This window comes from Pseudomonas sp. Y5-11 (assembly GCF_022368695.1).
Classification (GTDB): domain Bacteria; phylum Pseudomonadota; class Gammaproteobacteria; order Pseudomonadales; family Pseudomonadaceae; genus Aquipseudomonas; species Aquipseudomonas parakoreensis.
Window position 1 is genome coordinate 5,742,883 of record NZ_CP058974.1, and the last position, 57,671, is coordinate 5,800,553.

Consider the following 57,671-nt stretch of genomic DNA (forward strand, 5'->3'; position numbering starts at 1 on the left):
CCTTCCGGGTCAGTGGGGGTCGTACTCAGCACACCCTGCTCTTCTGTGGCCCAGGTCACCGTGCGTCCAGCCAGAAACTGACCGGTGTACCAGGACGCTACGCGCACCCCCAGACGCACTGATTGCCCCAACTCCAGCACCGGGAAATACGCAGCCTCCAACACCTCATCGAACATCAGCCGGTGATGCCCCAGCGAGACCTGCATCGAGTAAGGCTCGGCGGTGAACTGGTTCACTAGTTGCAGCGTGAACAAGTAAGGTTCCTGATCACCGATCAATGGACATTGAAGGAGCCACGGTGAATCCAGTGGTTGATCCACGCCCCAGGCAGGGGTCGCAATAATGGCGCCTTGTGGATTGTCATCGCTCACCAACGCAGCGCTGGTGTGCAACCAGGGACTGTCGGGGGCGAGTATGAACTCAAGCCGGTGCTGCAAGTCCCCCATCGCGCCCAGACCCAAGTGAACCGGCTCGTCAGGTAACAAATGCTCTGCGTCTACCTTCACCGTGCGCACCTGCGGCAGCGCCAGGTGCAATTCCAGGCGAATGCGGGTGATCAAAACCCGCAGGTGATAGTCCTCGGGATCAGCATTTTCCGGAGCGACGATTGTGAGGCGAATCTTGTCCTCGCGCTGCCCCGGAAATTCCAGCGAAGTGCTGCAGAACGTCGGTTTGAAATCCAGCGGCTGCCCATTGGCAATCCGGACCTGCTCCTCTGCAGCGTCGCGAGCGCTGCCCGGCGGCAACGGTATTTCTCTCAACGGGGTGCCATCTTCAGCCGTGATGAGTATGTTTCCCGGTTCGGTGTGCCGCGTTTCATACATGAAACTCAGCACATACCGGGCACTGTCACTTGGTTGCAAAGGTAAAGTGAACGTTTGATGGACAGAGGCAAGGTTTCCCGCAGCAAGCACTTTAATCTGCACATCTTCATACACTTCGCCTATGACTGAGATCTCACGTCCATTGTTGCCCTTGTTCCAGAACTCCAGACCCTCACGGAAATCCCCATTGAGCACCAGACTGTCATTGGCCTGAATCACGGGTTCAAACATGTTGGTCTGCTCCTTGGTTATTACGTGAGCGGGACGTCAGCGCCCGGGTGACCAGGTCTTTGACGGCGAGGGTAAACGTCGGCTCACCGGCCTTGGCCGTGTACCGCACGCGCACAATGATGTCGGTAAGCGAGTTGAGCATCGACGCCTGCCGCTCGCATGTGGGCCAGGGAAAGTGCAACTGCCAGCGCGAAACCGCGCCGGTGTTCTCGAACGGGTTGAGCAAGCCCTCATCCGGTTTAGAGGCGTTCATGCCTGTGTCGGCGATCCCTGCCGATAAACCGATCTGCTGACCACTGCGCAGATTGAACAGCACCTCGTCCGGCGCCACCTTGCCCGCGGGACGATGCAGGTACTCGACGGACTGCGCCGTAGCCTGGGTAGCGATCATGCTGCCGATCTGCAGCAGCGTCGCCTGTAGGTCCTGATAAGAGCCGAGCAGTCCGGGCGTATGGACCTCGACCAGGTTGATCAGCCGGCAATACTCGCCGGGGTGATCGCGATCGAATGACAGCTGCGTCAGCTGAAATTCCAGCGTGCCCTTGTCGGTCAGCTCTTTCAGTGCCTGGGTCCAGTCGGAGAATCCCGGCTGCGGATCTTTCCGGTCATCGAACAAGCGTCGCAACGAAACGGTCTTGACCCGCTCCAGACGGCGTTCATGGCTTTGCAGGTACAGGCGGTCCATGCGCAGCAGGTATTCGCGCAAGTGCTCACCGGCGGTCAATCCGTGACGATTGTCCAGCCAGACCTGTGGTAACGCCTCAACGGTGTCGTAATTGCCGGTTTCAGCACTCAACGACGCACGGGCACTCAGGCACAGACTGACCACCGCATCGTAAGCCTGATAGTGCAAGGCCTTGAGCTGGCCCAGGAGCCAACCGAACAATTCGGCGTTGGTCGCACGTTTTTTCAGGTAGTTGTAGAGCGTCAGCGCCTGACCGTTGGCCCGCAGGGTTTGCTCCAGACTCTTCCTGGCCGCTTCCACGGCGAATGTTTGCGCGGTGATCTGCCCGGCCAGCGCCGCGACTTCGGCCAATGCCTGATCGCGTTGCAATTCCCACTCCCTGCGGCGCAGGCGGTAGCTTTCGGTGAGGGCTTGTTTATCTGCGTCGACCTGCACAATCATCGCGCCGAGCTCCAGACCATAGACCACGGCATCGGCGATTTTTTCTGGACGATGACCACCGTTGGCCACGCCGAAAATATTCGGCAGGGCCCCCACGACTGCGCCTCCGGTCTTGATCGCGTGCGTCCCTGCATTCATCCATTTGACGGCCTGCAGCTTTTCCATGACCTGGTATTCGGCATCGCTGATGTGTTCGTCGTACCAGGCGTCGTATCGTTCGGCCCGCTGCCTGGCCATGGTCTGACTCTGGCTCAGGGCCGTGAGCCCCGCTTCAAGCTGGGCAATGGATTGTTCTTGAACCGCACGGGCGTAATCGCCCAGTTCCTTGAGATGCTCTTGCTGCAGTTCTTCCTGCTCGGCCCGATCGCGCTGTTCCAGCAGGCGCAAAACCTGGCTGCCGTACTCCTGCAAGGTCTGCACGGCGCGCAATGCCGCCTCGTAGGTGACCCGCCAGCGGAAGGCGCCCACCACCAGACGTCCGCCCATCGGTCGCGGCAGGCCAACGCCGCCAGCGGCCAGATCGCGCAACAATTGATTGGGATCGGTGGGCGGGCTGAACAGCGCAACGTCCAGTGGTTTGCCATCCAGGGTCAGGTTGTTGCGCAAGTTGTTCAGACGCTGGCCCGGCCAATCGAACAGATCAAGCAACTGTTCGTTGATCGGCAGTTTGAACGGCTCGTTCGCCAGCAGGCCCATCAACGGTGACGCTTCGGCAGCCGGGGGAATGTCTGCCGGAGAAAACTGCAGTTCCTGCTCGAACTGTTCGAGCGCGGGGCGGTTCGTGCTCTGTCTCAACAAGTCGTCTACCGTCTGCGCTTGCCAACGAGTCACCGCGCGAACAGAGGGTGGCTTGCCCATCAGAAACTCGGCTTGTACGTAACACAGTTTTGCCGCCACCAGCGCATCGCGGGTGAGCTGACGGTAGTACCAGTCGCCCCAAGCGACCAGGTTTCTCACGTACTCGGTGAACAACAGAATCTGATAGTGCTGTGGCGCGGCATAGGCGATCGCATCAGGATCGGTGGGCATCTGTGCTTCGTGCCCGACTCTCCCCTCGCTGTACAGAGGACGGCAGCGCCAAAAACGAGGTTTCTTCGGCTCCACCGACGTTTCAACGGCTTGCGGATCGAACACATAGTGCAGCCAGTTCTGCGCTTCCAGATAGCGATCCTCAGCCCGCAAACGGGTCGCCACCAGATGCGGCAGATGAAAAAACAGCTCCCAGAAATACAGACCATTGGCCCCGTCGAACGCCCCGTTCGGCTCATCGATCGGTCCCGCAGCTGGAGGTGGTTCGGTCAGGAACTGGGTGTCCCAGTCCAGTACGGCATCCACGGAGACATTGCTGCGCTGCACCAGCTCCGGGCCGAACAGCGAATTCAAGCGCGTGCGGGACAACACACCAGGCTGCCTGAAGCCGATGAACTGCGCGGCATCCAGCGTATTTTTTTCCAGCGTCGGCGGCACGAAACGGGTGATTTTGGTCAGCGAGACTGTAAATTGCCTGCTGCCTTGTTCGGCGTTGCTCAAGGAGAACTCGACCAGCCCGGTGAATCCTCCTTTCAAGCGCTTGAGTTCCATCCATTGAGTGGCCCACCCCCCTGCAACCGATTCTGATGCCTTGACAGGTACAGGGTCGCCTTCTGCACCATTGCTCAGTGCCAACTCAAACTCGGCGCGCTCGCCGGTGTTTCCGCCCGTTGCCCGACACAGCCCCCTGACCCAGAGAAAATCCTCTGTACCCTTCTCCGAAAACACCGCCTGCAGCCCGTAATAACCCGTCAGCGGTCCCGAGGTCTCACTCTTGATCGCGACCACTGGCTGATTCTTCGGCGTCAGCGAATGCTGCAAGGTCAGAATATCGGTGAAGCGTTCATTGGCCAGATGATCGAGCCAAGTGCCGTTGTCTTCGGCCAGCGGACGAAAGAGCACATCGCGGGTGGCGCGTACTTCCAGACCCGCCGGGCTGGTGAGCAATACACCCAGCCGTCCCTTGGGGTGAATCAGGTCATCGGCCAACGTCATCGCCAGCAACCGGGCATCCGCGCTGGTATCGCTGTCCTGATCAGCGCTGTACAGGCTCAGTGGTGCGGACCATTCCGCGTTCTGGCTCATGAACGCCAGGTTGATATCCAGCTTGGGGGGCACATAGCCGTTCGCCCCTTTTTCACCTACCTGATCAGACCATTCGGCCCACACCAGACACAAGCGTCCCGCCCAGACCAGCGGCCGTATATCCAGAACCCGGCCGCCCACCGGAATGTCGACGGGTTGCCATTCATTCCATGTCGCCGGGTTGACCGGATTGACCGGATTGCCGGCAGTGGTGAGGTCGATGTCGGCCTTGCGCCAGTAATACTGCAACGGCTGCACCCGCTGACGACCGACGAAATAGTAAGTTGCACGGCTTGCCGAATCGCCCTCCAGGCAGGCGCTGATGACGTCCAGATTGCAGGTCTGTTCGAATGCCTTGAGGTATTCCTGCAACGCACGCCGCACCGAATCGTCGGTCAGACGCGTTTGGTTCAAGTCATTTTCCAGTGCCTTGAACAGACGGGTCTTGCGTTGCCGCACAAAGGGATTGATGAAGTTTTCCGGATAGTATGCGATCAACGTCAGCGCCGCCCAGTCGGGGTAATTGCTGTACAGCTCCCAGAGTTTCAAGTGTTCTGTCGGGAAAACCGTGTCTTTGTAACCCGGCTCAAGCTTGCGATAGGCCGCATGGATGAATTGCTGCGCGCAACTGGTCGCCTCGGCGACCCACGAACTTTGCACCGGGTAGTTGTCCAGCGGATCCATGCGCAATAACTCGAACAGATCCTGCGGCGTTTTCACGAAAGAGTAATTTTCTCTGGCAGCCTGACCGATGCAGTACTCGACCAATGCTGCGCGGCGTTTTTCCAACAAGGGAGACAATTTGCGCTGGGTCATGGTCTTGTCCTGAGTCGTGGGGTTAACGCTGCGTCAACCAACGCTGTCATTGGAGAATCGGGGCTTCGGTGAAAGTGACCGGGTCAAAATCTATTTGGTGGTTATTGGCTTCGCAGCGCACGCTGAAAATGAACGTGCCACCGGACGGACTCGACACGTACACCCGTGTAACCCCCTCGGCATCGGCATAATTCTGTTCGGGACGGATCACCGCCGTGCCGCTGCTGCCGCTGGCCGGTCTGGCAAACCAGCGCACCAGACGATTGCGTCCGGGGTTTCGATAGTTGTCGCGCAGCGTGGCGTACAACGCGATTTCCTGCCCCGCAGGAACCGGCTCCAACGGCACCAGAGACGTTAATGGTGCCGGGAAGAAAAGCGTATCGGGGTCATCGGCGATGTTGATGGTCGGGGCCTGTTGCGCGTCGATCAGGTCAAGCCAGAACAGCGGCGTTTCCTGCCCCATGACCTTGCCCGGCAGATACTCGACCGTTACCGTTCCATCGACTTCAGTGGCCTTGGGCACAATCGTGCCGAGGCTCACTTGCCAGCACACATTGACGCCACTCAGTGGCCGCTTGTCGGCATCGCGCAGCGTCACGGTAAACATCACTTTCTCGTCGTCCTTGCCGGCCACCGCCTCAGTCTTGTCCACCACACAAGTCATGGTGACCAGCGGTTGCGTCACCTCATCGGCGAAGGTCACCACCGACTCGCGGCTGTCTGAAAGGCTGAGCAGCGCACGCTCGGCGGCGAACCGGTACGCATCCTTGTTGACGTCTTCCGGCAGACTGCCCACGAGGAAAATCGTCAGGGCGTCCATGCCGCTGTCCCGGGCCAAGACGCGGATGCGCATCAGCAAATCGAGCTGGGGCAGTGTCTTGAGAATGTTCAACGTCGGGTCGATACGGCTGACACACTCACGCACCTCCTGCACGCTCCAGTCGAAAAACGCCGCCAGTCGCAACGCGGCCGCTTCCTGTGCCAGGCGCAACGCGTCGCCTGTCAGAGGGCTGGGCAATGCATTGACCTGACGCAGGTAATCGAGCAGTTTGCCGGCCGGTTGCGCGCTCAGCTCGAAGGCCCGACCCAGTGTGCTCAGGTAATACAGGGTACGGATAGACAGCAGATGTCGATCGTTCTGAGCCATCCAGGCCTTATGGCCGTACTGCAGAAAGTCTTCGAGCAACACCGCAGACAGATCCAGCTGGTTCGTCACGGCGCTGCGACGTCGCACGTCAGCCAACAAGCTCAGCAGCGGGTCGGGTTGTTCAGAAGCACGTGCAGCGCGCCTGAGCGCATCAGCCGCATCACGATCGGCACGCGCGCTGACCTGAGACAGCAATTGATAAACGGTGGACTGTGCCCAGGTCAGCATCAGCAATCCGCGTTCGATATCAAGGCCGGTGTACGCCACCAGACACTCCCTGACGACCGAGACCTGCGCTTCCCGCGCCTGCAACAGCACGCCGAGCATGCGCTCGACAAGAACGCTCCGAACGGCGTCTTCGCTCTCGCCCAGCCCTTCCCTGATGGCCTGGTCGAAGATTTCCCTGGCCAGGCTCAGGTATTGGGCCTCGGGTAATTGCAGATCGATGATCAACCCCCTGTCGTCGACCAGCTCGGTCAGCAAATGCAGCCAGTCCAGCCCTTCCAGCGAGGGCACGCCAGCCATCGACAACCCGGCATTGTTGAACAGCGTCGCCGGCAGCAGGTTGAGAATCTGCTCAAACAACCGACGCTCAGCCTGCGTGGCTACCGCCAGCGCCTGCAGCGGTGCCACGTGGTTCAACGTCCACAGCACAGGGATTTCGCGATCCCTGCACCAGGATACACAGGCGTGCAGGGCATCAATCAGATTGAGCACGTCCGGTGGGGTTTGGCTTTCGAGTCGTGTGTACAGGCGCGGTACACCTGCCAGCCCGTCGACCCAGCGCTCGCCACCCAGCAGGGTCAGCATCAACACCCCTTCGACCGGGGTAATGCCCAATAACCGTGGCAACTTCACCAAACGGTAGAAACTCGAAATGACTGCCGGGGTGCGCCTGAGCGTGCCGTTGAACCCGTGTGCCCGTTCGATCGCGACCGCAAGGTAGGCATATGTCTGCAGATCGATAGCCAATCCGCTGCACAACTGGCTGATCGTCAGCGCCGTCCCGGACTGTGCCGGCAGCGTCGCAAATGCTTCGCCGTCCAGCACCAGGGGCTGACGATAATTGCCCTGGCTGTTGAAGGTACGATCGAACAGTGACAGGGCATCGGCACGGCCGTAAATCGGGATTTCATCGAGAAATGCCGCGAAGTCCTCTGCCGAACAGCCATAGCGTTCACGCAGCGACTGAAACAAGCCGAGGGCCTGCACCTGATGGGTGGAAATCCACCACGGGTCTGCCCGTTGCGCCTGACGTGTCTCTGCCCTGATCGCCGCCGTCAACAACGCGTCCACCTGCTCGCTGGGCAGTTCCAGCCATCGATCCAGACGCAACTTGCGATTCATTCGTTCGTAGCGGTCAATGGTGGCCGGGTCTTGTGTAAAACGATGCAGAAAAGTTGTGCTGTCTTCACTGTAAACAATGCCGAGTGCCGGGCTGGTCGCGGCATTGAGGTACACCGAGCCGGATCGCTGGCTCTCGTCAGCGCCCGGTTGCTCGCTTTCATACACAGTGACGTTGGCCGAACGCGTCGGGGCGAATTCGCGAATCGACAGCAACGACTCGATATCACGGGTGTCCAGCCCTGTTTGCTGGCCAAAGAACTTCACCTGATTGAGGTCCTGCCAATCTTCTACGGTCGTACCAAAGTTGCGTTGGTAATATTCGAGTTTGTTTGCCTCGTCAGTGGGCGCCTCCGTCAACAGTTCACGCTGGTAGGGCCCCAACCGCGACGCATGGGTAAAGGCGCGACCGGCATCGTTGTCCCACGCCTCGGGCTGCAGGAAGTAGGGATAGGCCAAATCCACCATCTGGACGATATTGCCCACCGACAAGCCATGTTCCCGGGCGACAAAATCAAGCGTGACCCAGTGCTGGTAGTACGGCAGACCGTTGGGATAACGGGTCTGGATCAACGCCTCTTCGAGGTCAGTGGCGTTATCGTTTTCCTCGATGAACGTTTCGAGTACCGGGACGATGATGTCCAGCGCCGACACCGCCTGATGCACGGCATTGAAGTCAACCCGCAGCCTCTTCAGATCCTGCCGACGCTCATGCAAATCGAGCTTATCGGCGCTGCCCATGGGGAGTATTTTCTCTTCGATCCAGCGCAACAGCTCAATCAGGTAGGCCACCGGGGAGACGATTGACTCCAGTGCCTGCGGCGGGCACATGGCATCGAAATCTGGCGAGAACAGCTGCTCGTAGCTTGGGCCATCGACCCTCGACAACAGACCGCTCCCGGGGCGGGTGACCCGGGCGTTCGAACCGCTCAACGAATGTTCAATGAACTGGCGCCGGACAAACACCGCCAGGCTGTTGGCCCTGCGTAAAAAGGTCTGCGCATCGTCGGGGTTCATCCGGTAATGCCTGACCAGCCCCTGAACGCCTTGTTCGACCAGCGGAAAAACCGAACCACCGTTTTCCAGGTGATCACAAAAATCGGCGTAGGTTTCGCGCTGTTCGTCACTGAATACCTGTCTCAGCCACTGCTGCACCGGGCGGATCAAAGGCTCGGTCATGGTCGGGCTCCCGGAGCAATCGACGTGATCTCGAAACGCTCGCTTTCAACCCAGTCGGATACGGTCGAGCCATCCGCAGCGTCAGTGATGGTCTGCTGGAATCGACACCACTGGCCGCCTGGCAGCAGGGGCTGCGTTGCCTCGGCGCTCCAGCCTTGAGCAGTGACGGCAATACCTGCGCTCAGCACGGTGTCAGGGTTGAACCAGGGCACAACGCACCCGACACCCGTGCGTCCCTTGCCGACGAAACGCAGCGGATTTTCGACCCGGAATCCCGGTGCCGGCTCATCGATAGCTGGCAAATAGGTGCCCAGTACCACTGGAAGTGCAGCCGAGGCGGCAGAGTCGAAATCATCACGCGAAGCCACCGCCACCAGATTCGCAGGGCCGACGGACTGCCCCGTTTCCAGCGTCAGTGACCAGGTACGGTCCTCAAGCACCGGGGCGCTTGCGCGCGTCGTGCCCCTGCTGCCTGTCAACGTCACAAGCACGGTGTCGCCCGGATAGCCAAAGCCGGACACCACGACCTGACGACCGATGTGCACGCCGCGTCCGGGGCTTTCGATCACCGGGGCGGCAGGCACCACTTTGTAAGTGCGCGGAGGACTTTCCCTGGACGCGTGGGTCTCGAAGAATTGCCGGCCCTTTACGGTGTAGCTGCCGACCGGCAACGTTACCTCGGCACGCCATTCGCCCACAAAGTTGACCGGGACTTTATCGAGCAGGATTTCACTGGGATTTTCACGCCAGATCGTCACTTGACCAAAGGGTTCGGCGGTGCCCGAAAGCGTCGAGGTCCGGGCCAGCGATTGATTCGGCGCCGGCACCCTGATGACCGGCGGCACCAGCACGACAAAATAGCTGCGCACGGCACTGGGCAAAGAAGGTCTGCCCGCGATGGTTTGCACGGCTTCGATCTGGTATTTGCGAAACTCGAGTTTTTTCAGTTCGACGAACCAGGCGCCATGAGTGGTCAGCCGTTTCGGCTCACCCAGATTCCGTCCGAATTGCGCATCCCGCAGTTGCAACGTCGCACCGTTGTAGCCGTTGATTCCCCGCACGGTCATGTTGTAGTGGGTGTCTGTGTTTTCAGTCGGCTCGGTGATCACCAGTTGCTCCGGGCTGACTGTAAACGCTTGAGAAACGGGTGGCGATGGGCGCCCGGCAACGCTCTGGATCACCGTCACGGTGTGCTGCTTGTCCGGGGCGAATCCCGCTTCGCGCTTGAAGGTCCATGTGCCGCTGGTGCCGACGGGCCGGTGTTCGTTCCCGCTGTCGCTGTATTTCAGGCTCAGCGTCGCGCCGGGCCAGCAGGTGCCGGAGATTTTCGGTGACAGTCCATCGTCCTCGACATCAGTGATAACGGGAGCCAGCAGCGGCACGGTGATTGTCATTTCCACCGCGGCGGAAGCGAGCGCACCGTCCTTCTGCACCAACAACACAACCTTGGTGGTGTTCGGCTCCCAGACTGCAGAGGCCCGTGCCGACCACCCTTGCGCCGTGACCGGTGCAGGCGGTGCGATCGGCGCGCCGGTTGCCTTGTCCGTCACGTGCACCGTCGCGCCACTGACCCCCTTGCCAGTCAGGACCGGCGTGTAATCGACCACCGTACAAGCCAGCTCAGTCGGCGCCGGAAAACGGTCGATATTGATGATCCGCTCCACCGCAGGCGACACCGCTTCACCCAGTTTTTGCACGACTTTCACCGTGCGCGTCGAACCGGGCGCCCAAGCCTGAGTAGCCCGGGTCAACCAGCCTTGCGCCGTGACGGTGGTTGCCGGAGCAACCGCACTGCCATCGGCCTTGTCGGTAACCTCGACCGAAGCGTTGATAAAGCCCTTTCCGGTGAAGGTCGGGGTGTAATTGGAAACGGTGTGAGTCACCTCCGTGGGCGCCGGCAACTCTGATGAAGTCCTGAACAGGTACTCGTGGGAGGGAATCCAGCCTCCGGCGTTATCGGAAACTTTCTGCACGACCTTCAAATTGTAAACGCCGAAGGGCCATTTCTGTGAGGTCGTTCTCCAACTGCCTGCGGTCACGACTACCACAGGTGGCGGTGTCGCCTCTTCCGGGCCGTTGACGATGGTGATCTCAACCGTGGCGCCGGTAAAACCTGCGCCGGAAAACTCGATGGTGGTGAGGGTTGGATAGGTGACGCTGACGGAGGTCAGTGCAGGGGGGCGGATTTTGAACGAGCGCGGCGAACTTACATCGGAAGTGACGCCTGACAGCGTCTGCCGCGCAACAATCGTAAAGCTGCCCGGCGGCATGTCTTGAGTGAACGCAGTGACCTGCCATTGTCCGTTGCTTTCTGCTGTGCCCTGGCCAATCTTGAATGAATGTTCCAAATCCTTTAGGACTTCGACAACGGCACCTGAAACAGCCCTCCCCCCCGCTATCGGACCTCTCGGATCGGTCACTGCTGATTCGGATGGCGTCGTGATTGTCGGCCGCAGAAGCAAGGTGAAATATTGCGTTGCAGTCCAGTCATTCAGCCCGCGGTGACCAGCCTGCATTTCGACCAGACCACCGTTAGGATAATTATCCTGGTTGAACGGGGCCTCCCATGTGCGGTTGGATTTAACAAGTGCTGTTGCATGTAAAACACCACCGCCGGGTTTCATCACGTCAATTGTTTTTCCCGGCGTACCCCGTCCGGTAATCAATAGTTGAGCGCTGGCGCGTACCACTGCTCCTGGTGACGGGGAATCGATGACCGGAGCTACTTTCAAAACCACAGTCATCAAATTGGATCTAGAGGATGAGTATGTGCCGACTTTCTGAATGGCATAATAAGTCAGTGGCTGTATTTCAACAGGCAGACTAATATTAGCCGTCCAACTGCCACCGACCCGAATAGTGGCGTTACCCAGCGAGGCATTATCCGCAGCATTATAGAGAGTGATTACACCATCATTAAATAAACCACCACTACCCTGCACTGTGAATTGGGGTGACGTTACGTCACCGGAAGGCTCATTAATAATTGGTGTAGTAACTTCGATAGTGAACGACACTCTTGATGTCGAAGCCTGAATCGCTTCCAGGTGATAACTACCAGGGGGATGAGCATTCAGGATGCGGGACCATGTATTCCCGTTGATTATTCCGCTACTTATCTGAACCGATTCTTGCCCCCGGTACAAGTGCAATACTATATTCATCGGAAGGCTTGTGGTGCCCGTGACGGAAATCGGGACAGGAGGGATAGTTCCATTATTTGCAGGCGTGATAATTACAGCGCTGGCTGGACCAGTTTCGCCATCATATTCCTGAACCATGAACACGCCCTCCGGTTCCACCCCCAAGAATTGAACATCTGTATATAGCTCATTGGGGAACTATTAAAATCCATTCACTCATTCACCCTGTTTATTCTTTCGCCCTGAAAAAAATCGCTCGACAACGATTCGCGGATTGCCGAGCCTCTCATCAACTACCTCATCACCCTGAACAGCATTTATTGGAAATACTTCCCATGAAGAATGCTCCCACCCATCATTATGAGTACCATCAAAGTTGCATGCGATACGGAATTGTATATTAGCGGATTGAATCGGAATTGATCCGTATCGTACATAGGCAATAAATTCTGAAGGCTGTACTTCCTGCCACATTGCATCGGGAGAAGGTATAGTTCGCATTACACTGAAATTATGAAATTCAAGATTCAAATTCCCTCTGTACCACGGCTTATCTATTGGACGCGTAGTCATTTTGTACATATTAGTCCTGACATCAACCGTTCTTCCGTCGGCAGATTTTTTATATTGATAATACAACCACGCATGCAACTCAGGAATCCTGTGATTAAGATAAGCCACTCTGGTTACTGCGTTATCCCAGCCATCAGAATAAGTAAAATCAGTATCAAAAAATTCACCTCGCCCATGATAAATAGTTCCTGACCTTTCAGCTTGGAACTTCGCCCAAAGCTCAACTTCACTCAAATCAATTTTCGCGTCCTTCATAACATTCTCCTCAAGTGAAGTTTTAATTTACTTCCCCGCTGCTCACCCGCCTACTGTCAGAACTGACAGTTAAAAAGATCAAATACTTCTAAAAAAATATTTTATAGACACTAAAATAGCTAACGATTCCCCGCCCTACTTCGACACGCGCAGCAAACTACAACGCCTTGCGCCTTTGCCTACAGATCCGCCAGAATCCGCCGGCTTGTGCGCCTTGCCGATGCCCCGTAACGTGATCCGTGCCGCTGCCAATCAGTGGTCGGGTTTAGTCGCCCGGGAGGTACTGCGAAAGGTGCATGAGCGTCATTAAGTCGGGTATTCCCTATCCCCGCACTCAATGGTGGCTGTGCGCAGGGCGCCCTCGGGCGCGCCGGTTTTTTCGTAGTCCTCCCGGTCGACTAACCTGCGTCCAGCCGCCACCTCTCGTTTAGTCGGTGAGCACTAGCCTGGAAGACCAACCACGGCATCTGGCGATGGCGATTTATCAGTTGAGCGAGATGGGGTTGTTGCTGGCAGAGAAGACGCTGGACAGTGAGCGGGCGATTGCTGTGGGTTAGCCCGTAGATAGACGTTGTCGGGTCTGACGCCTTCGCGGGCAAGCCCGCTCCCCCAGGGATTTGTTGTGTGCACACATTCCTTGATCAACCCCGGACACTGTGGAAGCGGGCTTGCCCGCGATGGCAATCGTGCGAGCGCCGCCGAAGTCAGGCCGAAGCCGGCAATGGCTGGAAGCTGAAGTACTGGCGCAGCGCCTCGACCAATTGCCCGTATTCCGGAGGCGGGCGTTGCAGGCTGAAGCCGGCGTCGTAATGCAGCGGTGTGGCGTCTTCCTGGCACCACAGGCAGCACGCGTTGAAGTCGATCACCTGCTGGCAACCATCGCTGGCGGGGATTCTCAAACGCAGATGGAACTCGGCGCCGATCATCATCGGCAACTGACTGATGAGCATCAGCCCGTCTTCGGACACGTTGCCCAGAAAACCGATGGGTTTGTCGGTGACGCTGTTGTACACCCGGAGGAAGTACGGCAGTTGATGCCGTTCGATTCGGCGGTCAGTAAACATGCGCAGTACGCCATGCAAGGCTCCACTACAGAGCCGCACCTTTGCTTCGGAACGGGCCCGTCTCGCAGACACGCTCTCCCCGCTCCCGGTGTGACGGTCGCCAATACGCCATCACCTCAACCTCTACCAGTCGCAGGTGTTGCCTCGGTTCGAGCGCCAGGCGCCGAACCGGATCAATGGACTATAGCTCAGCTTGTACAGTCGGCCAGCGTTTGTATGACACCCGGCATCAGAAGCGTTGCGGACCTGGCACGGCCGCTGCGCTACGCGTCGGGTAATGACCCAGGCTCTGCAGGGTTTCCAGGCGCGCGCGAGCGCGGAAGGCGTATTCGCTGTTGGGGTACGAGGCGATGATGAACTGATAGGTCTGCGCCGCGTCGATGTACATTTTTTGCCGTTCCAGGCACTGACCGCGCATCATCGACACTTCCGGCCACACATACGGGCGGGCACGGCTGGCGCGTTCGACCTTGGACAGTTCGAGCATCACCTGCTCGCAATTGCCCCGGTCATAGGCGCTGTAGGCGTTGTTCAGATGATGGTTCATCGACCAACGGGTGCAGCCCGTGACGGCGAGGACGCTGAGGGCAAGGGCGGCAATGGGCACGAATCGCATGGGGTATTCTCCTGTCTTGTGATCATTATCGACCTCGGGCGAGAAATCTTCAGAGTCCTTTGTTCCGATTGTCGCGTTCAATAAAGAAAACAATAAGTAGTGCAAACGAACAATGACTACACCCAAAGAGCGTAGTAGCCTCTGCGAGCGCTTGAACCTGAGGAGTCTTTGCATGTCCGTCCGTCGTACCAAAATCGTCGCTACCCTTGGCCCGGCCAGTAACTCGCCGGAAGTTCTCGAACAGCTGATTCTGGCTGGTCTGGACGTCGCCCGTCTGAACTTCTCCCACGGCACCCCCGACGAGCACAAGGCTCGTGCGAAGCTGGTGCGTGACCTCGCGGCCAAGCACGGCCGCTTCGTCGCCCTGCTGGGCGACCTGCAAGGCCCGAAAATCCGTATCGCCAAATTCGCCAACAAGCGCATCGAGCTGAAGATCGGTGACAAGTTCACCTTCTCCACCAGCCATCCGTTGACCGAAGGCAACCAGCAAGTGGTCGGCATCGACTACCCGGATCTGGTCAAGGACTGCGGCGTGGGCGACGAGCTGCTGCTCGACGACGGCCGCGTGGTGATGCGCGTTGAAACCGCCACTGCCACCGAACTGCACTGCATCGTGACCATCGGCGGCCCGCTGTCCGACCACAAAGGCATCAACCGTCGCGGCGGCGGCCTGACTGCTCCGGCCCTGACTGAAAAAGACAAGGCCGACATCAAGCTCGCCGCCGAAATGGAAGTCGACTACCTCGCCGTGTCTTTCCCGCGTGATGCGGCGGACATGAACTACGCCCGTCAACTGCGCGATGAAGCTGGCGGCACTGCCTGGCTGGTGGCGAAGATCGAGCGCGCCGAAGCCGTGGCCGATGACGAAACCCTCGACGGTCTGATCAAGGCCTCCGACGCCGTCATGGTTGCCCGTGGCGACCTCGGTGTGGAAATCGGCGACGCCGAGCTGGTGGGCATTCAGAAGAAGATCATTCTGCATGCACGCCGCCACAACAAAGCGGTGATCGTGGCGACCCAGATGATGGAGTCGATGATCCAGAACCCGATGCCGACCCGCGCCGAAGTGTCCGACGTGGCCAACGCCGTGCTCGACTACACCGACGCCGTGATGCTGTCTGCCGAATCCGCTGCCGGCGCTTATCCGCTGGAAGCCGTGCAGGCCATGGCGCGCATCTGCGTTGGCGCTGAAAAGCACCCGACCAGCAAGACGTCCAGCCACCGCATCGGTAAGGAATTCGAGCGCTGCGACGAGAGCATTGCGCTGGCGACCATGTACACCGCCAACCACTTCCCGGGCGTCAAGGCGATCATCGCGCTGACCGAGAGCGGCTACACCCCGCTGATCATGTCGCGTATCCGTTCGTCGGTGCCGATCTACTGCTTCACCCCGCACCGCGAAGCCCAGGCCCGCGCGGCGATGTTCCGTGGCGTGTACACCGTTCCGTTCGATCCGGCTTCGCTGGCCCCGAACGAAGTCAGCCAGAAAGCCATCGACGAGCTGGTCAAGCGCGGCGTCGTGGAAAAAGGCGACTGGGTCATCCTGACCAAGGGCGACAGCTACCACACCACCGGCGGCACCAACGGCATGAAGATCCTGCACGTTGGCGATCCACAGGTCTGAGTGAATCGCTGAAAACCAAAAGCCCCGGCATGTGAATGTCGGGGCTTTTTGCATTCTGATCCAACAGATTTTGTATCGGCTCTGGCCTCATCGCTGGCAAGCCAGCTCCCACAGGGCCAGGCGGTGATCACAGATCTTGCATCCACCACAAAAACTGTGGGAGCTGGCTTGCCAGCGATGAGGCCAGCCCGGCCAGCGAGAATCTCAATGCCGCTTGATAAACCCGGTCAATGCCGCCAACGCCTCCGGCGAGCGCAAGCGCTGGGTGAACAGCGCGCCCTCCTCCTCGATCACCTTACGGATCATTTCGCGATCCGGCGCCCTCATCAATTGCTTGCTGATGCGCACCGCGTCCGGCGGCAATTCGTCGAAACGCAGAGCCATTTCCCGGGCCTTGTTCTGCGCCGCTTCGCCACTGCCCAGCGCCTCGCTGGCGATGCCCCACTGCGCGGCCTGCTCACCGCTGAAACCTTCACCGAGCAACAACAACTCGGCCGCTTTGGCCTGCCCGAGCAAACGCGGCAGGATCAGGCTGGAACCGAACTCCGGGCACAGCCCCAGGTTGACGAACGGCATGCGCAGCCGCGCATCGCGGCTGACGTAGACCAGATCGCAATGCAGCAATAACGTGGTGCCGATGCCCACGGCAGCACCGGCCACGGCGGCAACCACTGGTTTACGGCATTCGAGCAGATTGAGCATGAAGTGGAACACCGGGCTGTCGAGGTCGCTCGGCGGTTGCTGGATGAAGTCGGCGATGTCGTTGCCGGCGGTGAAGCATTCGGCGCTGCCAGAGATCAGCACGGCAGTGATTTCAGGATCGCTGTCGGCCTGCTTCAGGGCCCCGGCAAGGCGACTGTACATCGCGCGGGTCAGGGCGTTTTTCTTGTCCGGGCGGTTGAGGCGCAGGGTGAGCAAACCGCGTTCGCGTTCCAGCAGGATGGCTTCGGTCATCAGCGTTACTCAACATTAAAAAGGGCTGACAAAGTTCTTTTTTGGTGATGCAAAACTTTTGTGGTGAGGGGATTTATCCCCGATTGAGTGCGCAGCGCTCACAACATCCTGGGGCCGCTGCGCAGCCCATCGGGGATAAATCCCCTCGCCACAGGGTTCCGCCTTGCTCCAAAAGGATCAGCGCTTAACGGCGGGACAAAAACACATCGGCCAGCAGCTGATTGCGCGGCAGTCCGGCCAGGTACAGACGCTTGGCAAAGGCCTCGACGCTGGCAGTCGAGCCGCAGACTAAGGCCAGGGTCTGACGGGAAACAAGGCGCAGTTGCGCCAAAGCGGCGGCTGACTCGGCCGCCGTCCATAGCTCGACGCTGAGGTTTTCGCGCTGCGCAGCGAGCGCCGCCAGAGGTTTGGCCAGATAGTGCTCACGCGCGTCATGGGCCAGATGAATAAGGCGGATGGCGCCTTGGTGATCCTGACGCAAGGCTTCGCGCAGCACGCCGAACAACGGCCCCAGCCCGGTGCCGGCAGCCAGCAGCCACAGCGGGCGCGCGTGCCAGTCCGGGTCGTAATGCAGGGCGCCGCCGCGCAGCTCGCCGAGGCGGATCGGGTCGCCGATCTGCAGGCGCCGCGCCGCATCGCTGAATTCGCCGGGCTGGCGACAGTCGAGGTGGAATTCGAGATAGCGGTCTTCCTGCGGCAGACTCGCCAGCGAATATGGCCGGGCGATGTGGTTGATCCACAGCACCAGATGCTGCCCGGCGCTGTAGCGCAGCGGTCGTTGCGGGGTCAGGCGCAAACGCAGTACGTTGTCGCTGAGCCAGTCCAGCGCCTCGACCAGCGCCGGGCGACCGTCAGTGAGCGGGTCGAACGTGTGCACGTGCAAGTCTTGCGTAACCTGACACTGACAGGCCAGTCGCCAGCCTTCCTGGCGCTGTTCGGCACTCAAGGCGTCCGGACGACTGTCGGTGGGCAAGCCGTTCACGCACTGCACCAGACAGGCATGGCAACTGCCGGCGCGGCAACTGTAAGGCACCGCGACGCCGTGCTGATTCAGCGCGTCGAGCAAATTGCTGCCCGCCGCCACCGACCATTGCCGGTCACCGACCCTAAGTTCAGGCATCTACATTCTCCCATGCCGCGGCACAGCGATTGCGCCCGTCGCGCTTGGCCCGGTACAGCGCCTGATCGGCGCGCTGCAAGGCGTCGTCCAGATCATCACCCAGTTCCAGCAGGGTCATGCCTGCCGACAGGCTGAGGTTGCGCACGTTCAGCCCCACCAGTTCGACATCAGTGAAAGCAATGCGCAGGCGTTCACAACAAGCCGTCAGGCGTTCGGCATCGCAGTCGGGCAGCAACACCACGAATTCCTCGCCACCGTAACGCGCCAGTACGTCGCCGTCACGCAGGCAGGCACCCGCCACACCGGCGAAGGCCTGCAACACCTGATCGCCGGCGGCATGACCGTGCAAATCGTTGATGCGCTTGAAATGGTCGAGATCGATCAGCGCCAGACCGTGAACCACACCCGGCTCCATGTCGTCGAGTTCGCGGGAAGCCAGACGCAGAAAATGCCGGCGGTTGAACAGCCCGGTCAACTCATCGGTGGCCACCAGATCTTCGAGCTGGCGCATCATCCCGCGCAGGGTGTCCTGATGCGCCTGCAGGGCAAACCGGCGCTGGCGCATGCGTTGCCGTGACACCTGGACAAAGCGTGCGTAGATCACCAGCCAGGCCAGCACCATCGCCAGAATGCACACCTGCAATGCCGCCAGCGCCGGATCCGGCAGACGGAAGTGGTAGCCATCCCAGAGGGTGATCGCACAGAAACTGAAGAACACCAGCAGCGCGCAACGAATGAATGCGCGACGGGTTAAATGAAACAGGCCGAACAGCAGGATCAGCACGTAGAACACCAGAAACGCGCCGCGTGCTTCGTCCAGATGAGCGATCAGCCAGGTCTGCCAGCCGAGCCCGAGCAGCACTTGCGCTTCGGTCAGGCTGGGGTCGGCAAAGCGCTGATTGTGCCCGGACCAGAACAGCGCAAACAACGTGGCCTGGCAGATCACCACCAGCGCACTGCCGATGGCCACGCCGTTCAATGATTGCGGGTAATGTCCGGTGAAAAATGCCAGCCACAACAACAGCAAAGCCAATCCATAGGTGGCCGCAGCGAGGGCGAAGCGTTTGAGCAAAAGACGTTGAATGGCGTTATGGGTCAATCGTTGACTCACCGTGCGATAGGAGGCTGACCGAGTGTCCTACTCTACAGACCGGATGCCACTTTAGAGGGGCGGTCGATAAATGACCACCGATTTTCGGCGCCAAAAATTGACGTCAAATGCATGACCCATCAATGCCCCATGAAGACCTGTGGTGAGGGGATTTATCCCCGATGGGGCGCGAAGCGGCCCCCTGTAATCCCTCAGACAAACCGGGTGCACAGGATTTACGGCTGCTGCGCAGCCGATCGGGGATAAATCCCCTCGCCACAATGTTTATCCGACCAAAAGCCAATGTGTGCCCACCACCGAGGCGCGGTATACTGCCGCGCCTTTTTAGCGTCGCGCCAGCAGCCCCGGCGTGCCTTGAAAGGTGCTTGCAACCGACCGATGCACCCAAGCTGCAAGCACCTTATTGAATGTTCCCGTCTTTTAGAGGAGCGCGACTCATGACCGTGATCAAGCAAGATGACCTGATTCAGAGCGTTGCCGACGCCCTGCAATTCATTTCCTACTACCACCCCGTGGATTTCATCCAGGCGATGCACGAAGCCTACCTGCGCGAAGAATCGCCAGCGGCCCGTGATTCGATCGCACAGATCCTGATCAACTCGCGCATGTGCGCCACCGGCCACCGCCCGATCTGCCAGGACACCGGCATCGTCACCGTGTTCGTACGTGTGGGCATGGACGTACGTTGGGATGGCGCGACCATGAGCCTGGACGACATGATCAACGAAGGCGTGCGCCGCGCCTACAACCTGCCGGAAAACGTCCTGCGAGCCTCGATCCTCGCCGACCCGGCGGGCGCTCGCAAAAACACCAAGGACAACACCCCGGCGGTCATCCACTACTCCATCGTCCCGGGCAACACCGTGGAAGTGGACGTGGCGGCCAAGGGCGGCGGTTCCGAGAACAAGTCGAAAATGGCCATGCTCAACCCGTCCGACTCGATCGTTGACTGGGTACTGAAGACCGTTCCGACCATGGGCGCCGGCTGGTGCCCACCAGGCATGCTCGGCATCGGCATCGGCGGCACCGCCGAGAAAGCCGCGGTCATGGCCAAGGAAGTGTTGATGGAGTCCATCGACATCCACGAACTCAAAGCCCGTGGCCCGCAGAACCGTATCGAAGAGATCCGTCTGGAGCTGTTCGAGAAGGTCAACCAGCTGGGCATCGGCGCCCAGGGTCTCGGTGGCCTGACCACCGTGCTCGACGTGAAGATCATGGATTACCCGACCCACGCCGCTTCGTTGCCGGTGTGCATGATCCCGAACTGCGCCGCCACCCGTCACGCGCACTTCGTGCTCGACGGTTCTGGCCCGGCATCGCTGGAAGCGCCATCGCTGGATGCCTACCCGGAAATCGTCTGGGAAGCCGGCCCGTCGGCCCGTCGCGTCAACCTCGACACCCTGACCCCGGAAGAAGTGCAGAGCTGGAAGCCGGGCGAAACCGTCCTGCTCAACGGCAAGATGCTCACCGGTCGCGACGCGGCGCACAAGCGCATGGTCGAGATGCTGAACAAGGGTGAAACCCTGCCGGTGGATCTGAAAGGTCGCTTTATCTACTACGTCGGCCCGGTGGATCCGGTCGGTGACGAAGTGGTTGGCCCGGCTGGCCCGACCACCGCGACGCGGATGGACAAGTTCACCCGTCAGATCCTGGAGCAGACCGGCCTGCTGGGCATGATCGGCAAGTCCGAGCGTGGCCCGACCGCGATCGAAGCGATCAAGGACAACAAGGCTGTGTACCTGATGGCCGTGGGCGGCGCCGCTTACCTGGTGGCCCAGGCCATCAAGAAGTCCAAGGTGCTGGCCTTCGCCGAACTGGGCATGGAAGCGATCTACGAGTTCGAGGTCAAGGACATGCCAGTCACCGTCGCGGTGGACAGCAACGGTGAGTCGGTACACATCACCGGCCCGGCGATCTGGCAACAGAAGATCGCCGAAAGCCTGGCGGTAGAAGTGCAGTAAGCGTTTCGCAGCATGAACAAGGCCGGCCCGTCATCTGACGGGCCGGCCTTTTTTGTGCCCTGCACATTCAAAGCCCTTTGGCACCTGTCAGATCTGACAGGTTACGAAATCTTTTCTTGTTGATAGCGTCTGTCCACGCACGTGCTTCGCGTGTGCAATGGATCCGACCATGGCCGATCAAGAGCTGAGCATCATCACCCCGTCCATCGCCAGCAGCGCGTCGATCACAACGATCGGCAAAAGCTGGGGGGCAGTGGGTGCCACTGGCGCGGCTACATTTGAACTGCCACTGCCGCTATCCGCCGGACGTGGCTGGGATCCGCAACTGTCGCTGACGTACAGCAGTCAGACCGGCAACGGGCCGTTCGGCATCGGCTGGAGCCTGGGCATTGCTCAGATCAGCCGTGGTACCGCAAAAGGGGTACCGCGTTATAGCGATCTCGATGAAATCATCGGTGATGATGGTGAGGTGTGGCTGCCGGAACTCAACGACGACGGCACAGTAAAGTCGCGCCTTGAAAAATCCTACAACGGAATTGAAGTCGGCTATCACAACGTGGTGCGTTACTGGCCGCGGGTCGAACGTGACTTTGCGCTCCGCGAGCGCTGGCAACGGGCGACAAAAACGGCAGCCGAGCCACCCTTCTGGCTGATCCACGGCGCGGACGGTTCACTGCAGGTATACGGCAAGACCCGCGCCTCGCGCCGGGCCGATCCGGACGATGCACTTCGCGTCGGCAGTTGGTTGCTGTGCGAGAGCATGAACCCGCTTGGCGAGCACATCTGCTTCGCCTATCTGGCCGATGACCAGGACCTCGACCCGATTCACGATTACCGCGCCCAGCGCTACTTGCGCGCGGTGTTCTATGGCAACGTCACGGCCAGCCAGCATTTGTACAGCTGGACCGTGGAGGATCCGGCCGAACTGGATTGGCATTTCCATCTGTTGTTCGATTACGGCGAGCGCACCCGTTCACTGACAGAGGCTCCGGTGTACGCTGGCGACAGCCTGGCTGTCTGGGATAAACGCCGGGATCCGTTCTCCACCTTCGGTCAGGGTTTCGAGCTGGGTACGCGGCGCCTGTGTCGACAAATCCTGATGTTTCACAACTTCTCGCGGCCTGCCGGTGCGGATCCACTGCTGGTGCGGCGGCTGCTGTTCGAATACCCGTCACCCTCTGATCCGTGGACGTACAACCGGATCAACGCCGCTCACTATCAGGCCTTCGATGCCAGCGGCGCGCTGGAGACGACACCGCCGGTGGAGTTTGATTACTCGCCCTTCGCGATCAATAAAATCCCGACCCGGATGTTTGCCGAAGACAATATGCCGGGCGTTGAGGATGGCCAGTTTTACCAGTGCCTCGACCTGTACGGCGAAGGTCTACCGGGATTTCTCTGCCGCTACGATCAGTGCTGGTATTACCGCGAACCGCTTCGTGCAATGGCGGGACCTGACGCCATCACCTATGCGCCCTGGACTGAACTGGAACAGATCCCGGTGGCCAGACGCGACGGCGCCGCCCGGCAGATCTTGCTCGACCTGACCGGCAACGGGCGACTGGACTGGAGCGTTGCCGAACCGGGCATCAGCGGATATCGCACGTTGAATGCCGACCGCAGCTGGGCGCCATTCATCGCGTTTAACGGCATGCCGCTGGAATTTTTCAACACACTTTCGCAGCTCGGCGACCTGGTCGGTGACGGCCTCAACTCGCTGGCACTGATCGGTCCGCGCGCGGTGCGCTTGTATGCCAATCGCCGGGAGCAGGGATTTTCCAGCGCCGAAGAGGTGCCTCGCGAAGACAATGAGGACAGTCTGCCGCTGTTCGGCAACGCCCCCACAGAACTGGTGTTTCTGGGCAACATGCTCGGCAGTGACATGAGCGAGCTGTGCCGGATCCGGCACAACGAAATCAAATGCTGGCCCAATCTGGGGCATGGCAAATTCGGCGAAGGCCGGGTGATCAGTGCCCTGCCCTTCCTGTACGACGAATTCAACGTCGAGCAACTGCGGATCGCCGACCTCGACGGCTCCGGCGCACCGGCCTTGATTTATCTGAAAACCGCCGGCTTCGAGATCTACCTCAATCGCGGCGGCAATGGCCTGGAACAGACGCCCGTCTTCGTGCCGTGGCCGCCAGGCGTGAGTTACGACCGTCTGTGTCAGGTCACTTTCGCCGACCTGCAAGGCCTGGGTTGTGCCAGCCTGATCCTGACGGTGCCGCACATGACCCCGCAGCACTGGCGCTACGACTTCGTCGCAGCCAAGCCTTATTTGCTGACCGCGACCAACAACAACATGGGCTGCGCCACGCAGGTGGTCTACCGCAGCTCTGCCCAGGAATGGCTGGATGAAAAGCAGCAGTGGCGAGTCGAGCATCCCGGGGAAATACCGGTGTGCCATTTACCGTTCGCGGTTCAAGTCGTCAGCCGGCAACGCCAACTGGATGAAATTACCGGCAATTGCCTGACTCAATCGTGCGTCTATCGCGAAGGCGTCTACGACAGCACCGAGCGTGAATTTCGTGGTTTCGGTCACCTGCAGCAGACCGACAGCGAACGTTCGGCGGGCGATGACGAAGCTGGCTTCACAGCACCGGTGCGGGTCTGTACCTGGTTCTTGACCGGGCAGGCGATGGATCGATCAAGGTACGGCTACTTCGACGGTGACCGTGACGCAGTTGATTTGCGACCCACCGTCTTCAGTCGCTATCACCCCGGTGATGAATACGATGAACCCGTAACGCCAGAGGACGAAGGCGTACGCCATGCAATCGCGCGCGCGCTGGTCGGCGCCGTCGCCCGTATCGAAACCTGGAACGGCACTGACGAGCCGGCCAATACACGGCTCTGTGCGGTAGAGGAGTTTCGTTATCGGGTGCGAGATGTCTTGCCCGCGGGGCAGCGGGGATCGGCAGCCGTGTTGCTAGTACAGCCCTTGGAAAAACTTAGCTATCAGTACGATGGTTTCATTGACGACCCGTTGTGCCGTCATGAAATCCTGCTCGCCAGCAGCGAATACGGCCACGCCACTCACAGCCTGACCATCAGTTATGCACGACGGCGCCTGCCGGGCGATCCCCCGCCTTTCAGCGACCCCGACGAACAACAGTGGTGGCGGGACGCGCATGACCCGGCGCAGCGTTTTTTTTATCTCGACGAAACACGCGCACGCTCGATCAATCTGGACAAGAACCCGCAACAATGGCGCCTCCACCTGCCCTGGCAGCAACGCCGCAATGCCCTGGTATTGCCCAACGGCGACTTGCCATCGGGTCTCAACCCGCAAGAGACAAACTGGGAGTCACTCAAGGAACATGTCCGCTCGCCCGAGTGGAATGCCCTGCGGGTGCTGACCGGACAAACCGTGCAGCGCTATATCAAGACAGAAGACGGCAGTCTGCTGCCCGACGGCTCGGCAGAATTTGAAGCGCTGACAGGGCCGCTGGAAATGGCCAGCTTTGACAAGACGGCCCTCGCCGCCTACGACGTTCTGCCGCCACCGTTCGATATCCTGCAGGAGCTGGCGAACATCGGTTACACACCCATGCCGCTACTGTTCGACGACACGGCGGTAAACGCGAACGCCGAAAGCCTTTGGTCCGCGCATTACAACTACGCGAAGTACGCCGAGGCCAAGGATTTCTTCCGGGTCCTTGCGTATCGCGAAACCCTGAGCCACGGCTGGACCGAGGCGCAATACGACGAGTATCGCCTGCTGGTCATCAGCGTCGAACTGCCGGATGGCTGCATCACCCGCTGCGAATACGATCGCCATGCTCTGCAGCCAGTGCGCATCATCGATGCCAACGAGAACATTCAGGAAGCGCTCTATGCACCTTCCGGCCAACCTTTTGCGACCAGCTTCCATGGCACAGAAAACGCTGTCGCTGCCGGTTTTCGACCGCTCGACGAATACGTTCGCCCAGTAGATCCAGGCCCGGACGCCGCGATTGCCAACCCGCAGGCGACCGTACAAAAAGCGGCCAGCACCTTGCACAGGGATTTGTTCAGCTGGATGGGACGGTTGCCGACACAGGTCAACACAACGCCGCAACTGCTTGACCAATGGCTGGCCAGCGGCGATGTCTTGCCGAGCCTGCACATTCGCGCCAGCGCGCGCCGACGGCTGGCGCAATTGACGGCGCCGACACCCGCCGAACAGGCACTGCGTGAACTCATCAACGTGGTTGCGCGCACACCGGTGCACAGCGCGACGCTGAGTGCCGACCGCTATCCCGATGATCCGGTGGCGGCACAAGTGCAGATCATCATCAGCTACGTGGACGGTTTTGGCCGCGCGTTGCAAACCCTGCAACGGGTCGAACCCGGAATCGCCTGTGTAGTGGCCGCTGATGGGTCACTGATCGTCGATCGCGGACAGTTGCGCGAGGAACACGCCGAGTCACGCTGGCGGGTCAGTGCCCGGGTCGAATACAACAACAAGGGCCTGGCCGTGCGGCAGTTCCGGCCGTTTTTTGCCGATACTCACGGCTACGTCAATGATCAATCGCTGCGACGGTACGGCTACTTCGATCAGCTGTTCTATGACCCGCTCGGGCGTCCGGTCAAGTTGATCAACGCCAAAGGCTACTTTTCTCGCGAGACCTATCATCCGTGGTATCAGACCAGCGAAGACTTCAACGACACCGACGAAACCGCTGAGCAGGCGTCGGCTTCACCACGGATGCTGCACTGATGAGCGCCAATCTCCATCGGCGCACGCCATCGCTCGTCGTGATCGACGGTCGCGGCTTGCCGCTGCGTCAGGTTGGTTATCTGCGCGCACGGGCCGATGAGACGGCCCAGGCCCTGGTGACTCGCCAACAGCACGATATGGCCGGGCGTCTGGTGGCGCAGTTCGATCCACGCCTGAGCGGCCCGAGCACTACTCACCTCTACGACCTCAACGGCCAGCCACTCAAGGTCAGCAACGTCGACGCCGGCTGGCGCCTGAGTCTGCCCGGGCTGGCCGGGCAAACCGTGCAGCGCTGGGACGCGCGCGGCGTGCACTGGCGCAGCCGCTACGATGAGCTGCTGCGCCTGGTGGCGATCAGCAACAGCGCCGACACGCTCAGTGGCACCTTTACCTATGCCGATGCCAGTGCTCCGCCCGAGCACAACCAGCGCGGCCGATTACTGGAACAAATCGACCCGTCCGGCAGCCTGCACCTGACCAGCTACAGCCTGGCCGGTCAGCCACTGCGCGAAAGCCGCACCTTTACCGATGCCCGGGAATTTCTCACTCAGCGTATTTTCAGCCCGCTGGACGCGATGCTGGAACAGACCGACGCTGGCGGCCATCGTCAGCAATTGCGCTACGACGTCGCCGGCCAACTCAAACAGTTACAACTGCTGCTGGCCGGCGACCACACCTGGCAGGAGGTGTTGCTCGACACGCAGTTCAACGCCGTCGGACAAATCATCAAACAACAGGCCGGCAATGGCATTGCCAGCGACTGGGACTACGAGCCAGGCACTGGGCGTCTGCAGCGGCAATGGGCGCGAAAAGGTGCGCAGCCACCCCTGCAGGACATCAGTTATGAATACGATCCGGTCGGCAACCCGACACGCATCCTCGACAACGTGTTCACTCCCAGTTATTTCGCCAACCAGCGGGTCGACGGCGAACGCGCGTTTCATTACGACTCGTTGTATCGGCTGATCAGCGCCAGCGGTTACGACGATGCCACCCCCGGCGACATTCCCGGCCGACCGCAGCCCAGCGATCCCAGGGATCGGCGCAATTACCTGCAGACCTACCGCTACGATCACGGCGGCAACCTGACGCAACTGCGTCATGTGCGCGAAGGCGCCTGCCAGACCCGGTTGATGCATATCGACGCAGCAAGCAATCGCGGTGTGCGCTGGACAGAAGGTGATCCCGCACCGGATTTCGAACGGTTATTCGACCGCCACGGCAACCTGATGGCCCTGCAACCGGGACAGACATTACGCTGGGACGCCCGCGATCAACTGGCTTCGGTGACTCTGGTCCAACGCGAAAACGGCCCGGATGACGCCGAGTTCTATCACTACAGCCAAGGCGCGCGTGTCTACAAACGCCATGACACCTACAGCGGTTCTACCCGGCATTTCCACGAAGTGCGCTACCTGCCCGGACTGGAAATCCGCAGCAAGGACAACACGGAGCAACTGCACGTCATCAGTCTCGCCACCGGCGGCGGCCATGTCGTTTGCCTGCATTGGCTCAGCGGAAAACCGCCGGGCGTTGCCGACAACCAGTTGCGTTACACCCTCAATGACCACTTGGGCTCATGCGTGATGGAACTGGACCAGCAGGCGCGCCTGATCAGCCACGAAGGCTATTACCCGTTCGGTGCGACCGCGTGGATGAGCGCGAATTCGGCGGTTGAGATTGACTACAAGACGCTGCGCTATTCAGGCAAGGAAATGGATGTCAGCGGTTTGTATTACTACGGTGCGCGGTATTACGCGCCGTGGTTGCAACGATGGCTCAGTGCGGATCCGGCGGGAGATGTCGATGGGCCAAACCGGTTTGCGTTCGTGGGTAACAATCCGCTGCGCTATGTGGATCCTGACGGAAACAACAAGGCGGAAAGTGTGATCATGCTGTATTCAGCCTTTCTTTCCAGCGTCCAGGGACATTCCACGCAGGTGGCGGGACAAATCCACAACATTCTCCATGAGGAGGGTGTGGCAATGAATCTGGCACTGAACATGGCAGGCGAAGTCGTGAGAGGGGTCGTCGGCTATGAGGGCGGTGTCGCAGGCGGCAAGCTGGTTGACCTGGTCATTCCCAATATGCCTGGCACCACACCTTACACCACGACCGGAGGAGTGATCGGCGGCAATATTGGCGGCGACTCTGCCACGGCCATGATAGATCCGATCGCCAACAGCGCCGGTCTCAGAACGGGCCCACTGATTCCGCAAACCTCGCAGATCTCGGTCAAGGCCATTGATCACAAGCTGGGCATCCGAGCAGGCGCCAAGGACATCAGCTCCTGGCGAAACGTGAAGGACGAGCTGATTCATCCGGGCCTGGATGCGGTACTCAACCCCTCCTTCATCATGGGCCGGCTCATGGCTTCGTGGATCTCGATCATCCCCGCAGCACAGAACATGTTTGCCCGGGCAGTAGAAGCAGAAGACATCAAAAACCGCCTTGATCCGGTAAAGATCCAGAAAATAGACACAATGCTCGATGACTGGAAATCGGCGGTAGAACAACGTGCCGGCTGGGCTGAAAATGCATTCGATGCGCTGGGCACCGACATCGTTTACCCGGCCAACTCACTGCCGAACATCAACCACATGACATCGGTAGAGACCCTGGCCCCCATCTCTCGCTCGGACCTGCGTCGTCTGACCCGTTTTACGCTGTCCACCATCAAGCGCTCTCAAGACATGATGACGGCGTACAAAGCGATGGGCACTACTGACAATCAGTTCTTGCTGGCGCAGCGCCGAACCCGGAAAAAGGCAGCCTGAATGATCCGTTTCTCAGAGGGGCGGGCATGAGTCCTTCAGTGCACTGGCGAACGCCCACCCTGTCGGCTCACGATCCCAGGGGGCTGCCGGCCAGAAACGTTGCTTATCTGCGGACGGTGGTGGACGCCGAAGTCCAATGCCAGATCACCCGCCAATGCTACGACCCCAACGGCCGTGTGATCGAACAATATGACCCACGGCTCCCCATGCCCTGTCTGACCACCGCCTACCGTCTGGACGGCGAACCACTGAAAGTCGACAGCGTCGATTCCGGCTGGCGCGTCAATCTGCCCGGTCTGGCCAATGAAGTGTTGCAACGTCACGACCAGCGCGGCAAGCAATGGCGCTATCGATACGACCCGATGATGCGGTTGATCGCCGTCACTGAAAATGCGCAAGTCGACGTCGAGCGCTACAGCTATGCCGACCACAATGCCGACCCCGGACATAACCTGCGCGGTGAGCTGAGCGAAAGCGCCGACCCGGGCGCCACGGTGGTGGTCGACGGATACAGCCTGCATGGCAAGGCCGTGGGTGAAACCCGTACGCTGTCTGGCGAGACGACGGCGTTCATCACGCGTATGGATTTCGACGCACGCGGCAATGTGGTGCAAGTCACCGATGCCGGTGGTCACCGACAATGCTCCAGCTACGATGTCGCCGGCCAGTCAAGTCGGGTATTACTGTGGATAGCCGGGGCTGACGCAGCGCAACCGGTGCTCGACGCTGCCGCATACAACGCCTCGGGCCAGCCGCTGGAACAACTGGCCGGCAATGGTGTTCGCAGCCGCCGCGTCTACGATCCTGCTGACGGTCGGCTGCTGCATCTGCTGGCCGGCAAGGATCAGGAAAAACCGCTGCAAGACTTGCGCTACACCTACGACCCGGTCGGCAATATCCTGCGTATCGAGGACCGCACCCTGGCCACGGTGTATTTTGCCAATCAGCGCGTCGAGGGTGATCGCCACTTTGTCTACGACTCGTTGTATCGGTTGAGCGAAAGTCGTGGCTTCGAAGGCGAGATCCCGCAGCAGTCACCCGGTTTACCGCAACCGATCCAGCCTGTGGATCCGGGACGACGCTACAACTACACCGAACATTATGCATATGACGCGGGAAACAACCTCGTCGAGCTTGTGCATGCGCGCGAAGGCCACAATTTCACTCAACTGATGAAGATCGACCCGAACAGCAATCGTGGGGTGCGCTGCAAATCCGCTGATCCCGACCCGGTGTTCAGCGATCACTTCGACGAGCACGGTAACCAGTTGAAACTGCAACCCGGCGCTCAGCCTCTGGCGTGGGACAGTCGTGATCAACTGACTCGCGTGACCTTGTTGCAACACAGCAACGGCTTGCCCGACGACGTTGAAACCTACCGTTACAGCCAAGGTGAGCGCATCTACAAGTGCTCGCTGAGCCACACCCCGTCCGTCACCCACCGTCACGAGGTACGCTACCTGCCAGGTCTGGAAATCCACAGCCGCAGTGACGGGCAGCAACTGCATGTCATCAATCTTCCAGGCGCGCGTTGCCTGCACTGGCTCAATGGCCGACCGTCCGGCATCGAAGCCGATCAACTGCGCTATAACCTTGATGACCATCTTGGTTCTTGCGCACTGGAGCTTGACCGGCAGGCTGACGTGATCAGCCTGGAGCATTACTACGCATTTGGTGGAACCGCCTGGCTGGCGACTCGCTCGGCACTGGAAGTCGGCTACAAAACCATTCGCTATTCAGGCCGGGAAATGGACAGCAGCGGCCTTTATTACTATGGCGCACGCTATTACGCACCGTGGTTGCAACGCTGGGTCAGCGCTGATCCGGCCCTGGATATCGACGGGCTGAACCTGTATGCCTTTGTCGCCAACAATCCGATTGGCCACATCGACACCGACGGCCAGACCCTGGACAGGTTTATCGAAACCCCCGCTCAGCGCGATCAGAGAAAGGCACTGAGCAAAGAGAAAAAGCAGCGTTACCGGGATCGGGTCAGCCTGTCACAACAGGTCGATCGTCATCTGAACATTCTGGCGCTGTCGCTGCGTCGCGGTCTGGATGCCCAGCAACAGGTACTCAACCAGCGCTCGACCGGGCAATTTGCCGGGGCCGTCCTGCGCCGCACCGGTGTACACCTGACCGGCCAAGTCGTGGCCTACGGCGGCGGCATTCTGGTCGGTATCGGCGCCCAGGCGCTGGGCGCCGTCGCTCCCGGCGCAGGTAACGTCGTAGGGATTGCAATGGGCATTGGCGCGAAGAAACTGATCAGCGGATTGTGGGATTACGCCGCAGAACGCACCGGCACCAGCGCGTCTGTCAAATTCAAGGCCAGCCGTCTGTCCAAAGAAAAAATTGTCGAGAAAGCCGAATATAAGACCATGGCACCGATCAATTACCTGCAGCAAAAGTACGCGAAAATGATCCCCGATACGCAGAAGGGCGTGCTCAAGGGCTCCAAGGAACTGGCGTCGACTCTGATCAGTGTTGGCGCCAAGGAAATGCTGCCGCAAGCTGCCGCTGAAATCAGCGCCACGGCGGGGGCACTGTTGGGTGCAATTGAAATAGGCCATGAAATCGCCGGAGCAAGTCATGAGCTCAGCGCTGAAAAAATGGCCAAGGGCATCGCCAATGCGAGCGGCCTGATCGATTATTTGTCTGCCAACATGCTGGATATCGAAAAAGCCTTCGAGAGCGCAGGTTTGACAGCAATCAATACCTATGGGCTATTGGGCCGAAACGAAGGCGATACCCCGCAAAATCTATGGCAGGCCACGGCGGCCGTGATCAACGAGCTGGAATACACGCGCACGATATTGCGTTCCAGATCCCGTCAGTTCACTACGGTCTGATCCGCTGACACATGAAGCGAACAGGATCGCCGGCCCCATGCTATCGTGCCCGCCCGTCCCCTTATCCATTAGTCCAGCATGCTGCCGACTTCTCGTACCCTGCGTTTGACGTTGTACACCCTGCTGATCATTGCCGGTGCGGCCATCGCGGCGGCCCTTGCCATCCGCCACGCCGAGCGTCAGGCGCTGGAGGAAGACGCCACCCGCGCCAGCCAGCAATTGGCGTTGTATGCCAATTCACTGCATACCCTGATCGACCGCTACCGCGCCCTGCCCGCCGTGCTGGCGCTGGATCCGCAATTGCGCGGCGCGCTGGCCGGGCCAGTGGGTGCTGAGCAACAGAACGCGCTGAACCTGAAGCTGGAGCAGATCAACGGCGCGGCGCAGTCCTCGACCCTCGAACTGCTCGATCACACTGGCCTTGCGGTGGCCGCCAGCAACTGGCGCCTGCCAAGCAGTTACGTCGGCCACAACTACGGTTTTCGTCCGTACTTCAGCCAGACCCGCACTCAGGGCAGCGGGCGCTTTTATGCGGTGGGCGTGACCAGCGGCATCCCCGGTTATTTTCTGTCCAGCGCCGTGCTGGGCGACAACGCCGAGTTCCTTGGGGCGATGGTGGTCAAACTGGAGTTCCCCGAGCTTGAGCGCGAATGGAGCCAGGGCAGTGACACGCTACTGGTCAGCGATGCGCGCGGGATCATCTTCATCGCCAACCAGCCCGGCTGGCGCTATCGCTCGTTACGGCCGCTGGACAGCCGCGACATGGCCGAGATCAAGCGTACGCGGCAGTACGACAAACAATCGCTGGTCCCGCTAACGCATCTGTCGCTGCGTCACTTCAACGACAACAGCGACTTGCGCCGGGTCGAAGGCCCGGACGGAACGGCGGATTACTTGTGGGAATCGCTGCCGCTGACCACCGAAGGCTGGACCCTGCACCTGCTGCGCCGCCCGCAAGTGGCCTTCGAGGACTTGCGCAACGCCGGGCTGGCCGCTGCGGGAGTGTGGCTGGCGCTGGTGTTTCTGTTGCTGTTTCTCAATCAGCGCTGGCGTCTGTCGAAAGTCCGCCAGCGCAACCGCGAAGAACTCGAACAACTGGTTGAGGAACGCACCCGCGATCTGCGCACCGCGCAGGACGGTCTGGTGCAATCGGCCAAACTGGCGGCGCTGGGGCAAATGTCCGCCGCCCTCGCCCACGAAATCAATCAACCGCTGACTGCGCAACGCATGCAACTGGCGACCCTGCGCCTGCTGCTCGAGCATGGCCGTGTCGATGACGCCTACAAGGCGCTCAAACCAGTGGACGACATGCTCACGCGCATGGCGTCGCTCACCGGCCATCTGAAAACCTTCGCCCGCAAGAGCCCCAGCGGCCTGCGCGAACGCCTGGATCTGGCGACGGTGGTCGATCAATCGCTGCAATTGCTCGACGCCCGTCTGCGCGATGAACAGGTCAGCCTGGTGCTGCACCTGACGCGCCCGGCGTGGGTGCGCGGCGATGCGATCCGCCTCGAACAGGTGCTGATTAACCTGCTGCGCAACGCCCTCGATGCGATGCAAGGCAAACCGTGCAAGCGTCTGGAAATCCGACTGGAGGCCGACGAACAGCTGTGGCGCCTGAGTGTGATCGACAATGGCGGCGGGATTGCCGAAGAACACCTGAATCAGGTGTTCGACCCGTTCTTCACCACCAAACCGGTCGGCGACGGTCTGGGGTTGGGGCTGGCGGTATCCTTCGCTATCGTGCACGAATCCGGCGGGCGTCTGAGCGTGGAAAATGGCGAAGCCGGTGCGGTGTTTGCCCTGACCCTGCCGATCGATCTGGAGGCACACCTCTGATGCTCAATTCAGTGATGGTCGTCGATGACGAAAGCAGCATTCGCAATGCCGTCGAGCAATGGCTGAGTCTTTCGGGGTTCGAGGTGCAGCTGTTCAGCCGCGCCGAAGATTGCCTCGCGGCCCTGCCGGCGCACTTTCCCGGGGTGATCCTCAGCGATGTACGCATGCCCGGGCTCAGTGGCCTGCAATTGCTGGCCGAAGTGCAGAAACGTGATGCCGATCTGCCGGTGATTCTGCTGACCGGTCACGGCGATGTGCCGATGGCGGTCGAAGCCATGCGTGACGGTGCCTACGACTTCCTGGAAAAACCGTTCAGCCCGGAGACCCTGCTTGGCAGCCTGCGCCGCGCACTCGACAAGCGTCGGCTGGTCCTGGAAAACCGCGCCCTGCACGAGCAAGCCGACCACCGCGCCCGCCTCGATGCGACGCTGCTCGGCGTGTCCCGTGGCATGCAGACCTTGCGCCGCCAGGTGCTGGATCTGGCGGCGCTGCCGGTCAACGTGCTGATCCGTGGCGAAACCGGCAGCGGCAAGGAACTGATCGCGCGTTGCCTGCATGATTTCGGCCCGCGCGCCGACAAGCCCTTCGTCGCGCTGAACTGCGCGGCGATCCCCGAGCAGTTGTTCGAAGCCGAATTGTTCGGTCACGAAAGTGGCGCGTTCACCGGGGCTTCCGGCAAGCGTATCGGCAAGCTGGAATACGCCGACGGCGGCACGCTGTTTCTTGATGAAATCGAAAGCATGCCAATGGCCCAGCAAGTGAAATTGCTGCGAGTGCTGCAGGAACAGAAGCTGGAGCGCCTCGGGTCGAATCAGAGCATTCGTGTCGACTTGCGCATCGTTGCCGCGACCAAACCTGATCTGCTGGACGAGGCCCGGGCCGGACGTTTTCGCGAAGACCTGGCGTATCGCCTGAACGTCGCCGAGCTGCGTCTGCCGCCGCTGCGTGATCGGCGCGAAGACATCCCGCTGCTGTTCGAATCCTTCGCCTTCAGCGCCGCCCAGCGTCTGGGCCGCACCTTTGCGCCACTCTCCGGAGCGCAATTGAGTCACCTGCTCAGCCACGACTGGCCGGGCAACGTGCGGGAACTGGCCAACGTTGCCGAGCGGCAGGTACTGGGGCTGGATGAGCCGGTGCAGGGCATCGACCCCGGCCAGTCCCTCGCCGCGCAGCAGGAAGCGTTTGAAGCGCAGTGCCTGCGCGCAGCGCTGACCCGGCACAAGGGCGATGTGAAAGCGGTGCTGGAGGAGTTGCAGCTGCCGCGCCGGACCTTCAATGAAAAGCTGCAGCGGCATGGGCTGAGTCGGGAGATGTTTGTTTCGGGCAGCTGAGTTTTGCAGTGTCTGATCGGGCCTCTTCGCGGGCAAGCCACGCTCCCACAGGGTTTTGTGCTGAACACAGAATGTGTGAACACCACCGACCACTGTGGGAGCGAGCCTGCTCGCGAAGGGGCCGGCACAGCCAACGATGATCCACGGGTCTGAATGAGCAATTTTCCGCTCACCACAATCCAGCCATAAGCGGATTTCCGCTCATTAAATTCCGCCACCCCGTCTAAACCGCCCCTCTCGCCGTTGGCACAGCTCCTGCTATAGCCCCGGCAGGCTGCGTTTTAACGCGCTCCACAAAAACAATTAAACGAAGGATCCTTCAATGGATAACTCCAACGCCCTGCCCCTTGGGTCGGCTGCCGCGCCCGCCAAAGCAAGAACCACCGCCAGCCGGATCAAATCGATCTTCAGCGGCTCGGTCGGCAACATGGTCGAGTGGTATGACTGGTACGTCTACGCCGCTTTCTCGCTGTACTTCGCCAAGACCTTCTTCCCCGCCGGTTCCACCACCGCGCAACTGATGAACACCGCCGCGATCTTCGCCGTGGGCTTCCTGATGCGTCCGATCGGTGGCTGGCTGATGGGCCTCTACGCCGACAAGGTCGGTCGCAAGAAAGCCTTGATGGCCTCGGTCTACCTGATGTGCTTCGGCTCCTTGCTGATCGCCCTCAGCCCAAACTACGAAACCATCGGCATCGGCGCGCCGATCCTGCTGGTGTTTGCCCGTCTGCTGCAGGGCCTGTCGGTGGGCGGCGAATACGGCACCTCGGCCACCTACCTGTCGGAGATGGCGACCAAGGAACGTCGCGGTTTCTTCTCCAGCTTCCAGTACGTGACCCTGATCTCCGGCCAGCTCATCGCGCTGGGTGTGTTGATCGTGCTGCAGAACCTGCTGACCACCGAACAGCTGTACGCGTGGGGCTGGCGTATTCCGTTCGCCATCGGCGCACTGTGCGCGGTCGTCGCGCTGTACCTGCGTCGCGGCATGGAAGAGACCGAGTCGTTCACCAAAAAAGAGAAGTCCAAGGAAAGCGCCATGCGCACCTTGCTGCGCCATCCGAAAGAGCTGCTCACCGTGGTCGGCCTGACCATGGGCGGTACGCTGGCGTTCTACACCTACACCACTTACATGCAGAAATACCTGGTGAACACCGTCGGCATGAGCATCTCCGACTCGACCACCATTTCCGCCGCCACGCTGTTCCTGTTCATGTGCCTGCAACCGATCATCGGTGGCCTGTCCGATAAAATCGGTCGACGTCCGATCCTGATCGCTTTCGGCGTGCTCGGTACGATCTTCACCGTGCCGATCCTGATGACCCTGCACACCATCCAGACCTGGTGGGGCGCGTTCTTCCTGATCATGGCCGCACTGATCATTGTCAGCGGCTACACCTCGATCAACGCCGTGGTGAAAGCCGAACTGTTCCCGACCGAAATCCGTGCGCTGGGCGTCGGTTTGCCGTACGCACTGACCGTATCGATCTTCGGCGGCACCGCCGAATACATCGCACTGTGGTTCAAGAGCATCGGCATGGAAACCGGTTACTACTGGTACGTGACCGCGTGCATCGCAGTGTCGTTGCTGGTGTACATCACCATGAAAGACACACAGAAACACTCGCGGATCGTGACGGACTGATCGGGCGTTAAAAGCAAAAGATCGCAGCCTCCGGCAGCTCCTACAGGGAAACGCATTCCCTTGTAGGAGCTGCCGGAGGCTGCGATCTTTTCGCTTCAACCGATTATCAAGTCAACTCGGCCACCGGCGGCTTGCCATAACGCTTCTGCGCATACGACGCGCCGGCAATCATCACCAGCAGAATCCCCGCCAGCACCGCCGACGAGCCGATGGTGCCGAAGTCCAGGCCACCCTTTTCATGGGATTTGGTCATCAGGTCACCCAAGGTCGCACCGAACGGCCGGGTCAGCACGAACGCCACCCAGAACAAGACCACGGTCGAAATTCTGGTGAAGTATTTGAGCGCAACCACCACGGCAATGGTCGAGCCGATCAGCAGCGCGCCACCGGCAAAACCCAGGCCCGAATCATCGGCCAAGTAGTCGCCGAGCGCGGTTCCCAGGGTGTTGGAAAACAGAATCGCCATCCAATAGAACATCTCGCCGCGGAAGGTTTGCACCTTGCTGACGTTCAGCGAATCGCCGCTCAGGCGCCAGGCCGCGAAGATCGCCAGCAGAATCGCAATCAGGATCATCGATCCGGTGGCGTAGCCCAGTTCAAGGGTGCGGTCCATGAAGTCGGACATGGTGGTGCCGGCGGTGCTGGTCGACAGAATCACGATCCAGTACAGCAGCGGCTTGTAGGTCTTGGCCATCAACTGGGTGATCAGGGTCAGCACGAACACGCTGATCAGGATCAGCGAGCTGAGGGCGTAACCGACGTTGAGGGTCATCGACAGCAAATCCCCCGCGGTTTCCCCCAGGGTCGTCGCGCAGATTTTCATGACCCAGAACGCCAGGGTGATTTGAGGCAGTTTGTTCATCGCAAGCAAAGCTCCAGTGTGAGACGGCCGGTTCTTGGTTTTCTGGCCGTGGGCAGACTGGCGTTGCACCGGTGAAAAACCGGTCGGGAATGTATGAAAAATCTGTCACACAGCCCGAAGGAGGCCATTAATTAGCGGTTAATGCATCTCCCGCATCCTGCACCTGCCTGATCGATGACCTGCGCGGCGCTCGCTCTGACGACGAAAGCGAATTGAATGCGCCGCCCTTAATATCAATTTAATCGATTGTTTTTAGCATTTATTTGCGCTTTTTAATCAATTTAGTTGGCGTAGCATTAGATCCAAGCAAGACACATCGCCAACGCATCTGGAGTAACTGACATGAAAACCAAACTGATCCTCGCCCTGACCCTGTCCGTATTGGCCGCCAACACCTTCGCTGCCGATGGTTCGGACAAAACCAAATCGGCCGACTTCATTTCCGGCGCCAGCGCCGCCATCGAAACCAGCCACTCGGGCACTTACGCCGCTGACGGTTTCGATAAAACCAACATCGGCAAAAGCGTGGCTGCCGATGGCTTCGACAAGACCGGTACTGCCAACGCCATCGCGGCTGACGGCTTCGACAAGACCGGTACTGCTGCAGCCATCAGCTGAATATCAGCAGCTCTTCCACAGCCCGGCTTCGGCCGGGCTTAGTCATTTCTGAAGCCGCACAATTCTCAAATCCACCAAAATCCCCTGTAGGAGCTGCCGAAGGCTGCGATCTTTTGATTTTGTTTTTAAGAGCAAGATCAAAAGATCGCAGCCTTCGGCAGCTCCTACAGTGGGATCAGCGTTTGACTGGAAATACGCGGTGCGCTCTTACACTATGGCGTCTTTCAGAATGCCCTCTTGAGGAACCCCGTCCATGTCCGATGACATCCACTTCTACGAACCCGCTCACGGCCACGGCCTGCCCCACGATCCGTTCAACGCCATCGTCGGCCCGCGCCCCATCGGCTGGATTTCTTCGCAGGATGCCAATGGGCAGTTGAACCTGGCGCCTTACAGCTTCTTCAACGCGTTCAACTACATTCCGCCGATCATTGGTTTTTCCAGCGTCGGGCGCAAAGACAGCCTGAACAACATCGAGCAGACCGGCGAGTTCGCCTGGAACCTCGCCACCCGGCCACTGGCCGAGCAGATGAACCAGAGCTGCGCGATGGTCGCGCCCGAGGTCAACGAGTTTGAATTGGCGGGACTGACGCCGGTGGCGTCGAAGCTGATTGCAGTGCCACGGGTAGCCGAAAGCCCGGTGTCCTTCGAGTGCAAGGTCACGCAGATCATTCAGTTGCAGCGCGCCGATGGCGAAACCGTGCCGAGCTGGCTGATTCTCGGCGAAGTGGTTGCCGTGCATATCGCCAAGTGGCTGTTGAAGGACGGGATCTACGACACCGCCGCGGCAGAACCGATTCTGCGCGGCGGCGGGCCGGCGGATTATTTCCAGTTGGGGCCTGAAGCCCTGTTCAAGATGTGGCGCCCGGGGGCGGGCAAGTAAGCGCAGTTACCAGATCAGCTCGGCGTCATCAGTGACGCCCTGCAGACGTTCCAGCTCCTGGGTCGCCGCGTCATCGGCAGCGATGGCGCCGGGGAACACCTGATCACCCAGCAGTTTATGGAAACGTGGCGCACCGCCATCGACCAGGGCCTTGACCGCGATTGCCGCGTGATAACCCTTGTTGCCGCCCAGCTCGACGGGGACGACTGCGGAGACTGCTTCGAAATGTTCGAACTCTTTACGTGCCATGGCACACATCCTGGCTCAGACCAATAAGCCGGACATTAAACCCTCAACCGGCGAGTTTGTGTATCGGTGCCGGGCATTGTCCCAGCGCCTGCACCGCTGACACCTCTTTGAAGGTGTGGAAATCCAGGCTGTTGACCACCAGGTCCTGAACCAGCTCGGCAAAAATCTGCATCGACGGGCTGTTGAAATACGCGGTCATTGCCTGTTGATGGCTCCAGAAACCGGAGACCAGCCACAGCTCCGGATCGCATTGCGACTGCTGCAAGGCGAAGTTCAGGCAACCGGGGGCGTTGCGTGACGGTTCGATCAAGGCACTGAGGCGCACACCCAGTTCGGCGGAGCGTCCGGCGCGCGCTCGAACGAAGGCCATATGACTGACGGGAATCTGCTTGGACATGTTCAACCCTCCCAGGGAGTCGCGTGGCAGCCGGGGGACGGGCTGCGACAGGATCAAAGGTTAAGGGCCAGGCGCAAGATGCCGTTAGTCGATTCCTGCCGCTGCGTTGCACAATCCTGCGAGACTGCATAAACGACTGGCAACCACCGCTAAAACCTTGTCACACCGCTGTCATACGAGTTTTGTGTAGGAGCTGCCGAAGGCTGCGATCTTTTGATTTTTGTTTTTAAAATCAAAAGATCGCAGCCTTCGGCAACTCCTACAGGGGGATTTGACCGCAGGCACTGCGCGTCGGATGCAGGCTGATCGCGGCGGCACAAAACCAGCCGATGCAGAATCAGGCAAGCATTTGACAGGATGTGTCTACCGCTGGCGCTTGCACAAATATAGGCTCTGCCCCATTCCACCGTCTTAGCAGAGGATGCCGCGCATGACGTCATTCGATCGTTTCCAGTCTCCGCCCGATGCCGACATGGAAAAACAGCGTGCAGAACTCGCGGCGATCATCCGCCGCAACACCACGGACGACGGCAGTTACCAGACCGCCATCGGCTCACTGTTCATGTCGCGCCACACAAAATCCCATGACTTCGCCCCGGTGCTGGCGCAACCGGCGCTGTGCATCATGGCCCAGGGTCGCAAAGAGGTACGGCTGGCCGATGAGTTCTTCAATTACGACCCGCTGAATTACCTGGTGGTCTCGGTCTCGATGCCGCTCAGCGGGCGAGTGGTGAATGTCTCGCCGGAGGAGCCGATCCTCGCCGTGCGCCTGGACATCGACCCGGCGGAAATCACCGCACTGATCGCCGACGCCGGCCCCATGGGCGTGCCGACCCGGCCGACCGGGCGCGGCCTGTATGTGGAGAAGATCGACAGCGCGATGCTCGACGCGGTGTTGCGTCTGGCGCGACTGCTGGATGCGCCGAAAGACATTGCCATGCTCGCGCCACTGATTCGCCGGGAGATTCTCTATCGCCTGCTGCGCAGTCCGCAGGGCCACCGTTTGTATGAAATCGCGATTGCCAACAGCCAGAGCCATCGCATCAGTCAGGCGATCAAATGGCTCAACGGCAACTTCGAGCAGCCGCTGCGCATTGATGATCTGGCGAAAGAAGTGAACCTCAGCGTCTCGACCCTGCATCACCGTTTCAAGGCGATGACCGCGATGAGTCCGCTGCAATATCAGAAGCAATTGCGCCTGCAAGAGGCGCGGCGCCTGATGCTGGCCGAAGGGCTGGAAGCGTCGGCGGCAGGCTACCGCGTGGGCTATGAAAGCCCGTCGCAATTCAGCCGTGAGTACAGCCGCTTGTTTGGTGCACCGCCGTTAAGGGATCTGGCGCGGTTGCGGCAGTCGGTCTGATCCGGAACTTGTGTCAAGGCTGATGGCCTCTTCGAGAGCAAGCTCGCTCCCACATAGGATGTGTGATCTACACAAATCCCCTGTGGGAGCGAGCTTGCTCGCGAAGAGGCCGGAATGGTCGGTAAAAATCCGGATCAAGCCCCCAACACTCGACACGCCTCACTCGGCAACGTCACCGACACCGGATGCCCTATCCCCAAACCAATCCCCTGACACGGCGTGCTCAACGCCGTGAACGTCACCCCGGAACACTCCACCGTGGTCTCGATGGTCGCGCCAATATCACGCACGAACGTCACCTTGCCGAGCAAGCGATTGCCCGCCGTCGCCTGTGGCGCGGACAGTTGCAGGTCTTCCGGACGAATCAGCATCTTTACCTTCTGCCCCGCCTCGATGCTGCTGCAGATCGGTACTTGCAGCGCATCACCGCCCGGCAGGCTGACTTTGCCGTCGCCCAGCGCCGTGGCCGGAAAGATGTTGCCCGAACCGATGAAGTCGGCGACGAACTCGTTGGCCGGGTGCCGATAGATTTCGATCGGCGTGCCCACCTGCTGCACCTTGTGCTCGCCGAGCACCACGACGATGTCGGCCATGGTCATGGCTTCGCGCTGATCATGGGTGACCATGATCGTGGTGATGTTCAAACGCTGCTGCAACTGGCGGATTTCCACCTGCATCGACTCGCGCAACTTGGCGTCCAGCGCCGACAGCGGTTCGTCGAGCAGCAGGATTTTCGGCCGCGAGGCGATGGCCCGGGCAATCGCCACCCGCTGTCGTTGCCCGCCGGAGAGTTTCGCCACCGGCCGGTCGATCATCGCTTGCAACTGGATCAGCTCCAGCAACTCCACTACCCGCGTCTGCTGCTCGGCCTTGCTCACGCCGCGCAGTTTCAGCGGGTAGGCGATGTTCTCGCCAACGGTCATGTGCGGAAACAGCGCCAGCGACTGGAACACCATGCCGAAGTTGCGCAGGTGCGCCGGGGTGCGACCGATGTCCTCGCCATCGAGGCGAATCTCGCCGCCGGTGAGGGTTTCCAGCCCGGCGATCATCCGCAACAAGGTGGTTTTGCCGCAGCCCGACGGGCCAAGAAAACACACCAGTTTGCCTTCCGGCAAATGCAGGTTGACGTCTTGTACCGCGCACGCCGAGCCGTAGAATTTCTCGACGTTTTCCAGAATCAGACCAGTCATGTTGCACCTCAAATCAAAAGGAAACGCCACCCTCGCCCACCAGCTTCTCCAGCGCCCAGATCAGGACGAAGTCGATCAGCACGATCAGCACGGCAAACGAGAACACGGTAGGGTCGAGCGATGACACGGTGCGGCTGTACATCCAGATCGGCACGGTCATGACGTCGATGGTGTAGAGGAAATAGGTCACGGTGAATTCGTTGAACGAGACGATGAACGCCAGCAGCATCCCCGCCAGAATCCCCGACTTCATCAACGGCACCACCACATCGACAATCGCCCGCAGCGGTGAAGCGCCGAGCATCCGCGCCGCTTCCTCGACTTCGCTGCCGATGGAGAGCATCGCGGCGGTGCAGTTTTTCACCACGAACGGCAACGCCAGAATCACGTGGGCAATCACCAGCCGCGAGGTGGTCAGGTGAAACGGCAGGCTGTCGAACACCAACAGCAACGCCAGGCCCAATACCACCATCGGAAACACCAGCGGCAGCGACATCAGTTGCAGCGCCACGGCTTTGCCACGGAACTCGCAGCGGGTCAGCGCATAGGCGGCGGGCACCGCGATCAGCGTGGCGAAAACCATGGTCAGGCACGACACCAGCAGGCTGGTGGCCATGGCCTGGCCGAGGCTCAACACATCACTGGCGTCCGGCGAAACGAAGGTGTGCCAGGCCGCCTTGTACCATTGCAGGCTGTAGCTGCTCGGCGGGAAGTCGAGGTTCGACGCACCGCTGAACGACATGACGATCATGGTCAGGATCGGCAACACCGCCAGCAGCAGAATGACCCCGGAAAGGATCCCGGCGAACTTGCCGGTGTCGCCGGGCAGCAGCGCCATGCGCTTGTTGGTCAGGGTACTCATTGCGAAGCCTCCAGCAGGCGCCGACGACGGCCGGTGATGTATTCGGACAGGGTCATGATCGCCAGCGTGGTGACGATCAGCACCACCCCGGCCGCCGATGCGGCGGGCCAGTTCATCAACGGCGCGATCTGGTCATGCACCATCACCGCGAGCATCGGCACACGGCGACCACCGAGCAGCAACGGCACGACAAAACTGCTGGCGTTGTAGGCGAATACCAGCGTCGCCCCGGTGATGATCCCCGGCAGACTCATCGGCAACACCACCTGACGGAACACCTGAAAACGGCTGGCGCCCAGCGTTGCGGCGGCCTCTTCGTAGGTGCGCGCGACACCGCGCATGGCGCTGGCAATCGGCAACACTGCCAGTGGAAACGCAGTCTGCACCAGGCCCATCAGCACGCCGTTCTGGTTGTACAGCAGCATGATCGGGCGCTTGATCAGACCCAGGCCCATCAGCGTCTGGTTGAGCATCCCGCCCGGGCCGAGAATCACCAGCCAGCCGTAGCTTTGCAGCAACAAGTTGACCAGCAGCGGCAACAGCACCGCCGCGAGAAAGATCCGCCGCACGAACGGCGAGGTCAGGCGTGACATGGTGTACGCCACCGGGATCGCCAGCAGCACGGCGATCACCGCACTGATCAACGCCAAACGCAGGGTCAGCAGCAGGGATTTCAGGTAATAGGGTTCGAGTAATTGCGCGTAGCTGGCGAGGCTGAACCCGCTCCACTCCGCGCCTTTAGTGCCGACACTCATGCGCAGCACCAGCAGGCTGGCGGCGATCAGCACACCGAGAAACAGCATCGACGGCGTGAGGAAAAACCACGCCCGGGCGGTCGGCGAAACACCGCGCGCCGGGCGCACGTCTGCGGCGCCGACCGGTTGGGTCAGGGATTGATGTTCCATAGCAATGATCTCGTCAATGGAAAACTAATCTGCCGAACACCTCTGCCTCCTGTGGGAGCCATTTTTTGTGGTGAGGGGATTTATCCCCGACCGGCTGCGAAGCAGTCGCAAAACCATCGTACGCGGTACATTTGATGCACCGTATTTGCTGATCTTGGGGCAGCTGCGCTGCCCATCGGGGATAAATCCCCTCACCACAGGGCTCGCTCCCACAGGAGGGCCGTGGTGTTCGGGAGGCCGGCGTCAGGAAGAAAAGATTTCCGTATAACGACGAATCCATTGGTCATGCACGGTCGCCAGGAAGGCGTTGTCGTGCATGATCGCCTTCTCGGCAATCTGCTCCGGGGTGAGGATGTACGGGCTCTTGCGCGCTTCGGCGGAGATGATCGCCTTGGCGTTGACCGGGCCGTTGAAGATGTCTTCGGCCATCTTCCCCTGCACCAGCGGGTCGAGAGAGTGATCGATGAAGGCGTAGGCCAGATCGGTGTCGCCCGGACGGTTCTTCGGCATCACCGAGAGCATCAGGTCGGTGTAGAAACCTTCCTTCATGCCAAACGTGGCACCGAGGCCGTAGTTCGGGTCGCGGATCTGCTTGGGGAAAAACGCCGGGGCGTACAAACCACCCATGTCCAGGGAACCGGTGCGGAACAGCTCGGCGATCTGGTTCGGGTTCTCGCCGAGGGTGACCACGCGGTCCTTGAGCTCGGCGAGTTTCTTGAAGCCCGGCTCAATGTTGTGTTCATCACCGCCGGCGAGTTTCGCGGCGATAATGATCAGGTCCATGGCCTCGGTCCAGTTCGGCGGCGGCAGGAAAATGTTCGGCGCCAGATCGGCATCCCACAGCGCGGCGTAACTGTCCGGAGCCTGTTTGAGGGTGCGGGTGCTGTAGACCAGACTGTTGCACCACAGCAGGTAACCGATGCCGTGCCCGTTGGCGCCGGTGCGGTATTTTTCCGGTACGTCGATCAGGTTGGGAATGCGGTTGAGGTCGGGTTTTTCCAGCAGTCCGGCGGCGGCCAGACCTTCAGCACCGACCCCGGCCAGGGTGATGATGTCGTACTGCGGACGGTCACCGCCGGCCTTGAGTTTGGCGACCATTTCCGAGGTGCTGCCAGTGCGGTCGGCGATGACCTTGGCGCCGGTCTTGGCCTCGAACGTGGCGGCGATGTTGCGCAGTGCGGCGAGGCCGGTGTCATCCGACCAGGTCAGCAAACGCAGGGTCTTGCCGGCAAACCGTGTGTCGCTGGCGCTGGCCCGGATGAAGGGCATGCTCAGGGCCGCCGCTGCTACCGAGGCGACGCCGACGGTTTTAATGAATTGACGCCTGTTCAGATCATGCTCGCCCATGAAGGACTCCCTTTGTTCTTTTAAGTATGAGGTTGGTCGCAACCGTTGCATCCGCGCGGCCGGATCCGCTACAGGCCTTGTATTCAAAGGCCTGCAGCGCAGCCGACGGGTTCATCCTGAGGTCGTGCAATACACCTGACTATCGATAAAAACTCATCGAAGCCATGACACCGACGCATGCCTCGTTGCGAGGCATGCGCTCACCTTTTTCGGGCGTTCAGAGCGCCCGGATCACGTGTTTGATTTCCTGAAACGCAGCCAGGCCCCACGGCCCCAATTCGCGGCCGATGCTGCTCTGCTTGTAGCCGCCCCACGCCGTCTGCGGGAAGATCACTTGCGGCGCGTTGAGCCATACAAGCCCCGCCTGCAGGGCGTTGGCGACGCGGTCGGCAGTCTCGGCGTTACGCGTCACCACACTGGCGACCAGCCCGAACTGGCTGTCGTTGGCCAGGGCAATCGCCTCGGCTTCGCTGCCGAAACGGCGCACGCAGAGCACCGGGCCAAAGATCTCTTCACACCACAACGCACTGTCGAGGGGCACGTCGGTGAACACCGTCGGCTGCAAAAAATAACCGCGCGGCAGATGCGCCGGACGATTGCCGCCGCACACCAGCTTCGCGCCGGCGCTCAAACCACGGTCGATGTGGCCGAGCACACGCTGGTATTGCGCCTGATTGACCAGTGCGCCCATCTCCACGTCCGGGTCGAACGGGTCGGCCACGCGAATCGCTTGCGCGCGTTTTTGCAGACGCTCAAGAAATTCATCGGCCAGCTCCTCGGCGACCAGCACGCGACTGGTGGCTGAACACATCTGTCCGGCATTGAAGAAACCGCCGCCGCAAGCCAGTTCCACCGCCAGTTCCAGATCGGCGTCTTCGAGCACCAACAACGAAGATTTGCCACCCAGCTCCAGGCTCACGCCCTTCACGGTTTCGGCGGCGCGCTGCATCACCTGCACGCCGACAGCGTTGCTGCCGGTGAAGGAAATCTTCGCGATGCGCGGATCCGCCGACAGCGGTGCCCCCACCGCCAGACCGGTGCCGCAGACCAGGTTGAACACGCCGTCGGGCAGACCGGATTCAGCAATGATCGCCGCCAGTTCCAGCTCCGGCAGCGGCGTGACTTCCGAAGGTTTGAGCACCACGCAGCAACCAGCGGCCAAGGCCGGTGCGAGCTTCCACGCAGTGGTGACCATCGGGAAATTCCACGGCACGATCAGCCCGACCACACCGCACGGTTCACGACGCAGACGCGCGCTGAAATCGTCGCTGGGCAGCACCACGTTACTGTCGAGTTGTGCGTCGAGGCCTTCGGCCAAACCGGCGTAATACTCGAAGGTGGCGATCACATCATCGACGTCGATGGCTGCTTCGAATTGCGGTTTGCCGTTGTTGCACGACTGCAATTTCATCAGGTGTTCGCGACCGTTGCGCACGCCGTTGGCGATGTTGCGCAGGATCGCGCCGCGTTCGGCACCGCTGGTTTTCGACCAGCGCTTGAACGCTGCAGTGGCGGCGCTGACGGCCAGATCAACTGCGCTTTCATCACCACCATTGACCGTGGTCAGCAGCGCTTCGGTGGCCGGGTTGATCACCCGCAGGTGTTCACGCCCGGCCGACCATTGGCCGTTGATGTACAGGCCATCGAGTGTGGTCGGGAAATTGATCATTGGGCCACCGCCTGCATCCATTGGGTCTGGTCGATTTCGATCAGGGTCGGGCCCTGCCGATCAGTGGCGGCACGCAGCGCGCCGCGCAGTTGTTCAACCGAGTTGATCGCTTCGGCGGCACAGCCCAGGGCCTTGGCGACGCCGATGAAATCCGGGGTGTAGATGTCGACGCCGACCGGCTCGATGGCGCGGTTGACCATGTACTTCTTGATCTCTTCGTAACCCTGGTTATTCCACAGCAGGATGATCACCGGCGTGCGCGCTTCAACCGCGCTGGCCAGTTCCGGCAGGGTGAACTGCAAGCCGCCGTCGCCGATCAGGCACACCACCGGCGGACGAGCGCCACCCTCGAGGTTGCCACCGAGCCACGCGCCAATCGCCGCCGGCAAGGCGTAACCGAGGGTGCCGTAACCGGTGGACGAGTTGAACCAGCGCCGCGGTCGCTCCGGGTTGAAGGTAAGGTTGCCGATGTACACCGGTTGCGTGGAGTCGCCGACGAACACCGCGTCCGGCAACTCGTGCAGGACGGTTTCCAGAAAACGGGTCTGGGCCAGGGTGGGTGCATCCCAGGTCGCGGCCAGCTCATCGCGCAGACGCGCTGCCCGCACCTGGCCCCAATCGTTGCGCCGCTCGGCCAGCGCCTGCTGCGATAGCGCACCGAGCAGCGCTTGCGCAGCGTTGCGCGAGTCGGCGACCAAGGCCACGTGCGGCGGATAATTGCGCACGGTCTGATCGGCGTCGATGTCGATGCGCAGCAGCTTGCCGGGAATCTCGAAGCCGCCGGCGAAGGTCACGTCGTAATCGGTTTCGGCCAGTTCGGTGCCGATTGCCAGCACCACGTCGGCATCGGCCACCAGCGCGCGGGTCGCGACCAGGCTTTGCGTCGAGCCGATCAGCAGCGGATGGCTGGCCGGCAACATGCCTTTGGCATTAATGGTCAGCGCCACCGGGGCGTCGAGCAACTCGGCCAGTTCGGTGAGTTCGGCGGCGGCATCGATGGCCCCGCCACCGGCGAGAATCAGCGGACGCTGAGCGCCGGCCAGCAGTTCGCTCATGCGCCGTACGGCAGCCGGTGCAGCCCCGGCGCGGTCGATATTGACCGGGACGCTGGCGAGCAGTTCGTCGGCCTCTTCCACCAACACATCCAGCGGAATCTCGATGTGCACCGGACGCGGACGCCCGGCCTGGAACAGCGCGAAGGCACGGGCCAGCACGGCCGGCAATTCTGCCGCCGACATCAAAGTGTGGGAGAACGCCGCCACGCCACCGACCAGCGCACTCTGGTTCGGCAACTCGTGGAGCTTGCCGCGACCGCCGCCCAACTGGCTGCGGGTCTGCACGCTGGAGATCACCAGCATCGGGATCGAGTCGGCATACGCCTGGCCCATCGCGGTGGTGATGTTGGTCATGCCCGGACCGGTGATGATGAAGCACACCCCCGGTTTGCCGCGGGTGCGCGCGTAGCCGTCGGCCATGAAACCGGCGCCCTGTTCATGCCGTGGAGTGACGTGGTTGATGCTCGAACGGGCCAGCCCGCGATACAGCTCCACGGTGTGCACCCCGGGAATACCGAACACCTGCTCGACCCCGTAATCCTCGAGTAACTTGACCAGTACTTCGCCACACGTCGCCATGTCGATTGCCCTTCTTGTTGTTCAATACGCCGTGCCAGTGTGGGAGCGAGCTTGCTCGCGAAAGCGGTGTATCAGCCACATTGATGCTGAATGGAAAACCGTATTCGCGAGCAAGCTCGCTCCCACATCGATCCGGGTGGAATGAGCTCATTGAACGGGTGGCAGGTAGCGGCAACAATCGATTAAAAGTCATACTAGCCATGTCCTCACGTCATACCTTGGATCCACATGAAACGACTGCCTCCCCTGCCCGCCCTGCACACGTTTCTGATCACTGCGCAGTGCTGCAACTTCACCCGGGCGGCCGAGCAGTTGCACATCACCCAAGGCGCCGTGAGCCGGCAGATCGCCGGGCTGGAAGATCATTTGGGGTATGAGCTGTTCATCCGTCTGGCCCGAGGCCTGGAGCTGACCGCCGAAGGGCGCGAATGGCTGCCGCGGGTGGAGAAGATTTTCGGGTTGATCAGCGAGGCCACCGAGCAGATCGGTCGCAAGCGTCAGACCCCGCAACTCAAGGCGCCCAGTTGCGTGATGCGCTGGCTGGTGCCGCGCCTGTTGCAATGGCAAAAGGAACGCCCGGACGTACCGGTCAAACTGACCACCACACTGGCCCACGGTGTCGACTTCCAGCGCGAGCAGTTCGATGCGGCGGTGATCTACGGCACGCCGCCGGACAACTCATCCACTGCCCTGCATCTGTTCGATGAGCAACTGACGCCGGTCTGTTCGCCAGCGTTATTGAAAGGCCCACCGGCGCTGAGCGAACCGGCCGACCTGCAACAACATCTGCTATTGCATCCGACCCGCGATACGCAGGATTGGACGGTATGGCTGACGGCGGCCGAATTGCAGTTGAACAACGTCAACACGGGCCAGCATTTCGAGACGCTGGATCAGGCGATGTCGATGGCGTCCCACGGGACGGGTGTGGCGATTGGCGACTGGTCGTTGATCGGCGATGACCTGCGCGCCGGGCGGCTGGTGATGCCGTTTGAGCTGAAGGTGAAGACGGGGCTGGGCTACTACGTGGTGATGCCGCAGGGTGCAGGGGCGTCGCCGCAGCTGGAAGAACTGATGATCTGGCTGGTGGAGCAGGCGCACACCCGCTGAAACACCACATTCCCCTGTAGGAGCTGCCGCAGGCTGCGATCTTTTGATCTTGTTTTTTAGAATCAAAGTCAAAAGATCGCAGCCTGCGGCAGCTCCTACAGAGGGCGTTTGCAGGTCAGTAGCCGACGGTAAACCGCTGACGCGAATGCTTCGGCGTTTCCACTTCGTCGATCAACGCAATCGCGTAGTCGGCGAAGGAGATCCAGCTGCGACCTTCGGCACTCACCAGCAAGTGATCCTTGCCGACGCGGAAGCTGCCGGTGCGCTCACTTTCGACAAACTCGGCCGATGGCGAGAGGAAGGTCCAGTCCAGTTCCTTCTCCTGACGCAAGGCATCGAGAAACGCTGCCCCGGCGCTGGCCTCGGCTTTGTACTCGGCCGGGAAACCGGCGCTGTCGATCACTCGGGTGTCATCCGGCAGCAGCAGCGAACCGGCACCACCGACCACCAGCAGACGTTTCACGCCCGCCTGCTTCACCGGGCCAACCACGGCACTGGCCGGTACCGTGGCGAAATGCGCGGCGCTGATCACCACGTCGTGACCGGCGACGGCGGCTTGCAGCGCCGCCGAATCCAGCACATCGACATTCTTGCTGACCACACCGGCACGTGTGCCGATCTTCGAGGTATCGCGGGCGATGGCGGTGACGCTATGGCCGCGACGCAGGGCTTCTTCCAGCAGTTGGCTACCGGCACGGCCGGTGGCACCAATGATTGCGATCTTGCTCATGACATTCTCCAGTTGGCTTGAGAGTTTCAACGACGGCATAAATCTAATCTTGAAGCGGTATTCCCTGTGGCGAGGGAGCTTGCTCCCGCTGGAGGGCGGAGCACTCCCCGCCTGTTTCAGCTACAACGCATTGGCAGGTTTTACGCCTGCTGCGCAGGCGGGCGGGAGCAAGCTCCCTCGCCACAAAAGTCCTCTCGACCTGTGTTCCAGATCAATCGGCTTACCACTGCATTTCGCCCTTGGCGACTTTTGCGCTCAGTTCCAGCGAGCTTTCTTCGCCGAGTGTCGGGTAGCGCTTTTGCATGGCCTTGATCAGTGCGGCGGAATCCTTGGCCTTGGCGGTTTCTTCGTCGAAAGCCTTAATGTAGTCAGCGGTGAATTTCACGCTGGCCAGCGAGCGGCTGCTCTCGCCCAGGTAGTGACCGGGCACCACGGTTTTCGGCTTCAGGGTTTCGATCGAATGCAGGGTTTGCAGCCAGTCGGCGTGGGATTGCGCGGTCTGGGTATCAGCCATCCACACATGAATGTTCTCGGCGACTACCACGCCACCGACCACAGCCTTGAGCGACGGAATCCACACGAAGCTGCGATCCGGTTGTTTGCCTTCAAGGCCGACCACCTGCAGTTTCTGCCCTTCGAGCATCAGGCTGTCACCCTTGAGCACGCCCGGCACGATGGTTTTGGCCGGCACGTCGGCGCCCATTTTCGGGCCCCAGAAAGCGAGCTTGCCGGCGACGGTTTTATTGATGTGATCCACAGTCGGCTGCGACGCCAGCACCTTGGCATCGGGGAAGGCCTGGGTCAGGGTGTCGAGGCCGAAGTAGTAATCCGGGTCACCGTGGCTGATGTAAATGGTGGTCAGGTGTTTGCCGCTGGCGCGGATCTTTTCCACCACCTGTTCGGCCTGGGCCTTGCCGAATTGCGCGTCGACCAGGATCGCGTCTTTCTCGCCGCTGACCAGCACCGAGGTCACCGGAAAAATCGCGTTGGTGCCCGGGTTGTAAGCGTCCAGGGTCAGGTTGGCGGCAGCGGCGTGGGCCGCAAAACCGAGGGTGGCGGTGGCCAGCAAAACGCGCTTGAGGGTGGTGAAGCCGATCATCTGTTGCTCCGTGATCCGAATGCCGTGTTTGGCGATGGGACAGAGCTTAGTTGCCTGACTCGGTACAAAAAATGCGATGCTTGAACATAGTTTGTTTCTGAAAGCGGGCAAATCATGGATCGTCTTCAAGCAATGCGCGTGTTTGTCACCGTCGTAGATCTGGGCAGCCAGTCGGCGGCGGCCGATCATCTGGAGCTGTCGCGGCCGGTGGTGTCGCGCTATCTGGCGGAGCTGGAAGACTGGGTCGGCGCGCGCCTGATGCACCGCACCACACGCAAATTGAGCCTGACGGCCGCCGGCAGCGAAATCCTGCCGCGCTGCCGACAGATGCTCGAACTCTCAAGCGATATGCAGGCCGCTGTCAGCGAACCCCACGATGCGCCGCGCGGACTGCTGCGCATCAGTGTCAGCACCTCGTTTGGCCAGGCACAACTGGCCGATGCCATGGCGGCGTACGTCAAGCGCTACCCCGGGGTCAGCATCGATCTGCAAATGCTCGACCGCACGGTGAATCTGGTGGATGAACGCATCGATCTGGCGATCCGCACCAGCAATGACCTGGACCCGAACCTGATCGCCCGCCGCCTGACCGTATGCCGTTCGGTGGTCTGCGCCGCGCCCGCCTACTTGCGCGACAACCCGCCGCCGCAGCGGGTCGAGGACCTGAGCCGGCACAACTGCCTGACGCATTCATATTTCGGCAAGAGCCTGTGGCATTTCGAAGAGGACGGCGAACCGGTGTCGGTGCCGGTACAAGGCAACATCAGCGCCAACGAAGCCAGCACCCTGTTGCGCGCGACCCTGGCCGGTGCGGGCGTGGCGATGCTGCCGACCTATCAGGCCGGGGTGCATGTGCATGCCGGAGAACTGGTGCGTCTGCTGCCGGATGCCGAACCACGGCAGATGAACATCTACGCGGTGTACGCCTCGCGCAAGCACATGCCGGCGGCGCTGCGCAGCATGCTGGATTTTCTGGTGCAACGGTTTCCCGAGCATCCAGAGTGGGATGTGGGGTTGTAGAAAAGCAAAAGATCGCAGCCTGCGGCAGCTCCTACAGAGGAAATGCATTCCAAATGTAGGAGCTGCCGCAGGCTGCGATCTTTTGATCTTGTTCTATGCTGAAAGTAATACCGCAGGGTATGCGTTCAGAGGTCTACGCCATGAACATCAGAACAAGAAGGTACTTCGCGATCTTCATCACCTGCGCCGCCACGCTGGCGCTGTACGGCACCGCGGCCTGGCGGGTCGAGCAACTGCGACAACTGCCCCGCGATTATGCGAGCTGCAATTTCGAGCGTTGTATTCCGCACAATGCGACGCTGAACGCATTGCGCTGATTGACCTGAGCTGGAATGCGGTCCTGTGGGAGCGAGCCTGCTCGCGAAAGCGGTGTGTCAGCCAACAACAATGCTGAATGAAAAACCGTCTTCGCGAGCAGGCTCGCTCCCACAGGACTTTGCAGCGTTTACAAGATCACTGCTCGGCCTTCAGCCGGTCGCGAAACGCCTTTGGCGAAATCCCCACCCTGCGCCGGAACAGGCGCGTGAAGTTGGTCGGATCGGAAAACCCCAACAGCTCCGACATCTCGTAAATGGTCATGCTGGTGTAGGTCAGCAAACGTTTGGCTTCCAGTAACTGGCGTTCGTGCATGATCTGCAGCGCTGGCTGCCCTGCCAGCTCCCGGCAAGTACCGTTGAGGTGTGACACCGAAATCCCCAGGCGATGCGCCAGGTCTTCGACCTTCACATGCTGGCGATACGTCTCCTCCACCAATTGAATGAACCCATTGAGGTATTCGCGCTGGCGTTGTGGGCGCTGACTGGCGTTATGGCGCACGATCGCCTGACGGCTGACCCAGACCATGATCACGCTGACCAGCGAATGCATGAGCATTTCCCGCGCGGGTTGATGGCCGTTGTACTCGGCCTGCAATGCTGAAAACAGACTGTGCAGGTACTGCGCATCCTTGCCCGCCGGATAGTGCTCGGCCTGCGCCAGGGCATGTACCGAATTGCCCAGTTGCGCCAGCAGGTGGTTGATCAACGGATTGGCGAGGGTAACGACGAAACCTTCGACGTCCTCGGAAAAACGAAAGCCATGCACCGATAACGGGGGCAGGACTTGAATCGCGGGTTCGTTGAGCTGCGTGCGTTGACCTTCGATTTCAAGCTCTGCCTGACCTTTGAAAACGAAGAGTAACTGGCACAAATCGGCGTGGCGGTGGGGTTTGATTTCCCATTGATGTTCGCGGCTGCGTTTGGAAATGGTTTCACAGTGCAGCAAGTCAGGGGTCGGCCAGTCCAGGCTTTCACCGTAGAGCTTGAACACCGGAATCGAAGGCAGGTCAGGCTTGTTCATCACTTCAATCCAGGCCTCGAGGTTTGCGGGCGATAATCGCACCGATTGGCAGAATGTACAGGTATCGGCTCAGTTTTCACCTTCAATTGACAGACCCGCAAGGGAAAAATGCAAGCACTCGATCCATAAAAATCATTCACCGACTCACGTCGCGTGAAGCTTGCGAGTCATAAAAACAATGAAAACGCTGAAAACCCAAGTCGCCATCATTGGCGCCGGCCCCTCCGGATTGCTCCTCGGTCAGTTGCTGCACAACGCCGGCATCGACACCCTGATTCTTGAACGTCAGACACCCGATTACGTACTCGGGCGGATTCGCGCCGGCGTGCTCGAACAAGGCATGGTAGAGCTGTTGCGCCAAGCCGGAGTCGGCCAGCGCATGGACGCCGAAGGACTGGTGCACGGCGGTTTCGATCTGGCCCTGGATGGGCGTCTGGCCCACATCGATCTGCAGGGTTTGACCGGTGGCAAAACCGTGATGGTCTATGGCCAGACCGAGGTCACGCGCGACCTGATGGCCGCTCGTCGGGAGGCTGGCGCACTGTCGTTTTATGAAGTGAGCCATGTCGTTCCTCACGGCATGAAAAGCGACGAGGCCTTTGTCACCTTCGAAAAGGACGGCGAAAGCTGGCGCGTCGATTGCGATTACATCGCCGGTTGCGACGGCTTTCATGGCGTGTCCCGGCAGTCGATTCCCGAGGACTGCCTGAAGATTTTCGAACGAGTCTATCCGTTCGGCTGGCTGGGGATTCTGGCGGACACCCCGCCAGTGCACGAAGAACTGGTCTACGCCCGTCACGAACGCGGCTTCGCCCTGTGCAGCATGCGTTCGGCCACCCGTACCCGTTATTACCTGCAAGTGCCGGCCGAGGAGAACGTTGCCGACTGGTCCGACGAGCGCTTTTGGGCTGAGCTGAAAACCCGTCTGCCCGCCGAGCTTGCCGAAAAACTGGTCACCGGCCCGTCGATTGAAAAAAGCATCGCGCCGCTGCGCAGCTTTGTCGTTGAGCCGATGCAGTACGGACGGATGTTTCTGCTCGGCGATGCCGCGCACATTGTGCCGCCCACCGGCGCCAAGGGCCTGAACCTGGCCGCCAGCGATGTCAGTACGCTGTTCAATATCCTGCTGAAGGTTTATCGCGAAGGGCGCACGGATCTGTTGGAGAAATACTCGGAAATCTGCCTGCGCCGGGTCTGGAAGGCCGAACGGTTTTCCTGGTGGATGACCTCGATGCTGCACCGCTTCGACGAGCATGATGCTTTCAGCCAACGGATCAGCGCCTCGGAACTGGACTATTTCGTCAGTTCAGAAGCGGGTCGGAAAACCATTGCAGAAAATTACGTCGGGCTTCCTTATGAGGCTATCGAATAGCTTCCTATCGACTTACACTGGCGAGCATCCCCGCTCGCTCGATGGCCTGCGGGATTCTCACTGCCCGCAGGTTCCGCCCGTGACCAATCTTCACCAGCCTGAAACACCCAAACCGGCCATTCGCAGCGTGCTGGTCGCGCTGATGCTAGCGATCTTTCTCGGGGCATTGGACCAGACCATCGTCGCCGTCTCGATGCCCGCCATCTCCGCACAGTTCAAGGACGTCAGCCTGTTGGCCTGGGTGATTTCCGGGTACATGGTGGCAATGACCGTGGCCGTGCCGATCTACGGCAAGCTCGGCGACCTGTACGGACGGCGCAAATTGATGCTGTTCGGCATGGGCCTGTTCACCCTCGCCTCGTTGTTTTGCGGCATGGCGCAGAGCATGGAGCAACTGGTGCTGGCGCGGATTCTCCAGGGCATCGGCGCCGGCGGGATGATTTCGGTGAGTCAGGCGATCATTGGCGACATCGTTCCGCCCCGCGAACGCGGGCGCTATCAGGGTTACTTCAGCAGCATGTATGCGGTGGCCAGCGTCGCCGGGCCGGTGCTCGGCGGTTACATGACCGAATACCTGTCGTGGCGCTGGGTATTCCTGATCAACCTGCCGCTGGGGTTGGGCGCCTGGTGGGTGGCCAATCGCAACCTGCGCGGGCTGCCGATTCCGCAGCGCAAACCGATCATCGACTACCTCGGCACGCTGTTGATGATCATCGGTTTGACCGCGTTGCTGCTGGCCATCACTCAGGTCGGTCAGGGCCATTCGTGGCGCAGCAGCGAAGTGCTTGGCTTGTTCGCCTGTGCGGTGCTGGTGCTGGCGGTGTTCGTCTGGCATGAACGCCGGGCGCGCGAGCCGCTGCTGCCGATGCATTTGTTCACCAACCGCAACGCGTTGCTGTGCTGGTGCACGATTTTCTTCACCAGTTTTCAGGCGATCTCGCTGATCGTGCTGATGCCGCTGCGCTTTCAGAGCGTCACTGGAGCCGGTGCCGATGCGGCGGCGTTGCACTTGCTGCCGCTGGCGATGGGCCTGCCGATAGGCGCCTATTTCGCCGGACGTCGCACCTCGGTGACTGGTCGTTACAAACCCCAGATTCTGACGGGTGCGATCCTGATGCCGATTTCGATTCTCGGCATGGCGTTCAGCCCACCGGATGCGACGCTGGTCAGCAGTCTGTTCATGCTGCTCAGCGGGATTGCCGGCGGCATGCAATTCCCGACGTCATTGGTGGGCACACAGAACTCGGTGGATCAGCGCGACATCGGCGTCGCCACGAGCACCACCAACCTGTTCCGCTCGCTGGGCGGTGCGGTGGGGGTGGCCTTGATGTCGGCGTTGTTGCTGGCGTTGTTGCAGGATTCGAGTTTCGCCCCTCTGGCGAGCAACTCGCTGCTCAGCGAAGGGCATTCGGGCAACGTGCTGCTCGACGGTTTGAACGCCGCACCGGGCGATGCGCAGAACGCCTTGCGCGCCGAGCTTTCGGTGACGTTCCGCCATTTGCTGTGGGTGAGTACGGCGGTGTCGCTGCTGGGGCTGGCGGCGGCGATTGCGATGCCGAACAACCTGCTGCGCGGGCGCGAGCACGGCGCCAAATAACAGCACAAGATCGCAGCCTGCGGCAGCTCCTACAGAGATGCATTCCCATGTAGGAGCTGCCGCAGGCTGCGATCTTTTGATTTTCAGGGGCTGTAGTAACCCACCGCCACCAGAAAATGCCCGACCTTCTTCAAGTACGCATGCTTGTCCTCGACCTTGCCGGTCACCGGGTTTTTCCAGCGGTATTCGTATTCACCGTCATCCTGCTTGGCGATCAGCGCCAGCATCGGCTCACCCACCGGTTTGCCTTCCGGATCCTTGATCTTGCTGAAGTCGGTGTTGATCAGGCGCAGGTTGGTGCCGTGGGCAACGTAGCGCTGGGTGTCCAGATCGACCACGAACACATACAAGTCATCCTGCAGATAACCGCCCTTGAGCGAGTTGATGGCGGTCAGGGTGCCCTTCTCGTTTTTCCCCAGATCGGTTGCAGCCTTGTCGAGAAGTGCCTTGGCCTGCTCGGCTGAAGCACGCGGCAAATAATAGCCAACCGCGAGAATGCGCTGACCGATGCGCTGGTAGTAGACATGTTTGCGTTCGACCTTGCCGTCGGCCCAGTTCTGCCAGCGGTACTCGGCCTGTTGAATGCCGTTGCCCTCCGGCACCAGCAGGGCGTCCTTGAAGGCTTTCTGCAAATCCGGCGCGAGCACCTCGCTGACGTCACGGCCGATCAAGGCTGAAGAGGGCCCGCCGCTGGCGAGCATCACGCCCTTGGTGTCGACCACGAACACGTAGCGATCCTTGTCGACGAACTCGCCCTGACGGCTGAACGCGGCGAAGGCCTTGTCGCCGTTGTCGTGGTAATAGGCCAGGGCCTTTTCCAGCAAAGCGATGGCGGCCTTGCTGTCGTCCTTTTGCGTGGCGGCAGCGTTGACTTGCCCTGCCCCCACAAAAAGCATCACCCCGAGCCACGCCACTTTATGCAGAAACCCCATAACGCATCCCTCGTTCTTGTTGGTGTTTCAAGAGCGTAGACGGCTTGGGCTCGGACGGGGCGCCACATCCTGTAGCGAGGGGATTTATCCCCGATGGGCTGCGCAGCAGCCCTGATGGAGAGAACACATATTTTCTGACACACCGAGCTGATAC

39 protein-coding genes and 1 pseudogene (1 of these 40 running past the window's edge) are annotated in these 57,671 nt (G+C 60.4%); 17 read left to right on the forward strand and 23 right to left on the reverse strand.

The annotated features are described in order from the left end of the window. The 5 genes from HXW87_RS25870 to HXW87_RS25890 form a co-directional block, all read right to left on the reverse strand. Positions 1-1,055, reverse strand: the beginning of a protein-coding gene (locus tag HXW87_RS25870; protein ID WP_239777974.1) for a hypothetical protein. 3,256 nt of this gene lie to the left of the window's left edge; only the first 1,055 of its 4,311 coding nucleotides appear in the window; the start codon lies at positions 1,053-1,055; its stop codon lies beyond the left edge, outside the window. Beyond that, on the reverse strand, positions 1,048-5,112 hold the full coding sequence (locus HXW87_RS25875; RefSeq protein WP_239777975.1) for a neuraminidase-like domain-containing protein: 4,065 nt from the start codon (positions 5,110-5,112) through the stop codon (positions 1,048-1,050). Before HXW87_RS25875 ends, HXW87_RS25870 begins: the two co-directional genes overlap by 8 nt. A 46-nt stretch (positions 5,113-5,158) precedes the next feature. Beyond that, entirely contained in the window at positions 5,159-8,782 is a 3,624-nt protein-coding gene (locus HXW87_RS25880; protein ID WP_239777976.1) for a Tc toxin subunit A, read from the reverse strand. After that, positions 8,779-12,063 carry a hypothetical protein gene (locus HXW87_RS25885; RefSeq protein WP_239777977.1) on the reverse strand — a complete coding sequence of 1,095 codons (3,285 nt, stop codon included), beginning with the start codon at positions 12,061-12,063 and terminating at the stop codon, positions 8,779-8,781. The genes HXW87_RS25880 and HXW87_RS25885 overlap by 4 nt, the downstream gene beginning before the upstream one ends. Before the next feature lie 78 nt (positions 12,064-12,141). Next, on the reverse strand, positions 12,142-12,753 hold the full coding sequence (locus HXW87_RS25890) for a hypothetical protein (protein ID WP_239777978.1): 612 nt from the start codon (positions 12,751-12,753) through the stop codon (positions 12,142-12,144). A 443-nt stretch (positions 12,754-13,196) separates the two neighbouring features. Between HXW87_RS25890 and HXW87_RS25895 the strand changes: the two are divergent. Continuing rightward, positions 13,197-13,310 (forward strand): annotated as a pseudogene (locus HXW87_RS25895) (DUF6124 family protein); the annotation flags it as partial. 147 nt (positions 13,311-13,457) lie between these two features. Here the strand turns inward: HXW87_RS25895 and HXW87_RS25900 are convergent. Further along, the gene (locus HXW87_RS25900) at positions 13,458-13,817 is read right to left on the reverse strand and encodes a PilZ domain-containing protein (protein ID WP_095668448.1); all 360 of its coding nucleotides are present in this window, start codon (positions 13,815-13,817) and stop codon (positions 13,458-13,460) included. Positions 13,818-14,046: 229 nt separating this feature from the next. After that, positions 14,047-14,433 carry a lipoprotein gene (locus HXW87_RS25905; RefSeq protein ID WP_047296095.1) on the reverse strand — a complete coding sequence of 129 codons (387 nt, stop codon included), beginning with the start codon at positions 14,431-14,433 and terminating at the stop codon, positions 14,047-14,049. A gap of 172 nt (positions 14,434-14,605) precedes the next feature. Between HXW87_RS25905 and pyk the strand changes: the two genes are divergently transcribed. Next, a complete protein-coding gene (gene pyk / locus HXW87_RS25910; RefSeq protein WP_041068487.1) occupies positions 14,606-16,057 on the forward strand; it encodes a pyruvate kinase in 1,452 nt (483 codons plus the stop codon). Between the two features lie 204 nt (positions 16,058-16,261). Here the strand turns inward: pyk and HXW87_RS25915 are convergent, their stop codons facing one another. The 3 genes from HXW87_RS25915 to HXW87_RS25925 form a co-directional block, all read right to left on the reverse strand. Further along, positions 16,262-17,011, reverse strand: a complete 750-nt coding sequence (locus HXW87_RS25915) for an enoyl-CoA hydratase-related protein (protein WP_239777979.1) — start codon at positions 17,009-17,011, stop codon at positions 16,262-16,264. Between the two features lie 184 nt (positions 17,012-17,195). Continuing rightward, a complete protein-coding gene (locus HXW87_RS25920; protein ID WP_131671137.1) occupies positions 17,196-18,131 on the reverse strand; it encodes an iron-sulfur-binding ferredoxin reductase in 936 nt (311 codons plus the stop codon). Further along, positions 18,124-19,230 (reverse strand): GGDEF domain-containing protein, encoded by a 1,107-nt coding sequence (locus HXW87_RS25925; protein ID WP_239777981.1) that lies wholly within the window; start codon positions 19,228-19,230, stop codon positions 18,124-18,126. The genes HXW87_RS25920 and HXW87_RS25925 overlap by 8 nt, the downstream gene beginning before the upstream one ends. Positions 19,231-19,679: 449 nt before the next feature. Between HXW87_RS25925 and HXW87_RS25930 the strand changes: the two genes are divergently transcribed. The 7 genes from HXW87_RS25930 (at position 19,680) to HXW87_RS25960 (ending at position 36,343) form a co-directional block, all read left to right on the forward strand. Then, positions 19,680-21,203, forward strand: a complete 1,524-nt coding sequence (locus HXW87_RS25930) for a fumarate hydratase (RefSeq protein WP_027612504.1) — start codon at positions 19,680-19,682, stop codon at positions 21,201-21,203. 169 nt (positions 21,204-21,372) lie between these two features. Further along, entirely contained in the window at positions 21,373-25,905 is a 4,533-nt protein-coding gene (locus HXW87_RS25935) for a SpvB/TcaC N-terminal domain-containing protein (protein ID WP_239777982.1), read from the forward strand. Beyond that, a complete protein-coding gene (locus HXW87_RS25940) occupies positions 25,905-28,682 on the forward strand; it encodes an RHS repeat-associated core domain-containing protein (RefSeq protein WP_239777983.1) in 2,778 nt (925 codons plus the stop codon). The genes HXW87_RS25935 and HXW87_RS25940 overlap by 1 nt, the downstream gene beginning before the upstream one ends. Positions 28,683-28,708: 26 nt before the next feature. Next, positions 28,709-31,531 (forward strand): RHS repeat-associated core domain-containing protein, encoded by a 2,823-nt coding sequence (locus HXW87_RS25945; protein WP_239777984.1) that lies wholly within the window; start codon positions 28,709-28,711, stop codon positions 31,529-31,531. A gap of 78 nt (positions 31,532-31,609) precedes the next feature. Then, entirely contained in the window at positions 31,610-33,370 is a 1,761-nt protein-coding gene (locus tag HXW87_RS25950; RefSeq protein ID WP_239777985.1) for an ATP-binding protein, read from the forward strand. Continuing rightward, positions 33,370-34,701 carry a sigma-54 dependent transcriptional regulator gene (locus tag HXW87_RS25955; RefSeq protein ID WP_047296112.1) on the forward strand — a complete coding sequence of 444 codons (1,332 nt, stop codon included), beginning with the start codon at positions 33,370-33,372 and terminating at the stop codon, positions 34,699-34,701. Before HXW87_RS25950 ends, HXW87_RS25955 begins: the two co-directional genes overlap by 1 nt. 322 nt (positions 34,702-35,023) lie before the next feature. After that, the gene (locus tag HXW87_RS25960; protein WP_047296114.1) at positions 35,024-36,343 is read left to right on the forward strand and encodes an MFS transporter; all 1,320 of its coding nucleotides are present in this window, start codon (positions 35,024-35,026) and stop codon (positions 36,341-36,343) included. Positions 36,344-36,449: 106 nt separating this feature from the next. On the opposite strand, the gene HXW87_RS25965 is transcribed toward HXW87_RS25960, so the two are convergent. Continuing rightward, on the reverse strand, positions 36,450-37,205 hold the full coding sequence (locus HXW87_RS25965) for a hypothetical protein (RefSeq protein ID WP_121186917.1): 756 nt from the start codon (positions 37,203-37,205) through the stop codon (positions 36,450-36,452). 342 nt (positions 37,206-37,547) lie between these two features. Between HXW87_RS25965 and HXW87_RS25970 the strand changes: the two genes are divergently transcribed. Together HXW87_RS25970 and HXW87_RS25975 are read left to right on the forward strand one after the other, a co-directional pair. Continuing rightward, positions 37,548-37,823, forward strand: coding sequence for a hypothetical protein (locus HXW87_RS25970; protein WP_145594613.1), 276 nt, complete (start codon positions 37,548-37,550; stop codon positions 37,821-37,823). 253 nt (positions 37,824-38,076) lie between these two features. Next, complete coding sequence (locus HXW87_RS25975; RefSeq protein ID WP_239777987.1) at positions 38,077-38,706, forward strand: flavin reductase family protein; 630 nt, start codon at positions 38,077-38,079, stop codon at positions 38,704-38,706. 6 nt (positions 38,707-38,712) lie between these two features. Here HXW87_RS25975 and HXW87_RS25980 read toward each other — a convergent pair whose 3' ends face one another. Both HXW87_RS25980 and HXW87_RS25985 read right to left on the reverse strand, forming a co-directional pair. Next, complete coding sequence (locus HXW87_RS25980; protein WP_047296118.1) at positions 38,713-38,955, reverse strand: hypothetical protein; 243 nt, start codon at positions 38,953-38,955, stop codon at positions 38,713-38,715. 43 nt (positions 38,956-38,998) lie between these two features. Next, complete coding sequence (locus tag HXW87_RS25985) at positions 38,999-39,352, reverse strand: antibiotic biosynthesis monooxygenase family protein (RefSeq protein WP_145594619.1); 354 nt, start codon at positions 39,350-39,352, stop codon at positions 38,999-39,001. Between the two features lie 430 nt (positions 39,353-39,782). Here HXW87_RS25985 and HXW87_RS25990 point away from each other — a divergent pair, with 430 nt between their 5' ends. Then, positions 39,783-40,712 carry an AraC family transcriptional regulator gene (locus HXW87_RS25990; protein WP_047296122.1) on the forward strand — a complete coding sequence of 310 codons (930 nt, stop codon included), beginning with the start codon at positions 39,783-39,785 and terminating at the stop codon, positions 40,710-40,712. A gap of 134 nt (positions 40,713-40,846) precedes the next feature. On the opposite strand, the gene HXW87_RS25995 is transcribed toward HXW87_RS25990, so the two are convergent. From HXW87_RS25995 to HXW87_RS26020, 6 genes are all read right to left on the reverse strand, one after another. Next, entirely contained in the window at positions 40,847-41,902 is a 1,056-nt protein-coding gene (locus HXW87_RS25995; protein ID WP_131671131.1) for an ABC transporter ATP-binding protein, read from the reverse strand. 13 nt (positions 41,903-41,915) lie between these two features. After that, a complete protein-coding gene (locus tag HXW87_RS26000; protein ID WP_108183646.1) occupies positions 41,916-42,764 on the reverse strand; it encodes an ABC transporter permease in 849 nt (282 codons plus the stop codon). Next, positions 42,761-43,669 carry an ABC transporter permease gene (locus HXW87_RS26005; protein WP_007965862.1) on the reverse strand — a complete coding sequence of 303 codons (909 nt, stop codon included), beginning with the start codon at positions 43,667-43,669 and terminating at the stop codon, positions 42,761-42,763. Before HXW87_RS26005 ends, HXW87_RS26000 begins: the two co-directional genes overlap by 4 nt. A 243-nt stretch (positions 43,670-43,912) precedes the next feature. After that, entirely contained in the window at positions 43,913-45,016 is a 1,104-nt protein-coding gene (locus tag HXW87_RS26010; protein ID WP_027612490.1) for an ABC transporter substrate-binding protein, read from the reverse strand. A gap of 217 nt (positions 45,017-45,233) precedes the next feature. After that, the gene (locus HXW87_RS26015) at positions 45,234-46,685 is read right to left on the reverse strand and encodes an aldehyde dehydrogenase family protein (RefSeq protein ID WP_239777989.1); all 1,452 of its coding nucleotides are present in this window, start codon (positions 46,683-46,685) and stop codon (positions 45,234-45,236) included. Continuing rightward, positions 46,682-48,319 (reverse strand): 5-guanidino-2-oxopentanoate decarboxylase, encoded by a 1,638-nt coding sequence (locus HXW87_RS26020; protein ID WP_239777991.1) that lies wholly within the window; start codon positions 48,317-48,319, stop codon positions 46,682-46,684. The genes HXW87_RS26015 and HXW87_RS26020 overlap by 4 nt, the downstream gene beginning before the upstream one ends. A 228-nt stretch (positions 48,320-48,547) precedes the next feature. On the opposite strand from HXW87_RS26020, the gene HXW87_RS26025 reads away from it, so the two are divergent. Continuing rightward, positions 48,548-49,429 (forward strand): LysR substrate-binding domain-containing protein, encoded by an 882-nt coding sequence (locus HXW87_RS26025; protein WP_239777992.1) that lies wholly within the window; start codon positions 48,548-48,550, stop codon positions 49,427-49,429. Positions 49,430-49,544: 115 nt separating this feature from the next. On the opposite strand, the gene HXW87_RS26030 is transcribed toward HXW87_RS26025, so the two are convergent. Continuing rightward, positions 49,545-50,159 carry an NAD(P)-dependent oxidoreductase gene (locus tag HXW87_RS26030; protein WP_239777993.1) on the reverse strand — a complete coding sequence of 205 codons (615 nt, stop codon included), beginning with the start codon at positions 50,157-50,159 and terminating at the stop codon, positions 49,545-49,547. Between the two features lie 220 nt (positions 50,160-50,379). After that, on the reverse strand, positions 50,380-51,258 hold the full coding sequence (locus tag HXW87_RS26035) for an MBL fold metallo-hydrolase (protein ID WP_239777994.1): 879 nt from the start codon (positions 51,256-51,258) through the stop codon (positions 50,380-50,382). 114 nt (positions 51,259-51,372) lie between these two features. Between HXW87_RS26035 and HXW87_RS26040 the strand changes: the two genes are divergently transcribed. Continuing rightward, entirely contained in the window at positions 51,373-52,278 is a 906-nt protein-coding gene (locus HXW87_RS26040) for a LysR family transcriptional regulator (protein ID WP_218833145.1), read from the forward strand. Positions 52,279-52,418: 140 nt separating this feature from the next. Further along, on the forward strand, positions 52,419-52,595 hold the full coding sequence (locus HXW87_RS26045; RefSeq protein WP_174376820.1) for a hypothetical protein: 177 nt from the start codon (positions 52,419-52,421) through the stop codon (positions 52,593-52,595). 136 nt (positions 52,596-52,731) lie between these two features. Here the strand turns inward: HXW87_RS26045 and HXW87_RS26050 are convergent, their stop codons facing one another. Next, positions 52,732-53,616 (reverse strand): helix-turn-helix domain-containing protein, encoded by an 885-nt coding sequence (locus HXW87_RS26050; protein WP_239777996.1) that lies wholly within the window; start codon positions 53,614-53,616, stop codon positions 52,732-52,734. 178 nt (positions 53,617-53,794) lie between these two features. Here HXW87_RS26050 and pobA point away from each other — a divergent pair, with 178 nt between their 5' ends. Both pobA and HXW87_RS26060 read left to right on the forward strand, forming a co-directional pair. Next, positions 53,795-54,988, forward strand: a complete 1,194-nt coding sequence (pobA, locus tag HXW87_RS26055) for a 4-hydroxybenzoate 3-monooxygenase (protein ID WP_182402248.1) — start codon at positions 53,795-53,797, stop codon at positions 54,986-54,988. Positions 54,989-55,067: 79 nt separating this feature from the next. Beyond that, a complete protein-coding gene (locus HXW87_RS26060; protein WP_239777997.1) occupies positions 55,068-56,585 on the forward strand; it encodes an MDR family MFS transporter in 1,518 nt (505 codons plus the stop codon). Positions 56,586-56,668: 83 nt separating this feature from the next. On the opposite strand, the gene HXW87_RS26065 is transcribed toward HXW87_RS26060, so the two are convergent. After that, positions 56,669-57,517 carry a cache domain-containing protein gene (locus tag HXW87_RS26065; RefSeq protein ID WP_095668428.1) on the reverse strand — a complete coding sequence of 283 codons (849 nt, stop codon included), beginning with the start codon at positions 57,515-57,517 and terminating at the stop codon, positions 56,669-56,671. Positions 57,518-57,671 lie beyond the last annotated feature (154 nt).

What these genes read in the sequence shown, in the direction of transcription:
- HXW87_RS25875 (WP_239777975.1), bottom strand. Translation starts at nt 5,112, where the DNA reads ATGACCCAGCGCAAATTGTCTCCCTTGTTGGAAAAACGCCGCGCAGCA.
- HXW87_RS25880 (WP_239777976.1), bottom strand. Translation starts at nt 8,782, where the DNA reads ATGACCGAGCCTTTGATCCGCCCGGTGCAGCAGTGGCTGAGACAGGTA.
- HXW87_RS25885 (WP_239777977.1), bottom strand. Translation starts at nt 12,063, where the DNA reads ATGGTTCAGGAATATGATGGCGAAACTGGTCCAGCCAGCGCTGTAATT.
- HXW87_RS25890 (WP_239777978.1), bottom strand. Translation starts at nt 12,753, where the DNA reads ATGAAGGACGCGAAAATTGATTTGAGTGAAGTTGAGCTTTGGGCGAAG.
- HXW87_RS25900 (WP_095668448.1), bottom strand. Translation starts at nt 13,817, where the DNA reads ATGTTTACTGACCGCCGAATCGAACGGCATCAACTGCCGTACTTCCTC.
- HXW87_RS25905 (WP_047296095.1), bottom strand. Translation starts at nt 14,433, where the DNA reads ATGCGATTCGTGCCCATTGCCGCCCTTGCCCTCAGCGTCCTCGCCGTC.
- pyk (WP_041068487.1), top strand. Translation starts at nt 14,606, where the DNA reads ATGTCCGTCCGTCGTACCAAAATCGTCGCTACCCTTGGCCCGGCCAGT.
- HXW87_RS25915 (WP_239777979.1), bottom strand. Translation starts at nt 17,011, where the DNA reads ATGACCGAAGCCATCCTGCTGGAACGCGAACGCGGTTTGCTCACCCTG.
- HXW87_RS25920 (WP_131671137.1), bottom strand. Translation starts at nt 18,131, where the DNA reads ATGCCTGAACTTAGGGTCGGTGACCGGCAATGGTCGGTGGCGGCGGGC.
- HXW87_RS25930 (WP_027612504.1), top strand. Translation starts at nt 19,680, where the DNA reads ATGACCGTGATCAAGCAAGATGACCTGATTCAGAGCGTTGCCGACGCC.
- HXW87_RS25935 (WP_239777982.1), top strand. Translation starts at nt 21,373, where the DNA reads ATGGCCGATCAAGAGCTGAGCATCATCACCCCGTCCATCGCCAGCAGC.
- HXW87_RS25940 (WP_239777983.1), top strand. Translation starts at nt 25,905, where the DNA reads ATGAGCGCCAATCTCCATCGGCGCACGCCATCGCTCGTCGTGATCGAC.
- HXW87_RS25945 (WP_239777984.1), top strand. Translation starts at nt 28,709, where the DNA reads ATGAGTCCTTCAGTGCACTGGCGAACGCCCACCCTGTCGGCTCACGAT.
- HXW87_RS25950 (WP_239777985.1), top strand. Translation starts at nt 31,610, where the DNA reads ATGCTGCCGACTTCTCGTACCCTGCGTTTGACGTTGTACACCCTGCTG.
- HXW87_RS25955 (WP_047296112.1), top strand. Translation starts at nt 33,370, where the DNA reads ATGCTCAATTCAGTGATGGTCGTCGATGACGAAAGCAGCATTCGCAAT.
- HXW87_RS25960 (WP_047296114.1), top strand. Translation starts at nt 35,024, where the DNA reads ATGGATAACTCCAACGCCCTGCCCCTTGGGTCGGCTGCCGCGCCCGCC.
- HXW87_RS25965 (WP_121186917.1), bottom strand. Translation starts at nt 37,205, where the DNA reads ATGAACAAACTGCCTCAAATCACCCTGGCGTTCTGGGTCATGAAAATC.
- HXW87_RS25970 (WP_145594613.1), top strand. Translation starts at nt 37,548, where the DNA reads ATGAAAACCAAACTGATCCTCGCCCTGACCCTGTCCGTATTGGCCGCC.
- HXW87_RS25975 (WP_239777987.1), top strand. Translation starts at nt 38,077, where the DNA reads ATGTCCGATGACATCCACTTCTACGAACCCGCTCACGGCCACGGCCTG.
- HXW87_RS25980 (WP_047296118.1), bottom strand. Translation starts at nt 38,955, where the DNA reads ATGGCACGTAAAGAGTTCGAACATTTCGAAGCAGTCTCCGCAGTCGTC.
- HXW87_RS25985 (WP_145594619.1), bottom strand. Translation starts at nt 39,352, where the DNA reads ATGTCCAAGCAGATTCCCGTCAGTCATATGGCCTTCGTTCGAGCGCGC.
- HXW87_RS25990 (WP_047296122.1), top strand. Translation starts at nt 39,783, where the DNA reads ATGACGTCATTCGATCGTTTCCAGTCTCCGCCCGATGCCGACATGGAA.
- HXW87_RS25995 (WP_131671131.1), bottom strand. Translation starts at nt 41,902, where the DNA reads ATGACTGGTCTGATTCTGGAAAACGTCGAGAAATTCTACGGCTCGGCG.
- HXW87_RS26000 (WP_108183646.1), bottom strand. Translation starts at nt 42,764, where the DNA reads ATGAGTACCCTGACCAACAAGCGCATGGCGCTGCTGCCCGGCGACACC.
- HXW87_RS26005 (WP_007965862.1), bottom strand. Translation starts at nt 43,669, where the DNA reads ATGGAACATCAATCCCTGACCCAACCGGTCGGCGCCGCAGACGTGCGC.
- HXW87_RS26010 (WP_027612490.1), bottom strand. Translation starts at nt 45,016, where the DNA reads ATGGGCGAGCATGATCTGAACAGGCGTCAATTCATTAAAACCGTCGGC.
- HXW87_RS26015 (WP_239777989.1), bottom strand. Translation starts at nt 46,685, where the DNA reads ATGATCAATTTCCCGACCACACTCGATGGCCTGTACATCAACGGCCAA.
- HXW87_RS26020 (WP_239777991.1), bottom strand. Translation starts at nt 48,319, where the DNA reads ATGGCGACGTGTGGCGAAGTACTGGTCAAGTTACTCGAGGATTACGGG.
- HXW87_RS26025 (WP_239777992.1), top strand. Translation starts at nt 48,548, where the DNA reads ATGAAACGACTGCCTCCCCTGCCCGCCCTGCACACGTTTCTGATCACT.
- HXW87_RS26030 (WP_239777993.1), bottom strand. Translation starts at nt 50,159, where the DNA reads ATGAGCAAGATCGCAATCATTGGTGCCACCGGCCGTGCCGGTAGCCAA.
- HXW87_RS26035 (WP_239777994.1), bottom strand. Translation starts at nt 51,258, where the DNA reads ATGATCGGCTTCACCACCCTCAAGCGCGTTTTGCTGGCCACCGCCACC.
- HXW87_RS26040 (WP_218833145.1), top strand. Translation starts at nt 51,373, where the DNA reads ATGGATCGTCTTCAAGCAATGCGCGTGTTTGTCACCGTCGTAGATCTG.
- HXW87_RS26045 (WP_174376820.1), top strand. Translation starts at nt 52,419, where the DNA reads ATGAACATCAGAACAAGAAGGTACTTCGCGATCTTCATCACCTGCGCC.
- HXW87_RS26050 (WP_239777996.1), bottom strand. Translation starts at nt 53,616, where the DNA reads ATGAACAAGCCTGACCTGCCTTCGATTCCGGTGTTCAAGCTCTACGGT.
- pobA (WP_182402248.1), top strand. Translation starts at nt 53,795, where the DNA reads ATGAAAACGCTGAAAACCCAAGTCGCCATCATTGGCGCCGGCCCCTCC.
- HXW87_RS26065 (WP_095668428.1), bottom strand. Translation starts at nt 57,517, where the DNA reads ATGGGGTTTCTGCATAAAGTGGCGTGGCTCGGGGTGATGCTTTTTGTG.